This is a genomic window from Paenibacillus glacialis, assembly GCF_001637205.1.
GTDB lineage: Bacteria > Bacillota > Bacilli > Paenibacillales > Paenibacillaceae > Paenibacillus_AQ > Paenibacillus_AQ glacialis.
In genome coordinates this window covers 1-57,671 of sequence record NZ_LVJH01000070.1, presented here as the reverse complement: position 1 = coordinate 57,671, position 57,671 = coordinate 1, and the positions used below count along the sequence as shown (strand labels likewise).

Genomic DNA, 57,671 nt, shown 5'->3' with positions numbered 1-57,671 from the left:
AACTGAGTAAAGCTTTTCCAGAATGTGCAGTGGCTTTGAAATCCTTGTTAAAAAGAGGTTTGTTGCAGGAAAATCAGTCTATTAAGGACAAGATGCAGAAGAAAACGATCAAGGGCGTTAATTTAGCGATCAGTAGTGAGGCTGCTCAAGAAATTATTGATCAATTTCCCGCAAAGGCAGCGCGTCAGAAGGAAGTACTTCAATTTATTGTGGACTCGATAGATTTTCTTCCTGTTGCTATGAAAACAATCATGTCTGCTCTTCAGGTATCATCAGGCACGGTGAAAAGTCTGGTTGAAAAAGGGTATGTGACGCTCGATGATTACGAAGTGTTGCGAGACCCTTATAAGGGTCGGCATTTCAAACCGACAACACCACTGACTCTGAACGAAGAACAACGACGCGCTTATGACCAGATTATGAATCCATTGAATGCTTACAAGCATGGTGTGTTTCTGCTACATGGTGTGACAGGGAGCGGTAAGACTGAGGTGTATTTGCAAAGTATACAACGGTGCCTGGAACAAGATCGACAGGCCGTTGTTCTTGTACCAGAGATTTCTTTGACGCCTCAAATGGTGGATCGTTTTAAGGGACGTTTTGGTGATTTGGTTGCGGTTATGCACAGCCGATTATCGGGTGGAGAACGTTATGATGAATGGCGCAAAATTCGTGAAGGTAAGGCTTCAGTCGTGGTAGGAGCGCGGTCTGCGGTATTTGCTCCTTTTTCAAACCTTGGCTTAATCATTATGGATGAAGAACATGAAACATCTTACAAGCAGGAGGAGAGTCCTAAATATCATGCCAGAAATGTCGCTGTACGTCGTGCGCAAAGCTCTGGAGCTGTGGTCATTCTAGGTTCTGCAACACCTTCCTTGGAGACATATCATGCCGCTAAATCCCAAGCTAACCCTGATTTCTCACCATGGTTACTTGAAATGCCAACACGTGCCTTAGGAAATAAATTGCCTGACGTAGAAATTGTTGATATGCGTGAGGAGTTGCGTGAAGGCAACCGTTCCATGTTTAGTCGATCTTTACATGCGGCGATTGTTTCACGATTAGAGAAGAAAGAACAAATGGTACTTCTGCTGAACCGGCGCGGGTACTCCACTTTTGTTATGTGCCGTGGCTGTGGTTATGTGGCTGGTTGTTCAGAATGTGATATTTCACTAACGTTTCATCAGAAATCGAATAATTTACGTTGCCATTACTGTGGTTATGCGGAACCTGTTCCTCAAGTGTGCCCAGAGTGTGGTAGCGAGCATATTCGGTATTTCGGTACAGGAACACAACGCGTGGAAGAAGAATTGGCGAAGTTGTTTCCTGGCATTCGCGTCATTCGGATGGATGTGGATACAACAACAGAGAAGGGCTCCCATGAAAAGTTACTGAAGCAGTTCGGCGATAGACAAGCTGATGTACTTCTAGGGACTCAGATGGTGGCTAAAGGTTTAGATTTCCCTGATGTGACACTCGTGGGTGTCATCACCGCAGATTCTGCATTGAATTTACCAGATTTCCGTGCTGCGGAGAAGACATTTCAGCTGTTAACTCAGGTAGCAGGTCGTGCGGGACGACATCATTTACCAGGTGAAGTACTGATCCAATCGTATACGCCTGAGCATTATTCTATTATTCATGCGAGTGGTCACGATTATACTTCATTCGTAAGAGAAGAGTTCAATCATCGTCGTGTACTTCATTATCCACCGTATTGTCGATTAATTCTCGTAACGATGTCCCATGAACAACTTCCGCTACTCCTGAGGATGGCTGAGAATATGACTTCTACCATACAAGGGAAGGCCAGACAACGTGGATGGTTCGGTAATCTCGACCGATTAACGCCAGATGCGCTAGATGTACTTGGTCCGGTGGCTTCACCTATTCCTAGGATTAAAAATAGATACAGATTCCAATGTATGATAAAATGGCGTGGGAACATTGACGCAATCGGGCTTGTCTTGGAATCGGCGGAACAGATCGAAGATTCACTACACGATAAGAACTTTCAGATTAGCATAGATATTGATCCGCAAATGTTAATGTGAGTGTGAGTAACATATATTAAGTATAAATCGTATGATTATACATGAGACTTTTGTTAAGGAAGGTGTTAAGACCAATGGCAATCCGAATTATTGTGTTAGAACCTGATGAGGTGCTTCATAAAATCGCTAAAGAGGTAACAAAAATCACACCGAATGTTCAGAAATTATTGAATGATATGGCGGATACAATGTACGACGCGGAAGGTGTAGGTCTTGCGGCGCCTCAAGTTGGCATTCTAAAACGCTTAATTGTAGTGGACGTAGGCGACGAGAATGGCCTGATCAAGATGATCAATCCTGAGTTGGTTGCATCCGAAGGAGAACAGTTCGGTCCTGAAGGATGTTTGAGTATTCCTGGAATTAATGGGGATGTTCGACGTGCTGAGACGGTTACAGTGAAGGGGCTTAACTCAGACGGTAAAGAAATAACGATCACAGGAAGCGGGCTTCTAGCACGTTGCTTCTTGCATGAAATTGATCACCTGAATGGTGTAATCTTTACCGACATTGCGGAGAAGGTGTACGAACAAATTCCAGAACGACTTGGAAAGGAATGACGGCTTCATGAATATCGTATTTATGGGTACTCCTGCTTTTGCAGTTCCCAGCTTGCGAATGTTACTTGAACAAGGGTACCATGTTGTCGCAGTTGTGACTCAGCCTGATCGCCCACAGGGACGTAAACGTGTACTTACTCCGACGCCTGTGAAGGAAGTTGCTCTTGAATACGGACTGCCAGTATTACAGCCACAGCGTATGCGTAGTCCGGAAGCAGTGGCTGAGTTAGCTGCTTATCATCCAGATTTAATTGTGACTGCAGCTTATGGGCAGATCTTGCCCAAAGCGGTACTTGACCTCCCTTCCCGTGGATGTGTTAATATCCACGGTTCTCTGTTGCCTAAGTATAGAGGAGGCGCACCTATTCAACGTTCGATTATGAATGGAGAGACCGTGACTGGTGTTACCCTTATGTATATGGCTGAAGGGTTAGATACAGGCGATATGATTGCGCAGGTAGAAGTCGCTATTGAGGAAGAAGATACTTCGGGGACGATATTTGAGAAACTTAGTGACGTAGGAGCAACGTTACTTCAAAGACAACTATCTAACCTTCTCGAAGGAGAAGTGAATAGAATTCCACAGAACGATGACGAAGCAACCTATTCGCCTAATCTTAAGCGTGAGGATGAGCAAATCGATTGGAATCGCAGCGCTCGAGATATTTATAATCAGATTCGAGGGTTAGTTCCCTTCTCAGGAGCCTTCACTCTCTGGGGAGATGAAGTATTTAAGATATGGGCGGCTACGCCATCATCTGAAATTTCATCTCATGATTCAGTCATTCCAGGTACCGTTCTTCAGTTAAGTGAACGTGGAATAGAAGTGAAGACAGGTGACGGATCTATATGGCTTACTAAAGTTCAGCCTAGTGGAAAGAAAGCGCTGGAAGTCGATGCCTTCATTCGAGGAACCAGTATGGTTGAAGGAACGGTGCTGTCATGAGTAACGATCGTAAACCGTCCAAAGGCCATAAACTGACAGCTCGTGAATTGGCGATGGATGTACTGACTCGGGTGGAACAAGAAGGGGCCTATAGCAATCTCCAGTTGAATGCGGGATTGCAGAGAGCTTCTCTTATCCGAGAAGATGCTGCATTAGCAACGGAATTAGTATATGGTACGATTGCGCGTTTAAATACGCTGGATTATTTCTTGAGACGTTATGTTAGTAAGGGAATGGACAAGCTTCAGCCTTGGGTACGAAGTTTATTGCGTATGAGTTTATACCAATTGATGTACTTGGACCGCATTCCACCTCACGCTGTAGTGAATGAAGCTGTCAATATCGCTAAAAGTAGGGGACATCAAGGGATTTCGGGTATGGTCAATGGTGTGTTGCGAAGTGTATTACGTGGTAAGGATGATCTAATCTTACCAGAAGGACTTACACCACTCGAAAGAATATCATTAGAACAGTCGCATCCGAGGTGGTTGGTGAAGCGCTGGATCAAACAATATGGGGAACAGACAGCAGAAGCGATCTGTGCCGCGAACAATGAACCTCCGTCGATTAGTGTACGTGTTAACACAACGATGATTACTCGCGAGAAGCTCATTCAAGATATGCTAGAACAAGGCATGGAAGTTATCCCTTCGCCGCTAACGTCAGAAGGTATTCTCGTTAAAAGTGGTGGGAATATGGCTTTAACGGATTGGTATCGTGAGGGATTCTTATCCGTTCAGGATGAAAGCTCTATGCTCGTTGGAGAAGCGGTTGGACCGAAGCCTGGTATGAAAATCTTGGACTGTTGTGCCGCACCCGGTGGTAAGTCAGTTCATATGACCGAATTAATGAAAGATGATGGCGTGGTCGTTGCTAACGATCAGTATCCTCATAAAGAGAAACTTATTCGTGATCAGGCGGAACGGTTAGGCCTTACATCTATTGAGACGACTGTTGGGGACGCATTGAATTTGAGGGATAAGTATCCTGACGAATCCTTCGATCGCATATTGTTGGATGCTCCTTGCTCAGGACTTGGCGTAATACGTCGAAAACCGGATCTGAAATGGACCAAAACGGTAGAGGATATTGAAGAGATAGCAAGCTTACAATATGAATTGTTAGAGAAAATCTCTCCACTTTTGCGAGTGGGAGGTATTCTGGTGTATAGCACATGTACGATTGAGCCACAGGAGAATGAAGAAATGATCAGACGATTCTTGGATAATCATCCGGAATTTGGTCATCCCGTGGAAGAGACATCAACGTGGTCCGAACTATACAGAATGACTGGGTCACAGGGTCAAGGCATACAAATATTACCTCAACACTTTAGAAGTGACGGATTTTTCATTGCACGGATGCAACGAAATTCCTAGTTTTTGAAGGTTTTAGCTTTATTTAAACCCGCTAGCCCTAAGGTTTAGCGGGTTTTCTCTTTTATTGTTCTATTTATCTGTGTTAAAATAGGAAGAATGAGAAACGATATGTATAACAATATGTATATTGAATAAAAAATCAGGTGGGATAAAAATGAAACCCTTTATATATGATTACAACTTAGACGATCTTCAAGAGTGGGCTAAAGAGAACAATGAACCAGCATTTCGCGCAGGGCAAATTTTTGACTGGGTGTATGTAAAGAGAGTTAATAATTTTCAAGACATGAGTAACTTATCCAAAGAGTTACGCCAAAAGTTGGAAGATCAATTCCAATTTGTAACCCTTTCTGAAATTACAAAGTTTGAGTCTAAGGATGGAACCGTTAAATTCTTATTCGCACTACAAGATGATCACGCCATCGAGACGGTTGTTATGAAGCATAATTATGGGAACAGTGTTTGTGTAACGACCCAAGTAGGTTGTAGAATCGGATGTACCTTCTGTGCATCTACATTAGGTGGATTGAAGCGGGATCTAACAGCTGGTGAAATCGTGGCACAAGTCGTTCAAGCGCAAAAAATATTAGATGAAAAAAATGAGCGTGTCAGCAGTATCGTTATTATGGGCACGGGAGAACCTTTTGAAAACTATGATGCAACGATGAAATTTCTGCGGATTATGATTCATGAGAAAGGTCTAAATATTGGTCAACGGCACATCACCGTTTCTACAAGCGGGATTGTACCGAACATATATAAATTTGCTGACGAGAACACACAAATCAATCTAGCGATTTCCATCCACGCACCAAATGATAAGCTGCGCTCTAAGCTAATGCCAGTTAATCGACGTTTTCCTTTTGATGACGTTATGGAGTCTTTGAGATATTATCTTGCTAAGACAGGTCGCAGAATTTCCTTCGAGTATGCCTTAATCGGGGGCGTTAATGATCAACCTGAGCATGCTCAGGAGCTAGCTGATGTACTTAAACATATGTTATGCCATGTGAATCTAATTCCAGTCAACCATGTACCTGAGCGTAAGTATGTAAGAACATCACGTAGTGATATTTTTCAATTCCAACGTATTCTTGCAGAAAATGGAGTGAATGTAACCATTCGGCGGGAACAGGGCCACGACATCGCGGCCGCCTGTGGACAGCTACGGGCGAAGCATATGGAGCTGAGGTGAGATAACTTTGATCGATCATATTCATGTTAGCCACATCGGACGCGTGCGTTCGGTAAATGAGGATTCTGTGAGGGTATGTTATACGGATTCAGGGTATACGCTTGGAATTGTTGCGGATGGCATGGGTGGACATAAAGCGGGGGACAAGGCAAGTCAACTTGCAGTGGATACAATATTTGCGGATTTATCTACTCTTGAAAAAGGAATGTCCTCTGAAGGGTTACGTGCAGCACTTAGCGATGCTATTCTGCATGCAAATGATGTTGTACATCGCGAAGCAGCGAACAACGAAGAGTATCGGAACATGGGTACAACGGTTGTTGTTTTGTTGATGGATGGATATTCGGGATGGATTGGACATATTGGAGATAGTCGTGCTTATAAAGTGACTGATAGTAAAGCTATTCAACTGACGGAAGATCATACGCTGGTTAATGAACTATATAAAAGTGGACAGATCACCCAGTCCGAATTAGAAACTCATCCAAGACGCAATGTGCTTACCAGAGCATTAGGGACGGATGCAGAAGTAACGGTTTCTTTCGACCCCGTTACTCTAGATAAGGGAGAAGTATTGCTTCTATGTAGTGATGGTCTTAGCAATATGGTGAGTTGTCTGCACTTGGGACAAGTCGCTGGAATACAAGAAATAACGCTTGCGGAACGAGCAGATCGTCTATTGCAACTAGCACTTCTGGCAGGAGGCGATGATAATATCACAATCGCCCTGTTTGAACTTAATGATGAAGTTCTAGTGGCAAGTATAAAGGAGTGGGATTCATGATCGGACACGAATTGGGTGGTCGTTATGAGATTATAGAGCGAATCGGCGGAGGCGGTATGGCACTCGTATATAAAGCCCATGATATTTTGTTGGGTCGAAACGTTGCCATTAAAGTACTGCGCCAACAGTTCGTGCACGATGAAGAGTTTATCCGGCGTTTCCGCCGTGAAGCACAATCCGCAGCATCTCTTTCACATCCAAACGTTGTGAGTATTTACGATGTAGGACAGGAAGACGAAATTCATTATATCGTTATGGAATATATTGAAGGATTTAATTTGAACGAGATTATAAAAGAGCGGGCACCCTTGCAGGTGGAAGAATCTGTTAGGATTGCATCGCAGATTTGTGATGCGCTCGATCATGCACATCAGAATCAAATCATTCATAGGGACATCAAGCCTCATAATATTCTTATTGGTCGGAATGGACGCGTGAAGGTGACTGATTTCGGGATCGCTCGTGCGGTAACATCGACAACCATTACTCAGACGGGCTCGGTCATCGGATCTGTACATTATTTCTCTCCTGAACACGCTAAAGGTGTGAATACAGGGGAAAAGTCGGATTTGTATTCGTTGGGTATTGTGATATACCAAATGTTAACTGCGACGCTACCCTTTTTGGGGGAAAGTCCGATTAGTGTAGCCTTGAAACATTTACAAGAAGAGTTTGATGATCCACGAGATGCGAATCCACTCATTCCACAAAGTGTAGAGAATGTTATTCTGAGATCCATGCGTAAGAATCCACAGGAACGTTACCAATCTGCTAAAGAGATGTTAAAGGATTTGGAGACTTGTTTACTTCCTGAGAGGCGCAATGAGCCCAGAATACACTTCTCTGAAGTAGATGTGGATCAGACTAGAGCTATGCCTGCTATTAAGCCAGTATCAAGAGGAACCGTTTCTCGCAAACGAGACAAGTCACTGTTTGATGAGGATGATGAAGCTGAGAAGCCGGTAGACAGCGGACAGAAGAAGAAATGGGTAAAGCCTACAATTTGGATTTCCTTGACTTTGTTTGTTCTCATAAGTATGGTTGGCGTGATCTGGTATGTGAAAGCCATGATAGTCGTTCCAGATGTAACGATTACGAATGTTGTTAATGTGCCAGAAGCAAAGGCTGTGGCTGAATTAGAAGCACTTGGGCTTGTCATTGATCCTATAATACGTACTTATAAAGAAGGTTTTGACGAAGGCGTTGTGTATGAACAGAGTAAGAAGGAAGGAACTGTTGTTAAGGAAGGTTCTTCCATTCGGCTTTCTGTAAGCACAGCTAAGCCGTTGAAAGTTATGCCTGATCTAAAGACGAAGTCCTTTGATGAGGCAAAAAAAGATCTAATCGACTTAGGCGTTAAAGAAGAGAACATTCAGCCGCCGAAATCTGAGTACAGTGAGGAACCTTCTGGAAAGGTTATTCGTCAAGATCCAGAAGCTAAGTCTGAATTCGATCCAGCAACGGACCAAATTGTTCTGACGGTCAGCCAAGGAAAAGAAGAAATTAAAATGCCAGATTTGGTTGGCAAGACGCAGAAGCAAGCCGAAAGTATGCTTAAGGAATTGGGCTTAAAGCTGGTTGTCGAGGAAGTTGCTGATTTCAAGAATGAAAAAGGTAAGGTCATTAAGCAGTGGCCTTATGACGCCAATGAGTCTGTATCTGTGGGTTCAGAGGTAACCATTACAGTGAGTACGGGATACCCTCCAGAAGTATTGAATTATACGTTTAATGTACCTGTTGCCCCGACAGAAGACGGGAAAAGAAGTAAGATTCGTATTGAATATACGGATGCGCGAAATGAAGATGGGCAGAAAAAGGATTGGGGAACAAAGACGATTAATTCTACACAAGTGTTCTCGATTGATTTAGTGCTTGCGCCTAATATGGATGCTGTTGTATACCTCTCTCGTGACGGCGAACTATTTGATACGTATCATATTTCGTATAATGATGTTAAGAATGGTTCAGTGCCAGAGGCAGTCATTCCTCAGACGGATCCAGTATTGCCAACGGAAGGGACGGAAGTGCCTGAGGATCCAAATCAAGATCCAAATCAGGATCCTGACAATGCAGAAGATGTGGATACAACGGCTCTGAAGACATCGGATAGCAAACATAAAGTTGCTAAGTTGGATAAGGGCAACAAAGGTAATAACGGAAACAACGGAAAAAAATAGTGATAATGGTAACGGTATTGTAGTGACTTCGGGCAAACCCTGAATGTGTATAGTATAACCATCCATAGTTCCTTGGAAAGTGAGGCCATTCATGTATGCCAGATGGTGTAATCGTAAAAGCACTGAGCGGTTATTATTACGTTAAGCCGATTGAAAACGGCAAGGCGGTAACTACGGAAGGGCAATCAGCTATTCAATGTAGAGCTCGTGGAGTGTTTAGGAATAGAGGAATATCTCCGTTGGTAGGAGATCATGTCGTGTATTCCTTATCAGATCATAATGAAGGTACGGTGAATGAGATCATGCCACGCCATTCTGAATTGATCCGCCCGCCGGTGGCGAATGTTCAGTTTGCAGTGTTATTATTTTCTTTACGTGAGCCAGACTTAAATCTACCGCTTCTGGATAAGTTCCTTGTGCATATCGAGCACTCTGGGCTCGATACGTTGATATGCCTGACGAAGCAGGACTTATTAGAGGGTGAAGAGATTGCTAAGGATGATCCTATAACGTATGTACAAGAACTCTACGAACGAATCGGTTACGAGGTTATTGTAACAAGTACCCGTACGGGTAGAGGACGAGAGCAATTGCGCGAACGTCTTGCGGGACACATTTGTGTATTCTCTGGACAATCAGGCGTAGGTAAATCATCTCTTCTCAACGCATTAATGCCAAGTCTTAACCTAGAGACGAATGAGATTAGCATGAAGCTGGGTCGAGGTAAACATACGACCCGGCATGTAGAGCTTATTGAATTGGATAATGGCGCGTTTGTTGCAGATACCCCAGGATTTAGCCAACTGGACTTCTTGGAGATGGAAGTGGGTGACTTATCCGCTTGTTTCAGGGAGTTCGAACCTTACGCTGCAGAGTGTAAGTTCAGGGGATGTAGTCATCTACATGAACCTGGGTGTAAGGTGATTGAAGCTAAAGATAAAGGTGAAATTGCACGGATACGCTATGATAATTATGTTCATTTCTATGCAGAGATGAAAGATAAAAAGCGGAGGTATTGACTGAAATGATCAAAATTGCGCCATCCATATTGTCTGCTGATTTTGCTAAGTTAGGAATGGAGATTGCCGAAGTTGAAGCAGGAGGGGCAGATTGGATCCACGTCGACGTAATGGACGGACATTTTGTCCCTAACATTACGTTAGGTCCTCCTATTGTTAGTGCCATCCAGCACTATACAACACTTCCTCTTGATGTGCATTTAATGATCGAACAACCTGAACGTTATATCGCCGATTTCGTAAAGGCTGGTGCGAAGGTCATTACTGTGCATGCGGAAGCTTGTACACATTTGCACCGTGTCGTGCATATGATAAAGGAAATGGGCGTGCAAGTTGGGGTTGCTATTAATCCTGGGACTCCAGTTTCGGTGTTACAGGAAGTATTGCCAGATCTTGATATGGTACTGATTATGACCGTGAATCCTGGTTTTGGAGGACAGTCATTTATTCCTCGCACACTCGACAAAATACGTGAGGTACGTCAAACTTTGAATGAATCTTCGCTATTGGATGTGCATATACAGGTGGATGGTGGCGTTACCGTAGATACGGCTCCGCTGGTTGTAGAAGCAGGTGCGGATGTGCTGGTGGCTGGTAGTGCTGTGTTTGGTCAAAGCAATAGGGCCCTAGCGATTTCCCAGATTAGAGCGAGTATAGAAGGAAAGTAACAGTGTGACTTTAAGAAACTCTGTGGTCTTCGGCTAATCAGTATGGATAGGTAGATCAACTTATAAGTGTAATTTAACTGTTGTCCCTTATTAGTATGAGTCATAGGGCACGCTGTCCCCGCATAAATATGGTTACATGAGCAGAATTCTCATGTAGCCTTTTTTGTTGTCAGTCACAGTGAAGGCTCAGTGGATCAATATCGGAAGGCATGAGAATGATGGGGAGGGTGAGACATGAAATTTTACACATTCAAGTTACCAAGGTTTTTGGGAGGGTTTGTCAAAGCCATTCTTAACACATTTCACAAGAATTGACCGCTATCGTTCTCTGGCATGCCGTCCAATGAAAAAAAACCTCTGACTGCGGCATAGAATAGAATCAAATTTCACACAGTCCGAGGAATGAAAAAAGCACCTGATGAAAACAAGGTGCTTTTTGCTTATATGCTGTTGTAGATATTAGGCGCGAGTGACTTTACCTGACTTCAAAGCACGAGTACTAACGTAGACGCGTTTTAGTTTACCATCCACCAAAATACGAACTTTTTGAACGTTAACGCCCCAAGTACGACGATTGCGGTTGTTGGCGTGAGATACATGGTTACCAGTGCCTGGTTTTTTACCTGTAATATAACATTTGCGAGACATAGATTACACCTCCTTGTTCCAATACACCTGCATAAAACAATACTTATATATTCTATCACAGCAAAAAATGCTTAGTCAACCATCCTAAAAACATTTATTTCTTTTGGTTCTTATAGTACAATATTATATAGTCAATATTAAACGTATAAATACGAGTGAATTAAGCTGGTGTGATAGGGTTTTCTCTTGATTGACAACATAGACCCGAGGGGTGGACACATCGGAAAAAATTTATAGATCTTTGATTGATGAATGAAAGAACGTAAATTCGATTGTGACTGTAGTGTTATTAAATAAAATATAAATAAAGATGCCAGTTGTTGGTGTATCAAGCTAGGAAGGGGATCTCTCACTTGAGTATGCGTACTTTAAATGGAACAGATTTTGCCGCAATGGTGTTACTCGGAGCGGAGCAACTGCAGCAACATGCAGAGCATGTTAATACCCTTAATGTATTTCCAGTACCAGATGGAGACACGGGAACAAACATGAATTTGACGATGACTGCGGGTGTTACTGAATTAAAGAAGAATAATTCTGAATCTATAGGACATAACTCGGGGGTATTATCTAAAGGGCTCCTCATGGGAGCACGTGGTAATTCGGGCGTCATTCTATCTCAATTATTTCGTGGATTTGGGCGCTATGCAGCACCATATCAAGAACTGAACACGCAACAATTCGCTGCGGCCTTGCAGGTTGGCGTTGAGACGGCATATAAGGCCGTAGTTAAGCCTGTTGAGGGTACAATCCTCACGGTATCTAAGGAAGCTGCTAAACATGCTGTACACTTCGCCAGACGAACCAACGATATCATAGAGTTGATGGAACAAGTACTTATGCAAGCGAAAGAAACACTATCCCAGACGCCAGAACTATTGCCGATACTTAAGCAAGTAGGCGTAGTGGATTCCGGTGGACAGGGTCTTGTTTACATTTATGAAGGATTTCTACAACATTTAAAGTACGGCACTGGGCTTAAATTAGCGGAGCAACAGTCAACAATCCAAGCTCCGATTGTAAATCAATCACCGATTCAGGTAGGTAAGCGGAGCTTGGACATTCCTATGAGTGCTCAATCACGATTAGAAACGGAAGACATTGAGTTTCTATACGATATGGAATTCTTTATTAACCGTCAGCTTGGAGAGGTACAAGGCAGTCTATTTGATGAAGAACAATTCCGGAAGTTGTTGTCAATAAATGGAGATTCCATTATCGTGATTCCTGATGATGAGATCATTAAAGTTCACGTGCATTCCAAGACTCCGGGTGAAGTTCTGAATTTGGCTTTGAAATACGGAGAAATTACGCAAATTCATATCTTGAATATGCGTGAACAGCATCGTGATTTACTCTCATCCGGGGTGGATAGTTCCCCAATGCCAGAGATCTTTGCTGATATTCCAATGAATGAAGAGGTCCCAACACCAGTATCAGTTGAACCTCCTGCGGATGAATTGGCTCCTTATGGTTTCATTGCGGTGTCTTCTGGAGAAGGTATTTCAGATATTTTCACGAGCTTGGGTGTAGACGCTATTCTCTCTGGTGGACAAACCATGAACTCCAGTACAGAGGATTTCGTGAATGCGATTTCTGCGATCTCCGCGCAACATATTTATATACTGCCGAACAACTCCAATATTGTATTGGCAGCACAGCAAGCACGGGAATTGCTGGAGGGAGAACGCAGTGTAACGGTTATTCCAAGTAAAAGCATACCTCAAGGAATGGCAGCTGCTTTTGCCTTTTTAGAAGAAGAAAGTACAGATGTCAATACGGAGAATATGTTGGCAGCTATTGCACATGTGAAGTCGGGTCAGGTTACTCATGCGATTAGAGATACTGTCATTGACGAGATAGAGATTAAGGCAGGACAATATATTGGTATTCAGAATTCGAAGATTGTAACGGCTAACGCCGATTTACTCGGTACTTGCCAAAGCTTACTTTCCGAAATGCTGGTGAATAATGATGAGATTGTGACTGTACTTACAGGTGAAGAAGCTAACCCAGAAATGACAGCACAACTGAGCGCTTGGTTGGAGGAAACGTATCCTAAAGCCGAAGTAGAGATTCATGAGGGTGGACAGCCTATTTATTACTATCTATTTTCAGTAGAGTCTTAAATATTTGTCATGTATACATGTAAGAGGGGGGATTTCTTTGACACATACCGTTATTGTCACGGATAGTACATCTGATATTCCAGAAGAGCTAGCAAAGAGTCATGGTATTCACGTTGTTCCGCTTCGTTTGCAGTTTGGAGACGAGTCTTTTCTAGACGGAGTGGAGATTTCGGCGAAAGAATTTTATGAACGGTTAGGGAAGGCTGAGCAGTTGCCAACGACATCGCAGCCTTCTCCTGCGGATTATGTGCGGGTGTACGAGGAAATTCAACAGGAGTATCCAGGTGCATCCATTCTTTCTATTCATATTTCCTCCGCATTAAGCGGGACTTATCAATCTGCACTTATCGCTAAATCTATGATGAATGAGAACGTGGATCTTACGATTGTTGATTCTCTTTCGGCCTCTTATGGTTTCGGTCTACTGGTTGTACAAGCGGCTCGTCTTGCTAGTCAAGGTATAGCTGTAGAGGATATCGTCGTAGCGGTCGAACAAATGCGTAAGGGTCGTAAGCTTTACTTTCTTGTAGATACGTTAGAATACTTGCAAAAGGGAGGGAGAATCGGTAAAGCGGCAGCCCTTTTTGGGACGTTACTTAACATTAAACCCATTCTCTCCATTGACCAAGAAGGCGTTATCTATCCCGTTGAGAAGGTAAGAGGTCGTAAAAAAGCTGTTGCACGAATGATTGAATTATTTCAACAGGACCTAGGTAATATTGAAAAAATAAATGTGGCGGTGGGTCATACAGCAAACCCTGCTTCGGCTGAGGAATTTTTGGAAGAACTCTCATGTCATTACAAGCTGGAAGAAGTCGTGTTAACGAACGTCGGTTCTGTCGTAGGCAGTCATGTGGGCACAGGAACTATCGCTGTATTTATATGGCCCACTTGAATTGAGGTGTAGATGATGAATATGAACCTTCATTTGGATGAAATTTCAGTTAAACAGGTTCGCGGCGTGAGTGCTCTTAAAGAAGGAGAGCTTCACGCCTTTGGCATTTTTACGGTTAAAGATTTATTAGAGTATTATCCTTATCGTTATGAAGACTACCGTCTACGTTCTTTAAGTGACGTGAAGAGCGGAGATAAAATCACCATTCAGGCTAAGGTGATAGGGACACCTGTCATGCAACGGTATGGTGGTAAATCACGCTTAAGTTGCAAGATGATGGCTGAAGAGCGGATGTTTACAGCGACATGGTTCAACCGTCAATTTCTACGTGATCAATTGATCGCGGGCCGTGAGATTATATTGAATGGCAAATGGGAACAGCAGCGAATGCAGCTGACCGTGTCAGATTCGGAGTTCCCGGATCAAGGCGTGAAGCGAGGTGGTACGCTACAGCCCGTTTATTCTATAGGGGCTAATATCACGCAGACGTGGATTCGTAAAATCATCGCACAAGCGCTAGTACAATATGGCGATATGATCCCAGAGATTCTTCCTCATGATATCCTGCAAAAGTATAAAATGTTGCCGCGTAAGCAGGCTATTTCTATTATTCATCTACCCGAGGATACCAAGGAAGGACAGCAAGGCAGACAGCGGATGGTGTATGAGGAGTTGTTCTTGTTTCAGTTGAAGATGCAGGCTTATCGAGCGGTAACTAGAGGCCGAATGGATGGCATAGTACATACGGTGCAGAATGCCGTCGTACGTGAATTTGTAAGAAGCCTACCTTTTGAGTTGACCGATGCTCAGAAGAAAGTAGAACTGGAAATCTTACATGATATGCGAGCGACGTATTGCATGAATCGATTGCTTCAAGGTGATGTTGGATCAGGGAAAACAATTATCGCAGCCATTGCTCTTTATACAACAGTACGTTCAGGACTCCAAGGTGCACTGATGGTACCTACTGAGATATTAGCAGAGCAACATTTGCGATCATTAGTCCGTTTGTTTGAACCTTTTGGAATTTCAGTTGGCCTACTGACGGGCAGTGTGACGGGACGTAAACGTAAGGATCTACTGGCATCATTGCAAATGGGAATGATTGATGTCGTCGTAGGGACACATGCGTTGATTCAAGATGAGGTATTCTTCCGCGATCTAGGATTAGTTGTCACGGATGAGCAGCATCGATTTGGCGTTAATCAGCGTAGCGTGTTACGTCGTAAAGGCTATAACCCAGATGTATTGACGATGACAGCGACACCGATCCCCCGTACGCTAGCGATTACAGCGTTTGGTGATATGGATGTCTCCACCATTACGGAGCGTCCTAAGGGGCGTATACCGATTACTACGTATTGGGTGAAGCATAGCCTGATGGACCGGGTGCTTGGATTTATCTCCAAAGAAGTAGATCAAGGTCGGCAGGCTTATCTGATCTGTCCGTTGATTGAGGAATCAGAGAAGATAGACGTGCAGAATGTGATTGATCTTCATATTCAGATGCAACAAGCCTTTCCAACCTATCGTGTAGGTATATTGCACGGTCGAATGACACCTGCGGAGAAGGAAGAAATCATGCAGGCTTTCAATAACAATGAAGTGCATTTACTTGTATCAACTACGGTCGTAGAAGTTGGGGTCGATGTTCCTAATGCTACGCTCATGATTATTATGGATGCTGACCGGTTTGGACTCTCTCAGTTGCATCAGCTAAGGGGACGTGTAGGGCGTGGGGCGCATGCTTCATTCTGTATATTAATTGCTGATCCCAAGTCTGAAGTAGGACAAGAACGGATGAGGGTTATGACGGAGACCGATGACGGCTTCGAAGTATCTCGCCGCGATCTTGATTTACGTGGACCTGGAGATTTCTTCGGCACGAAACAAAGTGGGTTACCTGAATTTCGCCTTGCGGATATGGTGAGTGATTTCGCCGTGTTGGAGCAGGCTCGGGATGATGTGGCTGTGTTGGTGGGTGATGCTTCTTTTTGGACATCCTCCTCGTATGAGCCACTTCGCCGTTATCTACAACAGGAAGAGGTTTTCCAAGAAAATCTGATTGATTAGGCACATTGGACAAACCTGCCGTCATATACTGGGAAAGATTGAATTGACGGGAGGTGCCTATCTTTGGGTTATCAGCAGTATGGAATCAGCCCGCAGTTAGTAGAGCGGATTAAGCTTAAAATGAAAAATTCAGCTTTGAAAGAGCGTGTCAAAGGTCTCCTTGATGGCATTACTAAACAGGATTTACAAAATGGTCCCAAGGTACAGCGATTAGTGAAGTCCATAGGAAGTGTATTGAACGAGAAGTTTACATCTGCCGAAGAAGAACAAATTGTCCGTTTTGTCTTAAGTCAACGCATTGATCCTAATAATACCTTTCATCTTATTAAGCTATGGGGTATGTTTCGGTAGTTCATACTTAACGCGTAGAGCCCTCGGGGGATTGCCCTGGGGGTTCTTTTTTGTGAATAGTCTACCATCATGAGTATTCGGGGGAGTGCGCATAGGGAGGAATGATGAACCCCTTGGCAAGCAATTCTTCAGAATAAATTCAGGATCTCCCTCACTTTATCTGCAGATTGATTAGCTAGCATAAGAAGTGTTAAACAAGGGAGGCAACCTAATATGGCATTCAATATACATTCGCCAGGACAAATCGGGATTGTGACCCCGAGCTCCAAATATTTAGCCAAAAAAATGCTTGATGCTGTTCCATGGAACTAATTGCACGCCGCTGCCGAGCTTGGTACGGGTACGGGGGCAATCACGAAATACAATCAAGCTGTCGTCAGTAAAGGTACCAAAGTTGTTCTCTTTGAAAAAGACTCCTATCTGTAAAAGAAATTGCAACATCAATTCCCAAAATTCACATGTTATACGGATGGCTATGAAATCCAATCTGCCTTGGAACAAGAAGATGTCGTTCAACTCGACTGCGTTTTAAGAGGGCTTCCCTTTTATAACTTCCCTAAACCGATGAGAGATCGGTTAATCGAGCAAATCCGATTATCACTTAAGCCCGGCGGCTTGTTTATTACTTTTCAATACTCCTTACAGATGAAACAACAGCTAAGCGATAATTTTGAAATCAAGGAGATTCTGTTTGTCCCTATGAACGTTCCACCGGCATTTATTTATGTCTGTCAAAAGGGAGCCTCAACGGGTGAAAGGTAAAATGGCTGAGTTTAAACCATGGTTATGGATATTGGTGATTCCCGTCTTAAACATTTTTTACGGCATATTAAACCACGGCGGTTCGAACGTCAGTAGCATGGTGACAGGTCTCATGTAGTCTTTTTCTGTTCTATCTATCCAAGTTATTCTATGTTTCAAATTATTTATAGTATAATGGTTATTACTATATGGGATGGAAAACAGGGAAAGAGGGAACCGATGCCTACTATACTGGTTGCTGACGACGATGCGAACATTCGCGAACTCGTCTGTTTGTTTCTACGCAACGATGGATTCAAAACAGCCGAAGCTGCCGACGGCAAGGAAGCACTGACCGTCTATGCCTCGACGCATGTCGATCTTGTCGTGCTCGATATTATGATGCCGATTATGGACGGTTGGACGTTATGCAAGGAGCTCCGAAGAAGCAATCCTGATCTTCCGTTACTTATGCTGACTGCGAGAGGCGAAACATGGGAGAAAGTGAAAGGTTTCCAACTTGGGGCGGATGATTATTTGACGAAACCATTCGATCCGTTGGAGTTGACGGCTCGTGTGGGGGCACTACTGAAACGATTCCGGATTGGCTCTACGCAGGCGATCGGGTTGGGTAACGTCATTCTTGATCGACAGACATATAAGGTGATGAGAGGGACGGAGTCGTTTACGTTGCCACTCAAGGAGTTCGAATTACTTTATAAGCTCGCTGGAACACCCGGACAAATCTATACACGCGAGCAGTTGATCGATCAAATTTGGGGTATTGATTACGCAGGCGATGATCGAACGATAGACGTACATATTAAACGGCTGCGCGAACGGTTCGCAACGACACCTGATTTTCGGATCGAAACGGTACGCGGGCTTGGCTACCGACTTGAGGTATACGAATGATCCGATCCTTATATATACGCGTTGTCCTGACATTTCTCGTCTCCGTTATCGCAGGTACGATCATTTCTTTTTTTGCGTCCACTTGGATATTCGAAGATAAATTAAACGAAAACGCGCAAATCAACTTACGTAACTTTGGCCAAGACATTGTCCGGATTTACAAGACCCTTCCGTTACGTGAAGCGGACTTGTTCGTAAGTGAAATGAAGCTACTCGATTCCTATCATATTCGAATTTACGAAGCAACGGGTCAGTTCCAGTCTTACGGAAAGCTTAACGGACACAAGTCTGCCCCTGTGACGATGGAGCAGCTAAAAAAGGTAATCGATGGCGGCGTTGTTCAAGCCACGCCAAATGGTATTGCTGCGGTCCTCTTAGGGTTGCCGTTGAAAACAGAAATGGGAACAAAGGCGATGTTTTTGGAAACCCTCGCCCCCCCTTCCGCCACTTTTGTCGCCAGTTGGGCAATGATCTTTGCAACCTGTTCGTTGATCGCAGGAAGCTTATTGATTCTGGTTGCCTCTATATTCTTGGTAAGGCCAATCAAAAAACTGACAAGAGCAACCAAGCAGATAGCGGCTGGAGACTTCAACGTCAAGCTGAATATTAAGCAGTCGAGTGAGCTGGGTACGTTGGCTCGCAGCTTCGAAGACATGATGCACGATTTGAAGCAACTTGAGCAGATGCGCAGGGAATTCGTGACGAACGTGTCGCACGAGGTGCAGTCTCCGCTCACTTCGATATCCGGTTATGCTTCAGCACTCAAGCAAGTAGGTCTCTCAGATCATGAACGAAGCCGTTATCTGGATATTATTATCGCTGAAGCGAAGCGGATGTCCAAAATGAGCGATAGCCTGCTCAAGCTGAGCATGCTGGAATCGCAGTCACAGCAACTTCGTTTGACCACACTTAGCCTTGATGAACAGATCAGACGGGTCATCGTTGCGCTTCAGCCGCAATGGAATGCTCGCAGGCTACAGTTTGAGCTTAATTTAGATACGATACAAGTAACGGCGGATCATGAGTTATTAAACCAGGTATGGACGAATATTATTGGCAATAGCATCAAATTTTCCGAGGATGGCGGCATGATTAACGTGAGCATTCAACATGATATCAACAACGTGACCGTCCGAATATCTGACACCGGTATCGGCATCCCCCTTGAGGACCAGAAGCGTATATTTGAGCGATTTTTCAAGTCTGATCGTTCCCACAGTCGCAAGGTTGACGGGAGTGGGATGGGACTTGCCATCGTTAAACAGATTGTATCGCTTCATCAAGGCGACATCCGAGTGCAAAGTGAACCTGGTCAAGGAACAACCTTCATTGTCACCTTGCCAATCACTACGCCAACAGATTAGTTAGATTCACCGGGTATCCATCGGATTGACTAGACCGCGTTCTCCATGCTGCTGCGGCCCACATGCAAACTTCCTTGTATGTGGGCCGCAGCATTTTTTTTACTTGTTCATATTCAGTTCATATATTCAGTTCATATTGTCGTCATGGAAAGTACATCTCTATCGTATATGCTTGCTTAATGGTCCGTTAAGGCAGCCCAATACAGACATAACGACAGGAAAAGATGCGAGTGAAATTACACGAGGTAAAGAAAATGGACTTGGATACAACAACAACAGGCAAAAAACCAGCTAGTAAGATGAAAAAAATTGCTTGGGAACAGGAACACCAGCACTTGATTTTAAGCCGCTAGTAGAAGAGTTATTCCCATTTTACAAAGTCGTAGTGGTTGAGCCTTTTGGTTATGGATTAAGTGATGGAACGGATAAGGAACGAAGCACAGAAAATATTGTAAGTGAAATTCATGAAGCTTTACAGCGTCTTAAAATTGACCGATATATTCTAATGGGTCACTCCATTGCGGGCATTTACGGACTAGATTATGTGAACAAATATGAACACGAAGTGAGTGCATTTGTCGGGATCGATAGCAGTGCTCCAAGGCAATACGGTAATAAGGTTGTTGAATCTCCAATATCATCTACAACAATTACACTACTCAAAAAATCAGGTTTAGCCAGATTGATAATGAAACTAAGTGCTGACCCATTTGCTGCACTACCCGTTGATGATGAAACGAAAGAATAAATGAGAATTCTTTCTTTCAAAAACTTTAGAAATCCCACCATTGTGAATGAAATAGAAAATAGGCTTCCTAATTTTAAAGCGGCTGAAAATTTAACATTCCCAAAAAACCTTTCTGTTATATTCTTTTTACAACCGGATAGTACAGCAATTGAAGGATGGTCAACACTACATGAAGAGCAAGTGAAAGATTCTGTACATGGAAAAGTGCTGACATTTGAAGGAACACATTATTTACACCATACCAAATCAAAAGAAATCGCCGAAAACTTTAGGACGTTTATGGAAGAAGTAAAACAAGACAAGTAGATGTTTTAAAATATGAAAGTTTGTTTGTAACTATTTGATGTAACAACATGCTCTCATTCGCATTATCTAAACACGGTCCTCGTATTATCCATGCTACGGCATCATGTGCAAGCTTCTTTGCATGTGACGCTGTAGCATTTTTTTTGCTTGTTCATACTCCGTTCATATTGACGTCACGGGGAGTACATCTTCATTGGTTAAGATTTCATAAGCGGCAATGAAGGAAGCCCAACAAACAGTTCAAGATAGGAGAAGATGACAGTGACACAACCAGAGGAAAAGAAAACGAGGAACGGATCGAAGATAAAGAAAGTGCGAAACATTTTACTTAAAATTATAGGAGCAATTGTTATCGCCATTGTTCTTTTTCTAGGTATTGTTTATATCATGAATGTGATCAGCAATAATTCGGAGGCGAAACGAATAGAGCCTTACGGCCAGCACGTATCTGTAGACGGGAAAAATATGAATGTGTTAATTCAAGGCGAAGGCGAGGAAACGATCGTGCTCCTGCCTGGTTTTGGAACGGCTACACCAGCGCTTGATTTTAAGCTGCTCATCGATCAATTATCTCCATTCTATAAAGTTGTCGCGGTTGAGCCTTTCGGTTACGGATTAAGTGATGGAACTGAAAAAGAGCGAACCACAGAGAATATCGTAAGTGAAGTTCATGAAGCGCTACAGCAGCTTAATATTAACCGATACATGTTCATGGGCCACTCCATTACAGGTATTTACGGAATTGATTATGTGAACAAATATCCAAACGAGGTGACTGCATTTATCGGAATCGACAGCAGTGTTCCAACACAACCGGGTATGGATGTCAAATTCCCATTAAAAAAATTAGAACTTCTCAAAAAATCAGGTCTTTTAAGAATGATGATGAAACTAGGTGCTGACCCGTATACAGGACTGGCATTTGATGCAAAAACCGTAGAACAAATGAAAATGATTTCGAATAAAAACATGAATAATGACACAACCTTGAATGAAATGGATCATATCTCCTCTAATTTCAAAGGGGCTCAAGGCTTAACATTCCCTAAAGACCTTCCACTTCTACTCTTTGTACAATCGGATAATCAAGGTGTAGCAGGATGGATTCCGCTTCATGAAGGGCAGATCAAAGATTCGGTACATGGAAAAGTAATCACCATGGATGGATCCCATTATTTACACCATACCCAATTCAAAGCAATCGCTGAAAACGTGAGAGCATTTATGAAAGAAGCAAAGTAAGTGTGATACTGAAAACCGTCCTTTAGGGCGGTTTTTCGCTGTGCATAGGATGTCGCGGCCTTTTTTCTTGTTCATACTCGGTTCATATTGTTGTCACGAGGAGTACATCTTCATTCATTACACTTTCATAGGTAGGCCTCTTGTAGGCTAGCCCAATAAATAGATGTAAGAACAGGAGAAGATGCGAATGATACACCAAGCGGAATTAAAAACGAGGAATAAAACGAGAACCAATAAAGTGCGAAACATGATTCTTAAAGTCATCGGAGCCATATTGATAGCGATCGTGCTCTTTCTAGGCATTGTTTATATCGTTAATATTTTATGTAATCAATTGGAGTCAAAAAGATTAGAGCCCTACGGCCAGCACGTAGCTGTAGACGGGAAGAATATGAATGTTCTAATCCAAGGAACAGGCGAAGAAACCGTCGTACTCCTACCTGGTCTTGCAACAGCGGCACCCGCACTGGATTTTAAGCCGCTAATCGAAGAGCTATCACCTTTCTACAAAGTCGTCGTTGTTGAGCCTTTTGGATATGGATTAAGTGATGTAACCGAAAAGGAACGGACCACAGAGAATATTGTCCGTGAAATTCATGATGCCTTACAAAGTCTTAACATTGAGCGTTATATTCTCATGGGACACTCCATTTCAGGCGTTTACGGACTCGATTATGTGAATAAATACAAAAACGAGGTTATTGCATTTGTCGGGCTCGATAGCAGTGTTCCAACGCTAACGGAGAAGATTGAATCTTCCCAACTCGAAATGGTTAAATGGCTCAAAAAATTAGGTCTCTCCAGATTGGCCATGAAATTGGGTACGGACCCATTAGCTGCACTACCCTATGATGATGGAACGAAAGAACAAATGAGAATTCTTATGCACAAAAACATGTTTAATTCGAACATCATAAATGAAGTTGAACATATGTATTCTAATTTTAAAGCAGCTGAAAGCATATCATTCCCCAAAAATCTTCCTATTATTTTCTTTATCCAAGCGAATCATCCCGTAACGGACCGATGGGTACCTGAACATGAAGCACAAGTAAAAAATTCTGTACATGGAAAAGTGATGCTGTTCGAGGCAGATCATTACATCCATCGTACCAAAGCCAAAGAAATCGTAGAGAACTTGAGAAAATTTATGAAAGAAATAAATTAAGTGCACTATAGAAGGTCTCTCTACGACTTTAATCATATGGATAAGTGATAGATAGCCGTCCTAATGGACGGTTTTTCACGGTTTGAATATGGTAACCTCCAAGTTAGGGAATCATGTGCAAGCTGTGTTCATATTCCGTTCATATTGGCGTCATTGAGAGTACATCTTCATCGTATAAGCTTCTTCTAACGGTTTTTTATTCAAATCACCCCAATATAGAGATGAGGGACAGGAGAAGATGAACATGAAACCAAAAGAAGAGGTATCGAAAAAAAGGATGCGTAAGCCACTGCGTATTTTATTCAAAACATTAGGAGCAATAGCCATTGTCATCGTGCTTTTTCTAGCCATTGTATTTATCGTGAATGTATCCGCCACGAAATCGGAGCAAGGAAAAATAGAGCCCTACGGTCAGCACGTGTCTGTAGACGGGAAAAATATGAATGTGTTAATTCAAGGCGAAGGCGAGGAGACGATCGTGCTTCTGCCTGGTTATGGAACAGCTGCACCAACGCTTGATTTTAAGCTGCTCATCGATGAACTATCTCCATATTACAAAGTTGTTGCAGTAGATCCTTTCGGTTATGGATTAAGTGATGGAACTGAAAAAGAACGAACCACAGAGAATATCGTAAGTGAAGTTCATGAAGCGCTACAGCAGCTTAACATTAACCGCTACATGCTCATGGGCCACTCCATTACGGGCATTTACGGTATTAATTATGTGAACAAGTATCCTAACGAGGTGACTGCATTTGTCGGAATCGATAGCAGCGTTCCAACACAACCGGGTATGGATGTTAAATTCCCATTAAAAATGTTTGCATTTCTTAAACAATCAGGTCTCCAAAGATTAGCGGTCAAATTTGGTGGTGACCCTTATGCTGGACTCGCATTTGATGATCGCACCGTAGAGCAGATGAAAATGCTGTCGAATAAAAACTCGAATAGTTCCACGATGTTGAATGAGATGGACCATATTTCTTCCAATTTTAAAGAGGCTCAAGGTTTAACCTTCCCTAAAGACCTTCCGCTGCTACTCTTTGTACAAGCGGATAATCAAGGTGTAGCAGGATGGATACCTCTCCATGAAGGGCAGATCAAAGACTCGGTACATGGAAAAGTAATAATCATGGATGGATCCCATTATTTGCACCATACCAAATTCAAAGAAATCGCTGAAAATGTGAGAACATTTATGAATGAAGCAAAATAAGTAGAACGAATGGAAAACCATCCCAAAGGACGGTTTTCCACAGTTTATCCAATTCGGCCTGTGTCTGGGTCTATTGATGAAAGAGAGGAATTCAAATGAGATTATTTGAAATACTTTTAGTTCTATCCTGTTTCGCTTTACTAGTAGATTTATTGTTTATTAAAAGAAGCGCAAAGAAAACGGGAGTGGTTTTATGTATAGGAAGTGGCGTTATATTTGTAGTTCAATTGTTGGTTGAGGGATACAGATGGCAGTTGCTTCTGGTATATATCATGACGGCTTTATTCATACTCATCGTTCTATTCAGGCATTCCAAAAAGATGGTGAATTTAAAAATAGGGAAGCTGTTGAAATATAGTTTATCTTCCCTAATCGTCATTCTACTTGTTGTATCTACCAGCTTGTCTGTATACTTACCTGTTTTTGATTTGCCGAAGCTTGATGGCCCAGAGAAAGTGGGTACTCAAACATTTCATTTTACGGATCAAAACAGAGATGAAGTCTTAACTGAAGATCAAAGCGATAAGAGGGAGCTAATGGCTCAAGTCTGGTACCCTACTGAAAACAGGAATAACAACAAGCGTGAAACTCTTTTTCCAAATGATAAAGAAATGTTCAAAAAGTATATTCAGAGCTTCTCTGCTTCTTTAAAGCTGCCTGACTTTGTGCTCGATTACTGGAAGTATAATAGAACCAACTCTTATGAAAATGTAGAAATATTGCCTTCTACAAGTCCTTATCCCTTGGTACTGCTATCTCATGGCATGGGAACCAGTAGAGTTCTACATGCATCACAGGCAGAGAATCTGGCCAGTCATGGGTTTATCGTGGTCACCATCGATCATACGTATAGCACCTTTGCTACCCTTTTTCCGGATGGACGTGTAACGGATTATAAAAAAAATACGACTACACTAGATGATCGTACAAAAACAGGGAATATATGGACGAAAGACGTGGAGTTTGTAATCGATCAAATCGAAAAGCTGAATTCAGGTGCAATCGAAAGTCAATTTAAAGGGAAAATCGATTTAAATAACATAGGCGTGATGGGGCATTCTTTTGGGGGTGCAACTGCGTTTAATGCAACTTATTTGGATCATCGAATCAAGGCCGGGGTTAATATGGATGGATCATTATATGAAGTGGAAAATAGAGATGTTATAAACAAGCCGTTTATGTTCATCAGATCGGGAAATTTTAAAGACTGGTTAGCCAATTTTGATAATGATAGAAATTCGGATGACGAAGTAACTAAATCTCTTTCAGATGAGCTGCACATTATGAAAAATGTTATCAATCAGGGGGGAAGTATGATTTATATAGAAGGAACCCAACACTTCAATTTCACGGACCTTCAATTCTATTCTGAGTTGATTAAACTGACTGGGATAACAGGAGATATAAATGGTAAAAGAGGATCAAGCATCGTAAATCAATATGTACTCGATTTCTTTAACAAGCAACTGAAAGGAACGGGTGGAAATCTGATTCAGGGTCCGAACGAGATGTATCCAGAGGTGAAATTTATAGATCCGGAAGACCTCTAACCGATCATGTCCGACTGCGTAGAGTGAATTCGTCGTTGGATAGCATTTTTTTGCCTGTTCATACTCCATTCATATTGTCGTCATTGGGAGTACATCTTCGTCGTATAAGCTATCTGTATTGGCTAGTTAAACGTAGCTAATAAATAGATCAGGACAGGAGAAGATACGAATGGCAATAAGAGTGGGCAAGAAAATAGCTAGAAAACGAACTTCAATCGCCGCGTTAACCCTTGTGTTAACTATGTTGGCGCCAATCTCTGCAATGGCCGCACCCGCCACGAGTAACAGCATTGATCTTACTTTTGATGCGACGAAAAAAATAGTTGCTGAGAAAGCCAAGTTACTCACCGAAAAGTACGGCACGACAAGTCTGCAATATGCGCTCATTGATGATGGTGAGATTGTGATATCCGGACAGGCTGGAAAAAACGATCTAAAGGATAAAGTCCCTCTTACTTCAAATACGATCTATGGGATAGGTTCAACCAGCAAAATGATACTCACAACGGCTGTTATGAAGCTTGTAGATGATGGCAAGGTAGATTTGGATTTGCCCGTTGTGAAGTATATACCTGATTTTAAGATGAAAGACGACCGATACAAACAGATTACACCACGTATGCTGCTGAATCATTCCTCCGGTCTTCTCGGTACCTCGGGGAGAAATGCAACATTGTACAGGGATCATGATACTTTTTCACATGACACTTTTTTAGAGCAATTAGCGACGCAAAGTCTAAAGGCAGATCCCGGTGCGTTCTCGGTCTATTGTAATGATGGGTTTACGTTAGCTGAGATTCTGGTCGAGCGTGTGAGTGGCATGGGATTCACTGCATTTATACACAAATATATTACTGAGCCACTGGACATGACCCATACCAAAACCCCGCAGGATCAGCTGGATCCAGCGAAAATGGCCGGAATCTATTCGCCGATGTATAATGGACAACTCCCAAAAGAAAACTATAACATCATTGCTACGGGAGGCATTTACTCCACAGCGGAAGATCTCGCCAAATTATCGCAAATCTTCACGGGACAGGTCGATGGCATTCTTTCTAGTAAGTCGGTAAAAGCCATGGCACAAGAAGAATATAAAAGAGGCATGTGGTCAGCGGATAGCGATACGTCTATCTCTTACGGATTAGGGTGGGATAGTGTGAACTTGTTCCCATTTAACGAATACGGCATCAAGGCCGTTACGAAAGGTGGAGATACCACATCGTATCATTCATCATTAGTTGTGCTCCCGGAATACAACATGGCTGCAGCCGTTACCTCATCAGGGGGTTCAAGCGCAACCGATCAATTCATTGCGAGTGAACTGTTGCTCAGCGCTCTTGAGGAAAAGGATATCATTCAAGTACGGAAGCCGGAAAAATCATTTGGTGTGCCTGTAAAGGCAGATATACCGAAGGAAATATCCCAGTATGCAGGTGTTTATGGCGGTAATAATTCGGTAATGAAGGTAGAAATGAACACTACCGGACAAATGTTTGTATCCACGCTCACAGCTCCAAATAGCCCTGCTAAACCATACACCTATACGGCTGATGGGACTTTTGTAAACGATAAAGGAACGGAAAAGTTAAAATTTGTTGAGGAGAAGAATGGGCGCACCTATTTGTGGTCTCGCTCATACATATCCGTGCCAGGGCTCGGACAGTTGGCTTTCTCAGAATATAATGCAGAGAAGCTTAAAATGAGTGAATTACCTCAGGATATTTCCGCCGCATGGGAAAAGCGCGAAGGTAAAAAATATTACCTCTTGAGTGAGAAGTATACATCAACGGTCTATCTCAATGCTTCAGCTATCATTCCTTTTCATAGCTTGAAAGAGGTTCCTGGGTATGTCTCGAATAATAAGATTATTGCAGCAGACAAAGCAGTCAATGGGCTGCAAATCCCTGGTATGGATGGCCGTGACACGATGGAAATCAATTTCTTTACGAAGAACGGGATCGAATATTTTACAGCCGCAGGTAATGTATACGCGAGTGAGGAGCTTGTCAAACCGCTCTATACGGGTAAAGGGTCTTCGACAACGATCCAAGCGGACGGCTATGCCAACTGGTACTCCGTGCCAGCGGCTGCCCAAGGCAAGGTCATGACGGTTAAAATGCCTTCAAAAGGTTCCTTTGCTGTTTATGATCAGGCAGGTATTTGCATCAACCACACCGTAGTCAGTGGTAAGAACGAGATCGTATTACCGGAGAACGGTAGCATCATATTTGCAGGAGAAGTTGGCTCCAAATTTGAAATTTCATTAAAAAAATAAATACGGGCTTGTCTAAGAGGCTGTCTCTAAGGTCATTACTGATCTTATGGGACAGCACTTTTTTTGTGCGGCCATAAAGAGTAACATCAAGATGATTAATCAAAGATCGAACAAACAATGAAAGCACCCTTGCATTGGTTTATTTATATCTATTTCGATTTCCTCAAGAGCGTTCTTAATATCCATTGTTTGCTTCATCGTACCCTCTTTATTTCTTATTCCACTCTAGCAACACAATATTGTATATAATAAAGTTGGTAACAGAAGCACTTAACATATTTACTCTTTCCATGCAAAAAAATAGTTGTGTTAAGTCAATAAGGAGATGGTCAAATATGGATGTTGTACACATTAGCTTTGGTGATTCTGCATATGGGAGTTTAAAAAATATTTTTCAAAAAAGTAATGAACACCAAAACGAACAAATCATTTGTATTAATGAGGACTTTTCAATAGGCCCAATTTATAAATTAGAATCTAATGAAGAAATGCAAAAAAGAAAACAATGGCTGAAAAAATTGTTAATAAAAACAGGTCCAGCTTCAGATACAGATTACTTAGATTGGATTGAAACAATCCATAAAAGTGATTCACAAATCGCATCAAAAGTTCCAAATGATAGTAAAGTAATCTTATGGCATGGTGGTAACACATCCGATGAAATCGGTTTGAGATTTGTAGCATTTTTACTTCGGAATAAAAATATTCAGTTTGAAGAGGTAGATGTTACAGAATACAGCCGTCATATAGAATACAAAGTGCGTGACTTACAGAACAAAGAAATTCCATATGTGATAAGAAGTTTAGGTGAAATGCCATCAGAACGGATTCTAGATGCTCTTCAAATGAAAAAAAGTGTATCCCACACAAAAATTGAAGGTTTAATAAATGATTGGGAAGAATGGTCCCAGACGAAAGACATATTAAGAATATTATTAGCTGGAAAAGTAGTAGCTGTATCTGAAGATTATTATGATACATCTATCTTAGAAAGCACATCAAATGAATATCAAAAACCTTCCCGTGTAGTTGGGGAGGTAATGGGGAAAAGTGACCAATGTATAGGTGATATGTATTTAGCTTTCCGAGTGTATCAGTTGATTCAACAAGGAAAATTAAATTACCAAGGAAATCTAGGATCTTTAAGAGAATTTGAGATTCGATTACCTTAAATACCATTAAAAATTCGCAGTTGGATTATTCTCTTACTATCAAGCTGAAATAAATTTATATCTGAATCAATTTCATAATTTCAAAGCCTTACTGGACTTGAGTTTTTAGAGCATAGAAAAAGGAGTACCTCCCAAATCTCGAAGTGTTTAGTACCACTACTACACACATGAGATAAGGAAGGAAGAACTCCAGATTTATTAGAAATGTCGCCCAAAGATACCTATGGATATCTCTTTGAGACGTTAGATATTAATCCCTTCCTACGTGTTGTATCAAAGAAAGCATTTCTAGGGGCACCGACTCAACTGAATTACGTAGCTATGCTACATTCGCTGTTCATTCGAATCGTGGAACGGATACCGACCATTAAAGATCTAAGAAGACGTTTGAAAAGAAGTATTGAATTCAGCATGGACTGTGGCTTTGCCGGGTACGATCGGATTCCAAGTGAAGCTTCATACACGATTAATCCAAAAGCTTCAAAAATCTCAAGTCTTTCTACAATCGCAAGAAACATTAATTCAACAGGCTTTTCAAGAGGGGTTTATTGATGCAACAGTGATCGCTATGGATGCAACGCATGTTGAAGCTAGAGATCGCCGACCGGAGAAGAAGAAAGACGATACGGATCAATTAGCAACTGAACTTCCGAAGAAGAAACGTGGTCGTAAATCCAAGGGTGAGCGAGAGCAATGGTTAAAGGAACAACTAGAACTTGAAGAAAATCGCCCGCTGTTCGAGAAGAAGGTAGAAGCACAATTACCTTACGGGTATGACGCGTTGGTGAAGGAAATTCCACTAACCCCTGCATGGGGTGTGAAGAAGAACTCCGAAGGCAGAAACGTGTTCTGGTATGGCTTTAAAGCACATCTTCTGGTCGACTGCAAAAGCCAATACATTCTTACAGGATTGCTTTCTTCCGGGAACATCAATGATGGGGAAATGGCTATTCCCTTGCTTAAAGGACTGGCCGAAAGGCATCCTAACCTACTCGTTGCTCATGTGCTTGCAGATGCTGGTTATTATGATTTAGTTCCTATTTACAAGCAAGTCGAGATGATGAACGCGAGAGCACTCATCGATTACAACCGTCGCAATGAAACCCAGGATGCAGACGTGGACAAATACTTTCGTCCGACCTGTAAAGAAGGCCATTCTTATCGGTACGACAGCTTTGATTCGAAATACAAAACCCTAAAATACACGCAGCCAAAAGAGTGTAAAGAATGTCTGTTTAACGATGGACAATGCCAGAAGATCTTCAAGAAAAAGATCGACGATAACCCAAGAAAATACACCGTTCCAGCTCGTGTGGTAGCGACAGTTATTACGAGCTGTACAAGAAGAGAACAGCAGTTGAACGTATGAATGCGTATCTGAAAGAGTACTTTCAGTTGAATAATATCCGCCATCGTGGAGCACTGGCTAAGGTTGATTTTGAGCTTGCTTGTCTGACCTACACGGCTTGTAAGCTAACTCTTGATCGCTTGAGCAAAAGTATTAAAGCTAATAAATTGGCTGCATAGCTCCCATTTTCAAAAAAATGATGTTGTAATATTCGGCTCGTCTGATTATTGAGAGGACGCTTTATGAAATTGATTTTGGTATAAAAAATACGTGGAGGTTACCGCCTATGATACGAATGAACATCTTAGTCGTGGATGACGACCCTGAAGTTCGGGATATCCTTCATATATTTACGTAATGAAGGTTATCTCGTTGTGGAAGCTGAGGACGGTGTACAGGCTCTGGAAATCCTGCAGCATGAGAAGATCCATTTGATCATTCTGGATGTGATGATGCCGCATTTGGATGGAACTAATGCGTGTCTGCGGATCAGAGAAGAATCTGATATCCCGATTATTATGCTTTCTGCCAAAGAAGAGCCACTGGACAAAATCACGGGGCTATCGACATGGGCTGATGATTATGTAAGCAAACCGTTTAATCCACTAGAGTTAATCGCGAGGGTGAAAGCTCAGTTAAGAAGACAGCAATTTATTACCTCAAGCCATATCTCAGACCCATCAGAAATTGTCATTGATGATCTAATTATTAATAAGAAGCAGCATACGATTACTGTTCACGGCCAAGAGGTATCTCTAACCCCGATTGAATTTTCCATCCTAGTCTTGTTAGCCACACATCGTGGGCAAGTATTCAATATCTATAACATTATCAAAAGGTCTGGAAGGACCAAACGGCTTTTTACTCCAAAACACTGTGATGGTACATATTCGGAATATTCGCGAGAGCCACAGTATATTAAAACCGTTCGGGGAGTGGGATATAAGATTGATAAACAATATTTGGTCCGTATTGAATGGCAAACGAAGCATTCACCTTGAAGTGAATGGCATTCATATACACCAGGAGTTTAGGTAGCTATGTGCCCACTTGTTAATTTAAGTGACAGTTAACATACGGTATTTCATCGGGCTCATTCCTGTTTTTTGTTTGACTAACTGTGACAAATAGGTGGGAGTGGAAATTCCAACCTTTTGAGAAATATTCTCCGTTGAAAGCGTGCTCATCTGAAGCAACTCCAAAGCCTTTAATACTCGAATTTGCTGCAAGTACTTCATAGGTGTTACACCAACAATGTATTTAAACTCTTTGCAAAAATAGTTTGGGTGATAATTGATGTGCCTTGAGATAATTGGAAGCGATAAATTTATATCAGAGTAATTTTTTCTAATATACCTGAGGGCATAAAGAATAGGAGGGTTTAATTTTTTTGTGGAGTTATAGGAAATGTTTGCAGAGTATTCGTGGAGCAATTGATACGCTAAATAGTTTAAGGATATGCCCAGATCTGGGTCCAATTGTTCTTTTACTAAGGAACTCCACAATCTATGAAATAAAGAGTCCTGACTCTTAGATAACTTAAGGAAAACGGAAATCTCGCAATTAACAGAATCGAGTTGAAGACATTGAATATGTTCAGGATGCTGGATATCAATTGTTGTTACAGAATTGATGAATACGGTTTGTTTTGCAGCTAGAAGGTGTATTTTCCCATCGATAGTGATTGATGTTTTTTTGCAAGCGTGGATAAAGGTTGATATGCCTTGGGTCTTCAATCTAGTTGTAGATTCTACAAGAGACTTCTTTAGGATCTTTGAATCGCGAATCGTTATTAAAATTACTAACATGGCCAAGACTCCCTTCAGATTATGATGCGAATAATATCTAGCTGAATTAACTAGGATAGTCGCAATCGGTCGAAGATGGGTTTCTATTCGAATTGGAATCTCTAATCATATAAAAGCGATTTTATTTAGAATTTAGAATACTGGTATATTCAATATTAAACTATAAATAAAAATTATAAATATATACATATAATGCCAATTGTTGTTCTGTGATATTTTCGTCTAAAAGTCTGGTATAAAAATGTAACTATGAAACAGGGATCACTATATTGACCAAAGCTCTTTACGATCCACTCAAACAGAGAATTCAACCTCATCTCACCAAGTAAGGGCTTACAAGTATGGAGAATTACAAAATATTAATTTCATGGAAATCTTAAGAATTTGAGATTGCCAATGTATATACTAAATAATATAATTAATTTTAATTATTGTAAACAATGCTTTTAATAACAATAATTGTAATTATATATGTTATTATTATTCCGAGGTGAAAATATGCAAAACATTGAGTATTGGGAAAAGCAGAAAGATCAAGGAAAGCAGTGGCAAGATGAAAGATATCGGTCGCATGGAATGGTATGGGGCAGGGAAGCTGGACCGACTGTTCCCTATGCAGTAAAGATATTCAGCCGTCTTCATGTAAAAAAGGTGCTTGTTATTGGGTGTGGGTACGGTAGAGAATGCTTTTATTTCAAAGACCAAGGTTTTGATGTTACAGGCATTGACTTTTCACTGGAGGGAATCAAATTAGCTAACGAGTGGTTAAGCGAGAGTGAAGGAGGTACATTGAAGTTCCTCAAAGGCGATGCTTTACAACTTGAGTTTGAGGATAATGAGTTTGATGCGATCTTTACGCATAAGGTTATCCATCAGTTTAATTTGGCGGATCGTAAACGAATGATCAGCGAGATGGATCGTGTCTTAAAGCCTAACGGTGTATTTATATTATCAGATTTATCTGTAGAAGACCCAGATTGTGGAAGGGGTCGTTTGATTGAACCTGACACTTACATAAGACCAGAGAAAGAATTTAGACCAATTCATTATTTGTCTGAGTCCAGCATGGATATCTTCTCTCAATTTACAGTACTAGGAACCGTACAGTTTGACGAGTGGGAGAACCATCCAGGAGAAAATACGGCTCATAAGCACGTTTTCATGCGAGTAACGGGATTAAAGAATGCAGACCTGTAGCCTTTCTCATGGAGCGATGGAAGTTCTCGTTACAGGTGACTACATTAATATCAAGGACATGGTATCTTTTTTTCATCCATTATTTACAGTATCGAATCAATACAGCGGTAAAAATGAGCTGTTGTGTACGATAAAACTTATAACGTGCTGTGAAAATATTTTCACCTCGATTTCTGCTACCTACAAAAGTGAGAATAAAGAGAACGTAATTCTGTATCCTTCCAAGAGACCAGATCATCATGTTGAAGCTTTTCGTGTAATTTCTGAAGAGGTCGACGAGAATCCTGTTCTGTATACGAATGACTACTTGATTGTATGCAATCCTCAATCGAAAACGGTAGAACTATATTACATAGAGGGCAGACATATTCATCAACTATTAAGGGTGATCATTCGGGATATGTTTTTAAGAGGATGGGAGCAGAAAGGAGGATTGCTACTTCATGCAAGCGCTGTTTGCAAATATGAAAGCGCAATCATATTTGTTGGGCCAAAGGGTAGTGGCAAAACAAATGCCCAACTCGAGTGTGTAAACAAGGATTGGAGTTTCTTATCTTTTGACCGTATTATGCTTCAAGTAGATTGTGGCGGAGAAATTCAATGTTTGGGGTGGCCAACTTATTTCAATCTTGATTTTCCTACAATAGATCGTTTTTGTAATATATTTAAGGATTACAGACGTTATCGCACGATTCGCCCGGATAAGGATGAGAAGATTTCTCTTCAAGCTAAAGATGTCGATCATCTAAGTTTTTTAAGGAGAGGACATCTGGAACAGATCTGCTTCCCTCATTATGGGTCAATTAGACAGGAAGCATTCGGTAAAGCAGAAGCGATCAAATTAGTGTTAAATGAGATTTTTCCAAGCGCGGGATCTTCATGGCATGGTTTTGTACCATTATCAATAGATGCTTACCACCAATCATCAAACCGGTTAAAGCAAATATTAGATGATGAATATATCTATTTGGACGGATGTCTATTGAAAGGAAGTGAGAGTAAAAATGCCGGCATTTGATCGAATTACAATAGACCAAATAATCGAACAAGTTTTGGATATCACATATTCATCTCAAGTCGATTATGAGTATATGGGCGATATATATAGCGTGCACCATAACGATATATATATCACAGAGTACATTGATAGGTTTATGGAACACTACAAGGTCAATCAGACGGCTATGGAGTCTGTGACATCTATCTTCGTCGTTGAAAACGTTGAAATTAGTCATGTTTGTCATCGCATGCTCAATCAAGAGGATATCTTTCAAATGCATATCGGTAAGGGAGAGCGCTGGGATATGAAGGCCAAAGTATCCGAATACGGTGATTGGAGATTAGTTCACCAGCTCAATACGGGAACCGTCTACTTTATCAATTCAAATACTCGTACTTGTATTGTCTTAGGTTCCAAAGAGTCATCTCTAAATGAAGATGTTTTTCATTTAATGCGTAGCTTAATGCCGCGATCCTCAGAAGCTAAAGGAAATAGCATATTTCATGCAGCAGGTGTTCGTTATCAAGATCGGGGAATTATGATTGTTGGAGAATCTGGAAATGGGAAAACTACCACGTTTATTGATTTTATACTTCAAGGGGCGATACCGGTTAGCAATGATCGCATATTTATCCCTTCAAATACGAAAGTAGAACTGGCCATGTTTGAGTGGCCATCGTTTATAAATACTTCGGTAGGAACCTTAGATAAGGTAAAGCAATTAAACCATTTGTTGCCGGATGTTCATTATGAGCGATTTGAGGATTTATGGTATTCAAAAGTGAAATTACCTATTGAACCGCCTGAATTTAAGCGTATTTTTAATGTTGAATATTTAAAATCCTCAGTTATTGATGTCATTATTTTTCCGAGATTGCGTCCTGAACAAAATACGTGTGAACTGATCCGTGTTGATGGTTACATGGCATCAAATTTACTAAGAGAGAGTTGTTACAGTCCTGATGATCCCGCGTATTTGAATTGGCATCAATATCTTAATGTCTCTGATTCGGAAGTTAGAAGCCAATCGGAGGATATTATTAGACGATTGACCGATACGGTTCCTGCTTTCTTGCTTGTAGGCGGGGCAGACTTGTCGGACGGTATACAACAAATAAGTAAGATGCTCGATGAAGGCATATAGACGGCGGTGAGAAAAATCTATGACCTGGAAATATTCGATTTCGACAGGCTGTTGGTATGCAGCACCAGTAGAAGAGATAATCACTCGCATAAGTTATGCAGGTTATGATGCATTATCAGTTGGTGCAAAGAATGAGCAGCAGGTAACGAAGAATGAGTGGAGACTCCTGAGGAAAATTGGTTTAGCAGTAGAATCAGTGCACGCTCCAAAGATAGATTTATCCTCTACTCATGATGATGAACGGAGAAAAGCTATAGAATTGACTATTCAATCCATTATTTTCGCGCATGAACTGGAATGTCCTTTCGTAGTTGTACATCCTTTTGAACGAATGTGGAAGAATGATATGGAATTGCATGAACGTACTTCAAACACACTACGGTCATTGGCTTTTCTTATACCAATTGCAGATAAGTATGCAGTCAAGCTAGCACTGGAAAATTTAGATTATCCTAAGGATACTTTTTTAAAACATATTTACCAAGAGGCCCTTGGTATGGGTGTTGTGATGTGCTACGACTCTGGACATGCTCTCATTCAATCTGACCCTTTGGTTTGGTGGGATAAGATAGCGCCTTATATTAAGGTGTTGCATTTGAATGATAACGATGGTATCTCTGACTCACACGATTCGGTTGGTAGCGGTTACTTCCCATGGGATGCATTGGCAAGTCGGCTGAAAATAGGTGGGTATGATGGATACATTGGATTGGAATGTAAATTTAGAGGTAGCAGTCTTGTGGAACTTAGCCAATGGTTAGAGCACAACATTACACGTATGAAACAACTACTTGAAGGAGGTGAAAAAAATTAAGTTTACTTTGACAGAAAAAATATTTAGTCAGCGTCTAGGTAGGAATGTAGTCGCTGGTGAGAGTATTCTAGTTTCCCCAAACAGGTGTTTAATGACAGATGGTAACGGTCCACTTGTAGTGAAAAAATTTAAGGAGTTAAGTGATGGCATTGCAAAAGTAAAGCCGGTTATTGTAGTGGATCACCATGGACCGAGCCCTAGGATGGAGTACTCGAATGAGGCAGTAGAACTGAAGAAATTTGCCGAATCAAACGGAGGTTGGTTCTTTAAAGCAGGGACAGGGATATGCCATCAAGTGCATGCAGAGAAATTTGTTTGTCCAGGGGACGTTGTTCTAGGTTCCGATTCTCATACGGTGCTGGCAGGTGCCTTTGGTGCTTTCGCTACGGGAATGGGTGCCACTGATATAGCGGCGGCGTTGGCCACAGGGCAGACATGGATGGTTGTACCATCGAGTATTCGTGTCCACTTGAATGGTGAATTGCCCTTAGGAGTCACATCAAAAGATATCAATTTACATCTGCTTCGACTTCTTGGTAATTCAGGGGCAACATATAAAGCGATAGAATATACGGGATCAGCATTGCGATATCTTACAATGAGTGACAGGATGACTATCTCCAACATGTCAGTTGAGCTGGGGGCAAAGGTAGGGCTATTTGAAGCAGATGAAGTAACGTTCGAGTATTTAAAGCATTTTGGTAGAGAGGATTCGTTTCGACCAATGTGCTCGGATCCAAATGCGAACTATGAAAGAGAGATATTTATAGATTGCAGTCAGCTGGAGCCATTGATTGCCAAGCCTCATTCTGTAGAAAATATAATGGACATTAGCGATGTGATAGGGACGGAGATTCATCAAGTATATATAGGCACTTGCACTAATGGTCGGCTTGAGGATTTGGAGCAAGCTGCAAGTATACTGGATGGTAATACGATTCATCCGGATGTAAGACTGATTGTAACACCCGCATCGCATGCAGTATATCAAGCTGCGCTAAAGTCAGGCGCAATTGAGAAATTAGTAGGCGCAGGCGCAGTTATTACTTCTCCTGGTTGCGGAGCTTGTGTAGGGATCCATATGGGTGTTTTAGCCGATGGAGAAAATTGTCTGTCGACACAAAATAGAAATTTTAAAGGGAGAATGGGAAATCCGGACTCAAGTATTTATTTATCTTCCCCTATAACCGCTGCAGTAAGTGCTATTTATGGGAAAATTACTGACCCTAGGGAGGTGAGGACTTGATTGCATTCAATAAGGGGAAAGCCTGGATGTTTGGTGATAACATATCGACAGATCTCATTGTTCCTGGGCGTTTATCTCATTTGAGATCGAACCTCCCTGAATTGGCTAAGCATGTTCTAGAAGATGCTGATCCGACTTTTGCTCAGAAAGTTCAGGTTGGGGATTATGTGGTTGCGGGAGAGAATTTCGGCACGGGATCAAGTAGAGAACATGCCGCTCACGTCATTAAACTGGCAGGAATCAAAGCAGTAATTGCTAAATCTTTTGCCCGTATTTATTACCGTAATGCCTCCAATATAGGGCTCTGGCTAATTACCGCCGACACAGAAACAATCAAAACTGGAGATACGATAGAAATCGATCTCAAGGGTTCACGTATTATAGTCAACGGAACAGATAGCATTCTCTGTCACATTCCTGATGGAATCTTATTGAATATTTTACTTGATGGAGGGCTCATTCCGCATTTGCAAAAAAATGGTGGATTTGCTTTATAAATTTAATTAACTTAATTCAGAGGAGCGAATGGCGATGAAATCAATGAAGCATGACTTTACTGCAGAGAGAAAAGATAGGAATCTTTATGTGACGGATACGACTTTACGAGATGGGGAACAAGCAGCTGGAGTTGTATTCTCTATTGATGAAAAAGTAGAGATTGCCTACCTGCTTGATCAAGTTGGTGTGGATGAAATTGAAGTTGGAATTCCAGCAATGAATAACGTGGAGATTGAATCGATCAAGCGTATTATCGATTTGAAACTCAATTCCAAGCTGATTGGTTGGAACCGTGCTAATAAAGAAGATATTAAAAAATCTATCGATTGCGGACTGACAGGTATTCATATCGGCTTTCCAGTATCAGATCTTCATATTAAAGAGCGGTTTGGAAAAGATAGAAACTGGATTTTGGAAAATATTACTGAAACTATCGAGTTTGCAAAAAGTCAAAAACTTTACGTATCTTGCAGTGGAGAAGACGCTTCAAGAGCCGATCCGGATTTTCTTATTGAATATGCAAAGACAATTAAAGCGGCTGGAGCAGACCGAATCCGAGTATCAGACACGGTAGGTCATTTCAACCCATTAGATGTCTATAAAATGATCCGTCTACTGGTCGACGAAGTTGGTATTGACATTGAAAGCCATACGCATAATGACTTTGGTATGGCGACAGCAAATGTTATTGCTGCAGTTTGTGCCGGAGCGACACATGCGCAAGGTACAGTCATGGGAATCGGGGAAAGAGCAGGTAATGGCAGCCTTGAGGAAATCATTATGGCGCTTAAATATATCTGTGGATTTGATCTTAAAGTAGAAACCCGTAAATTGAAAGATTTAGTTAATTTCGTAGCAAAAGCTGCAGGGCGAACTGTGCCAAATTGGAAACCGATTGTAGGCGAGGATATTTTTGCTCATGAGTCAGGTATACATGTCTCAGCGGGTCTCAAAGCGAATCATCTCTTCGAGCCTTTCGCACCAGAGGATGTAAATCTTGAAAGGAAATTGGTGATTGGTAAACACTCAGGTACCGCAGGAATCATCCACAAATTAGGAATGCATGGAATAAAGATTACAACCGAGGAAGCCTATGTTCTATTGGAAGAAGTTCGTCAGTTCTCTTTGGAGCATAAGAGAGCACTTACCGATAACGAGTTGTTGCAATTGGCCAATAAAGTTAACGTTTAATCTAATTTTTAGGAGGGGTTAAATATGATTCATCTTGCTCAAGACGTATTTAATAAACATTATTTGTATATTGAAAATACTCGAGAAGACTGGAAACCGGATGCCACTAAAAACTTGGATATGGAAGTGTTAAATCATATTTTTCGAGTTATCATTCAAAACCATGACACAGAACAGTACATCCCAGAGTTCATGGCCCTCATTGATGTGCAACATGAAGATGGAGGCTGGGGAAATTATACAGATGAGATTGAGAGTCATGTTAGGGTAACAGCTTTCTCAACCCAGATGCTTCTCCGATTTAATAGCAGCTTCGAAGACCGTTTTCCGCAAGCGGATTCAGCTATTGAGAAGGGAATTAATTACTTGCTTCGAAATCAAAAGCCTGATGGAACATGGTACGACGTTAACTGGGGACTCTATGATGCAATTAGCGTCAGCACGGGAACATTGATGTTTGCGGAAATATTACCTAGTGTACCAGAAAGTATCAAAGCTATTGTGGGGGAACCATTTCGACGAGGTATAGAGTTTGTTGTTTCGACTCAGGGAGAAGATGGTGGTTGGGTCTATAAGGAGAAATATGAAACCCCTGTCTGCGTGACGGCACACTTGCTTCAAAAAACACTTGGATATGAGCATGGCGTAGCAGCATCGCAAAAGGCGATTAACTATTTAATTAATAGTCAGGATCCAGAAGGTCACTACGATGGGACAAATATAGATCATACCTGTGATTCTATAAGAGCTTTGATGCTGGCAAGCGAACTTCTCAATGACTTCTCAGCAAATGAAACGATTGAGAAGGGAATTCGATGGCTATTCGACAATCGAAATGATGATGACGGGTGGGGCGACTTTGCCGGCGATGAATCCAATTTTCTAATTAATTGTGATGGAATGGATACCATGTTGAAGTACATTCGGTATGTCAAGGTAAGAGAAACCTGCCTCGCGTCCTTACAATAAGATATAAGAGGGGTGAGTCATTTGCCTATTGATTTTTTTTCCGAACGCAACAAATCGACTTATAACCTGCGAAGTGTTGATGATTCATGGGTAGAGTTTGTTGATAATCATTTTAACCTACAAAATAAGAGAGCAGTAGATATCGGATGTGGTGGTGGTATTTATTCTCGTGCTTTATGTGATTTGGGAGCAGAAAAAGTATTTGGCGTAGATTTTTCGAGGGAAATATTGGACAGTGCGAGAGAGAAGAGCCATTCGTACACAAACCTACTTTTTATAGAGGGGGGTTCTGATAAGATAGGCTTGCCGTCGCTGTCTTTTGACTTTGTTCTTCAAAGGGCACTTATTCATCACTTAAGAGATTTATCAGACACGTTCCGGGAGGCTTTCCGCCTCCTTTCCTTTGATGGGATTATTATGATTCAAGATCGTACACCGGAAGATTGTTCTTTACCTGGATCTAAAGAACATCTGCGAGGATATTTCTTTGAACTTTATCCCGAACTACTTCATAAAGAAATCGCTCGTCGTCATGATTCAGAAAAAGTGATTGAATATTTGAATGATTGTGGATTTACCTCAATCCAAGAAGTGAAGCTATGGGAAATTCGTAAGGTATACCATACTATTGACGATTTAAGAATCGACCTACTCTCACGCACTGGTCGGTCAATTCTATTTGAGCTAACGGATGAACAGTTATTTGCATTAACAGATTACATCATAACGAAGTCTGAATTTAATGCTAATGAACCAATTATTGAAATGGACCGCTGGACTATATGGTATGCGGTAAAAAAGGAGATCCTAGAATGAAGCCAAGGCAAAGATTACGGGCGGGTTTAAATAACCCGCAACAATTGATTCGCGTAGTAGGGGCTCACAATGCGCTTGGGGCGAAGTTAATCGAACGCAATGGATTTGATGCCGTCTGGGCAAGTGGATTTGAGATTTCAACAGCTCACGCAAAACCGGATGCAAATATATTGAGTATGACTGAACTCCTGTATTGTGCAGAACAGATGGTAGAGGCCACTGTACTACCAATAATTGCAGATTGTGATACAGGATTCGGAAATATTAATAATGTCGTTCGAATGATAAAGGAATACGAGAAAGCAGGAGTGGCTGCAGTTTGTATTGAGGACAAAGTGTTTCCCAAAATGAATAGCTTCATACCAGGTAGGCAAGAGCTTGCACCGGTAGAGGAATTTTGCGGAAAAATTTCAGCGGCAAAAGATGCTCAAACGGATGAGGATTTCATGGTTATCGCCAGAATTGAAGCACTGATAGCCAATCAGGGGATGGAGGAGGCGCTCTACCGTGCTGAAATGTACAGGGAAGTCGGAGCGGATATGATTCTGATTCATTCAAAACTTCAAGAACCTGTGGAAATCATTGAGTTTTGTAACAAATGGAAGCATGATACCCCAATTGTTATCGTTCCTACAACGTATCCGAATTTATCTTTGCATCAAATGAAAGAATTACAAATAAAAGTTGTTATTTATGCTAATCAAGCATTACGAGCGTCAGTAAAAGCAGTAAATCATATGCTTGAAACACTACGCATATCTGATAGTCTAAGTTCAATCTCCTCGCAAATTGCCCAAATGGATGAATTATTTGATCTCCAAGGCATGAAGGAATATGTAGCCTTAGAGAAAGAGTATAAGGATAGACATCGCCCCAAAGTGATTAGATAAAATAAGGGGGAAGATAAATGAGTCGTGCTCATTTTGAAAAAATTCTTGAAGGATCGCTGAATTATCTTGACACATTATTAGTATATCAGGACGGTCGACGGACAGTAGAATTTTACAAGTATCCGGATACGAAGAACACTGGAATTGATCTGCGCTCGTTGACCAAAACCATTATCACGACTTTGCTGGGTATAGCTATTGATAAAGGGGTATTTAGAGGTGTTGAAGATAGCGTTAAGTTATTCTTCCCTGATTACTCGGTCTCGCCGGAGTTGAAAATTAAGCATTTACTGTTACATCAGAGTGGTGTTATTGATCCGATGCGATCTGGGATTACAGATGTAAATTCAGTTCAATTGTTGGAGTTTTTATTTCAGCAAATGAATTTCCGTTTAGGCTTACCATTTAACTACTCAGGAGGAAATACACACATCATCTCTGCATTAATTGCGAGGGGGTCTGGACAAAGTACGTTTGAGTTCGCGCAGCATGTCTTATTTGAACCCCTTGGAATGAAAGTTGCCGAGTGGCCGTGCGACAAGGAGGGCTTTCATCTGGGCTTCTGCCCAGATTTATCTCCTGGTCTCAAAATACGTGCCAATGACTTGTTGAATTTAGGGATATTATATCTTAATGAAGGAGACTGGGAAGGAAAGCGAATCTTGTCAAGAGAGTGGATTAATCTCTCCACAACTTCCAAGATTAGCGCAGAGTGGGCCAGATCCAATGGATATGGGTATCATTGGTGGATTACAGAAGAAGATGAGGGTCGACTTTACTCTGCAAAAGGAAATGGTGGACAACGAATTCATGTTATTCCTTCAAGGAAGATGGTCGTGGTATGTGCGGCTCCTTATCGCAACTGGAGGGATAAAATGAATGATCCAGATAAAGAGCTATTTAAAGCATTGGAACATGAATGGGGGGGAAGTAATTGAACACAGCGATGACACCATTAATAAACTTATTGAACGAAATAGACCCACATAAAGGCGTGAAGGAGATTGTTGAGGAGCTAATCCGAGGTGATTTCAATAAGTTCCCAATCTCAGAATGGGAACGGCTTACAACGGAGGATTTCTTTCGGATTGTTAGAAAGCTATCCAGTACTCATTCATCCTTATCCTTAAGTTTTAGTATGCACTTATATACCGTCTGGGGACTGTGTTATGCCTTTTCTGGAGAGAAAAGAGAATGGCTCAAAGAAGTAGTCGGAAAGGACTATTTGTTTAGTTCATTAAATGAACCTGGACTGTATTTCGTGAATCCGGGACAAGTACAAAAGGAACAGTATCCGTTGACAGTCACTAAAGTAAGGAATGGATATCTATTAAATGGGATTAAAAAATATGTATCACTTGAACCATTCGTTCGATATCTTCCTGTTTACTGTCAAGTGGAGGGTTATTCTGGATCAAACCACGGTATCATTGCATTAATTGTAGACAAGCAATCTGAGGGCGTTCAAGTAATGAAGGACTGGGATGCTATAAGTATGAATCAAACATATAGCAATTCGATAGTCTTTAATGATGTTTTTCTTCCTGAATTCAACCTTATTGCAGATGAAAATACAGTGATTGAACAAACAGAGATACTTGGTTATTTCTACCGTTTGACTATTATGAGCGTTTATTTTGGCATGGCTGAGAAAGCAATCCAGTATATAACTGATATCTGTAAAATAAAAAAGGTTCCTCATACCAATACCAGGCTTTCACATTTCCCAGGTGTTCAATTTAGCCTTTCTGAGATGATTATTCGTAAAGAAGCGAGCGAAGCTATTATCCTTAAATATTGCAAGGAATTAAATGACTATTTAAAAAAACCAAAGGCTCCTCATAACCTAAAGACAGTCAGTCTAGCAGCTAAGGAATTTGTAACAAGATCTGCAGAAGAGATTGTTCATCTCGCGATGAAAATTGAAGGTATAGAGAGCTTGTTTCCTAACAGCATGCTCTCTGAACTACATACAGATATTAAAGCAGGACGTTTTCATCCTCCTCAGATGGATGTGCTTAATGAGTTAATAGCTAAGGAACACTTGGGAATCATATCCTATAAAAAAAGATGGTGTTAGAAATATGATGAAAACGTTCTTGATTCCTGCTAAATATAATGAAATACAGATTGGAGAATTACTGGACCGACTCCCTTATATATCAGAAAACATTACTGGAGTGGAGTATAATTCTACTAATAAAACGATTAATATTTACTTGCAGGATGAGACATATTTATCTTTCTTGGAGGACGGATTAAAGGATATCGAGGATAACATTGAAATATTACGTGTGGCCAAACAACGGATTATAAAAGATAACACGGTTAGTGATAACCTTCAAGCAAAGACTGAAGTAAAAGAAACTAAAAGTTTTTATACGGAAATCGAAATGATTCTAATGGAAAGACTGGATAACATATTATTAAAAATTGCAAAGGGAAACGAGGCCATTAATCGGCAATATCCTTCTTTGCTCACAGAGGAGGCTATGGACAGATGTCAGTACCATAAAAGCTTTCCACAAAACGTATACTCATTGTTTCATATTCCTCATGATTTTCGGATAATTGAGCAAATACGAAAAGAAAGTGAGGGTCTACCTTTTCCTGCTTTTGTCCCAGCGGGTATTTATCTGAGACCCTGTATTTGTTATCACGTATATGAAGAACTAGCTCAACAACCAGTAAATGAATTCATCATATATACAAGCAGAGGGCAATGTTTTCGTCATGAAGTCGCTTGGAAAACTAACGATTTTCGGAAAACAGAATTTACGATGCGTGAGATTGTGTTCGTTGGGCATAGAGAGCAAGTTGAAAGCTTCCGAAATCAGCTGATGGATGAGATTTGGAATCTATTTGAGAAACTCGGATTGCATGGAAAATTGCTTACAGCAAGGGATCCATTCTTTCATTACGACGACCTAAAAACCAAAGGGGCTTTCCAGGCCATGGCTAACGCTAAATATGAGTTGGAATTTATAAGTAATGCTGGCAACACATTTTCTATTGCATCTTTCAATAATTGTGGAGACATGATATGTCAGAAATACGGAATAACGGATACTTCTCAAGAATATCTTTATTCAGGATGTATAGCTTTTGGTCTTGATCGTTGGAAGGAAGCTATATGCGATGTATATGGTGATAATGAAGCGGACTGGCCTTCATTGTTGAAGAACCTAAACTAAATATAAATACTACATTACTGGGAGGAAAGAAAGAATGCAAACATACACGGGTTATAGAACTGTTGTTGATCAATTGGTTAAAGAAAAACTAACAGATTCATTTCTTCCAGATACAGATCTTCGTATTTTAGGCATGGATTCTTTTAAAACAATTTCATTGATTAGCTCGATTGAGGAAAAATTAGAGATTGTTATTGATGATGAAGATTTGATAATCGATAATTTTCTCTCATATAACCAGATTATCACGTTACTATCCTCTAAATATATAAAGGACTGATAAGGATAATTTGGATTGTTTATTCGATTAAACGGATATTAAGTTACTAACTCAACTTTCGCAGCTTAAATCTTTAAACAAACCCTTGATATATCTGGGTAAACTAGAGATCCAATCCTGTAGTTGACAAAAAATAGACGTTTTGTTTTTCTTCGTCTTCGCTTGGGCCATTTCGAGAAATAAAACCATGAGTTGTTGGAGTGCGGTCTGAAAATCTAAATCGCGGACTTCATAGGCAAAGAGAAAGAATAACCCACCTAGTGTTCGGTTGTCATGGGTTTGACGCCGTTCATATTCCATCGCTAAATAGCGGCTAAATACAATCGTAGTGTGGCTAATCAGTTGATCAAACGAACGACCTTGGAACTCTGTTCCTAGTTTTAAATAGCTTTTTGTTACTTTGAAAAAAGTCTCTATACTCCAGCGCATCCCATAAATTCGCACGATTTCGGCCGAATCTAGGGATACATCCGTACTCAAAATTGCAAGCCATTCCCGTCGTTTATTCCAGTTTCGTACAAAAACCAGTTTCACAGGCAGACCGCAGGTCGTATGGACAATCACGGAACCTTTTATGTCCGAATTTTTATGTTTTGGAAGGCTTTGAAAGACTTCACGTAACGTCATTCGTTGTCCCTGAACGAGGTATCGCTGCTTCATTTCCTTCACCATGCCAATCACGCAAAGGCCTTATCTGTCAGCTGGCGAAGGAGTGGTGCCTGGGTGAACCAGCTGTCCATCAGCACGTAATCGGCACTGAATCCAGCCGTTAAAGCCCGATCTAATAGGGCGACTACGGCATCTGGCTTACGAGAAAGGGCCTCCATTCGGCGCTTATACCCCAGGCTACGCTTAGAAACCTTCGATGTCATCTCACAAATTCGATTCGCAAGCTTCGCTGAAGAAAGCATAACAAAGTCAAGCGGAGCAAAGCTGAATCCATCTGACCATCCAAGCGTCAGCACGCTGTATCCTTTGGTGAAACGACCGGTCGTATGGTCAAATACCCGAGCCAGAAATTCGGCTTTTTTGCTCCGGTTGCGATTGATCGCAGAATCGTCGATGATGAATACTCGAACACGAGTAGATGAAATAAGCGACTCAAAATGCAACACGATATTAAGGCTTAGAGCGTGCAGAAATCTACGCCCCGCTGGCTTTCTAGCAAACGGAACCAATTCTTCCCCTCAAAAACAAGGGAGAAGACGATTTGGAAAACAGCAAGACTAGAAAGACCAAATGACTTAGAAATCCCAGCATTTCGTAGGCATTTCCCCATTTGAAGTGTTGCAAAAAGCTTGGAAAAACGAGACTGTTCAGACATGGAATGTTGTTGTAACATAGAGTTACGCACCTTTCTTTGTTTGCATGGTTGATCGACACTTCCATGATACCAAACTAGAAAGGTGTTTTCTGTCAAGATGAACACTTTTATTGAATTAATTCCTTAGACTCAAGGGGTTAAGCTGATTTTCTAGGTGCGAAAGTTGAGTTACTAATAAATTATTTTGAAAAAAGATGCAATTTATGGGGATGGTGATATAATTTGGATAATGAATCTCTTAATGAACTGGAAGAACAACTGGTCTTATTGTTAACTAAACCTCAATGGAATAATCATGATGTAGAAGCCATTCAAGAACTAGTCACATCGTCTTTAGACTGGAGTAGAGTGATAGGTATCATCCAAATACATCGAATTGCAGGAATATGCTGGTTAAACCTTTTTAGAAATGAAGAACTTCTTAATACGAAGTGTTCTTTTGGCAGGTTTTATGATTATCTGAGAAATATATATAGTATGCAGGAACTGAAAGGGCAAGAGCAGTTTCGTCTAACAATGGGTATGTGTAATAAATTTCGATTGGAACAAATTAATTTTGCTCTTATGAAAGGATCAGCTTTAGCTGTTGGTGTATATCGAAATATGGGAAGCAGGGACTTTGTCGATAATGATATTCTGGTCCATCCTTCTGAAATAAATAAAGCATCGCGAATCTTAAAAGAATTAGGCTATATACAAGGGAAAGTAGATGTGAGAACTGGGGGCATAATTCCTGCAGCAAGGGAGGAACTACTCAGCTGGTCGATGTATTCCCATGAGGTTCATCCATTTATCAAAAAAGTCGAGCATCCTTTCTTACGTTATCATATCGTAGACATGCATTATTCCGTGGATCTAAATACGAAAAATCGTACGGATAATATAGTAGAAAACCTATTGAAGAGCTCAATAACTTTTCATGAGTTTCCAGATGTAAGTTGTTTGTCGAAGATAGATATGTTGGTTTTTATTTGTAACCACTTTTATAAGGAAGCTACATCATTTGATGAAATCTTGAATTATAGGGATCTGCTCCTTTATAAGATATGTGATATTGCGTTTTCAGTCTACAATAATGATTTTTCATGGGAAGAGCTTGTCTCTAAGGCAAAAGAAAATAAGTGTAACGAGGGCGTTTACTATAGTCTGTTTTATACGAATGAATTATATAAGGGGCTTATACCTGAAGAAGTTCTTCAGGCACTGGCACCAAACGATACCTCTTATCTTCATAAGGTATATCAATATGATAGTGATCTTCAAATGATTGAATGGGAAGATCCGATCGTTCAGAGGGTATTCAAAATGAACCGGGCAGCTGCATTTCGATTATAAAAGAGGATGGGATTCTGTTGTCAATAGAAGTTGGGTTGAAGAAAATAAATGAAGAAACCGTAAAGAGGAGTTATGTCTTTTGGCCAGTATACAAATGGATATTATCCCATCTGAGGCCGTTCCTTCTAAAAGTAGTAATGTTCATATTTTGTGGATTGGTCGCCACTGTTATTGAGTTGGCAATACCCAAGCTTATACAACACTTTATAGACTATACTCTTCTAAATAAACAAATATCCCAATACATAAAAGTTCTTGGGTATTTGTTTGTGCTCGTTATAATCATGTTATGCTTTCAGATTGGCAGTAATATCTTAGAGCGGTTCATTAGAGAGGAAAGTTCCAAAGAAGTTCAGTTTAAAATTTTAGCTCAACTCCGCCGTTTGGGGATACCCTATTTCGAAAAAACAAATGTTGGAGAGATAATTTCAATATTTAATAATGAAGTTCAAATTTTCCAAGAATTATTCAGAAGGTGTATACCAGATATTGTTAAGTATTCAATTATTGTAATCGTGTCAGTCTATTTTATGCTAACAATTGACTATAGGTTAACATTAATTATGATTCCTAGTTTTCTTCTCTATTATTTGTTAGGGCCTTATTTTGAGAGAAAAGCCACTTTTTATGGTCAGCAATTGGTAGAAAATAAAACCCGTGTAAGTGATAAATTGTACGAGAGTCTTTCCTCGCTTAGAGAACTGAGAGCTTATTCGGCTGAAGAATGGGATTTAGCACGGAATGAACGTTATATCACAGCTTGGGTAAGCAATGCGGTTGCACATGACTTATTTGCTTTCATGAGAGGATCTTATCGCAGATTTACCTACCATCTAGGTGGGATCGGTGTCTTTTTATTAGGAGTTTATTTGATTAAGAATGAACAGTTATCCTTGGGAGGATTTGTTGCCTTTCTTTTTTATTACTTTTTTACAATGCAGAAATTGACGGCTATTGTAACGCGGTTTACGGAACAGAAATTATTAGTGACCCAAATCGAACGATTATACCAGTTTATGTCTTTAAGTCCGGAGGTTCCGCTAAAGAGAGAGAATACAGTTAAAAGAGGAATGATTAAAGGAGATTTCCGCTTGATAGATTTGGATTTCCAATATAATGCTGATCGTAAAATATTATCTTCCATAACAGTAGACTTACCTAAAGGGAAGAGAACTGCAATTGTAGGGTCAAGTGGCAGTGGTAAAACGACGATAGTTAAACTGTTGTCCCGTTTTTATAAACCTACGAACGGCAGCATTTTTTTGGACGGAAAGGATATTATGGATTATTCGGAGGAAGATCTAAGGGAGTCGATAGGGTATTTTTTTCAAGAATTTTATTTATTTGGTGGGACGATTAAGGAAAACATCCTCTTTGGACGCCCGTCGGCTACGGAACAAGAAGTAATCGACGCGGGGAAGCATGCGTACTGTCACGAATTCATTATGGAATTGCCTGACCAATATAATTCAGTCATAGGTGAACGAGGGATTAAGTTATCAGGCGGGCAAAGACAGAGAATAGCGGTAGCAAGGCTATTTTTGAAAAATCCCTCTATTATTATCTTGGATGAAGCTACTTCAGCATTAGACACGGTGAGCGAGAATGAAGTGAAGAAATCATTGGATATGCTCTATAAAGGAAGGACTATTATCGCAATTGCGCATCGATTAAGCACGATACGAGATTATGATCATATTATCGTGATGGACAATGGACGTGTTGTAGAAACGGGCGATTATCAAACATTATTAGAACGAAAACAGGTGTTATATGAGCTTGTATCAAATGAAGGAACGGACAAAAATGGGGGATCTTCATGATATCTACTTTTAACTGGATATATAATTGCATAAAGCCGTTTAAATGGACGTACTTGATTACTATATTGTTTGTCGTTGTGGAAACAGGGGCTAATACTGGATTAATAGCCATTCAGAAGTGGATTATAGATGAAGTAGCGGTAAATGGAAGATATAGTCTTCTGCTCCCTATATTGCTTTGTTACGGAGCCATCATCCTCTTGTTTGCTGCAATGTTTACATTAACCCCTTTCCAAATGAAAAAAAATGAAGGAAAGCTAACTAAGCAGCTGTCTTGTAATATATTAAGACAGTTGTATCGTACACCAATTCGGAAATTGAATGAAGCTAGAACGGGTCATTATTTTCAGGTCATCAATAATGAAATTCCGCAGCTGTCCAGACAGATTGCGAACGATCTTCCAAGAGGCATACAGCACCTATCAACCATCATATTTATTGGGACTATTCTGGTGTTAATGAGTGTCAACTATATGTTGTTTGTTCTCAGTATCGGAGTAGTTTACTCACTGATTGGTAAATACTTCATACCTAAAATTAAGCGATCTACTAAAGAAGTGATAAAGCGGAGATCAGACTTTATTGTTACGATTGAGGAAAGTGTCTCTTCAACACGAGAGATTATTGCTTACAATCGCGAGAAATGGGAACAGGAACGTAATAGTAACACATTTAAAAGATATTTTGTAGAAGTAATGAAAGAATTAAGGTGGTCGAATGCTTATCAAATTAGTGGTGAAATACTGAAATGGACATGTAATGTATCCCTTTTAGCGATAGGTGGCTATTTAATAATGAAGGATTCGCTATCTATTGGTTTACTGGTGATTTCTTATCAATTAGTCTCTCAACTGGTGACAAGTCTACATGAACTGTTTCAATTCATGGCTTCGTTAACGCAAATAACAACTCTAAAAGAACGGTATGACCATTTAACGGAGTTGCCTGAAGTAAGGGAAGGGAAATTGAGTCTAACGTCTATAACTTCACTAAACTTTGATAATGTAAATTACAATTACCAAGCAGAGAAGTCTGTAATTAAAGGAGTTTCGCTAGATCTTCCTATTGGGAAAAAGGTTGCTTTTGTAGGCACTAGCGGCAGCGGGAAATCAACCATGGGCCATTTACTAATGAACTTCTTTGATCCTCAGCAGGGTGGGATTTTGATAAATGGGCGCAATATGAAGGAATACAATCGTGAGGACTTATCATCAAAGATCGGGATCGTATTTCAAGATCCATACATTTTTGGAGGCACAATGATCAGCAATATAACACTTCGAGATCATAGTGATGATGTAAAAGAAGAAGTAATGCGAATTGCTGAGTTAACTGGATTGACAGAACTAATTAACAAGTTAGCTCTAGGACTTGATACGAGTATAGGGGAACGTGGCATGAGTCTATCAGGAGGGGAAAGGCAAAGGCTCGCTGTGGCTAGAGCACTTTGGATGAATCGAGAGATATTGATCTTGGATGAGGCTACATCTGCGTTAGATTTTACTACTGAAAAGAGACTCATGGAATGCTTAAAATCCTATCGAGAAGGGATGACGACAATCATAGTTGCCCATCGATTGTCGACCGTGAAGGACGCAGATCTTATAGTTGTCGTAGATAACGGAATTGTTATTGAGAAGGGGAACCATAACGAGCTATTAATGAATAATTCAACTTATAGTAAATTGATTGCTTCTGTAGATTAAGTAGAAGGATAACTCAATGAATCATTTGTGGGAGATGGATATTAAGTATGGATGGGATCCACCATGTTGAGTAATGGTTTTCATGTCAATGTTTTCGATGGTTATAACACCATAAAATGCTGGTATTCCTACAGTGGTCATCTCCCCTGTCAAGTAGACAGATGCAAAAAGCTATGCAACCAACGCTTGCCGATACTCAATCGACAAGCATTGTTTGAGTTCAGCCTGAAATCGTTGATAGTTATAAAAGTAGATATACTCTTCAACGGCTTGATGTATCTCGACTTCTGACTACACTGATGAAGATACAACTTCTCTGTTTTGAGATGCGAAAAGAAGGATTCGATGCATGTGTTAGCGAGGCAGGTTGCTTTGCGAGAGTGGAGTGTATACAAATAATTTTTAAACCTTATTTGTATGCTTAAGCAGGGGATGTTCAGCGGATCATTACAAGTGGGTCTTTGTTAGAGGTTTTCCCAACCTCTAAATTGGATTTTATAATTTCCTTTACAGGCATCTGGGTGGAGACGTTTTTATGAGTAATAATATTTTGTCATAATAGTTTGGGCCAATCCCCAAACCCTTGTGGCTGTAGTATTGTCAGCATATGAATAATTCGGAAACCCTTATTTGGCTAGGGGTTTGACCTTAACAAGAGATGTATGTATTCAAATACAACGATTAAACAGCCACCTTGTATAGGGGAATATTTTTATGAATTTGAAATTGTATTTAGGTGGGAAAGTATTCGAACCCTATTTCTCGATAGCCTTCTCTTTCATAACCGCCGCCAAACTTCTCACATATCGCCCAATCCTCACGCTGACCTCAGCTCGCATATAGTCTTTAGTCATCACAAATTGATCCTCCATTCCACGACAAATATAGCGATAGGTGAGTTCGGAATCACTCTTGCTGTCTTCAAATACGCGAATATTTCTTTCGAAAAGAAGCTTTTTAGATTTCTGCATATCCTCTCGTATATGGTTAGCCAGCACTTTGGCGGCTGTGGAGTAGAGTAACTTAAGCATCTGAGGTGACATCTCTACCTCGAGGATCTTTTTCTCAACAATGTGGAGTGCGACAGGAAGAAGGACGTATTCGCGCATCATATCCATTTCCTTTCTTGTTAGAGGTTCTTGAGGCCCTTGAGAGGTGTCATTCTGAATGGACATGGCTAACGATTGTTCTTTATGCTGAGGTAGCATCATACGACTGGATTCCCACAATCCGTTGCCCTCTAGTTTTTGCCCTTGCGGCGACAGTCGCGGCAGACCTCTTCTGTAAGCTCTAGGAGTATCGTATTTACGTGATCCATTTCAATGTAATCTTTAGGTAATGTGATCATATGACCGACTGACTTTGGTGCTGTATTAAAAGTACCCGGTGTCACAGGGGAGTCATCCAACCCGTTAGCGGTTCTCCACATGACCTCGGCTTGAATGTTACTTTGTTTGCCGAAACGCGCTCGAAATTGTTCTTTTAACCGTGGCAAAGGCGTTCTAGCAATATCACCAATGGTGTGTATTCCCAAGCGTAAGAAGTGTGATGTCATGCGAGAACCTACGCCGAACATTTTGTTTACAGGTTGTGGCCATAATAAGGTCTCGATGTCTGACTTAGGCAAGGTGAATATCCCACTTTCGTTCTTTTTTGCCCAAATGTCAGTTGCAATTTTGGATAGGATTTTATTCGAGCTAATACCTACCCGTACCTTCACCCCGGTCTGTTTAAGAACCTTCTGTTGTATGGATTGAGCTATCGTTACAGGATCTCCGAACATACGTAGACTTCCAGAGACATCTAGAAATTGTTCATCGATTCTGTTGTCAACTAAATGTTTACGATTGTAAACTATTAACTATTATATGAAAAGATGTTTCTTGAAAAACGGTCTTTGAATTGGTGTGTTTATAAACAAAGAAAATCAGCTTAAACACGAAATGAAGTGTTAGGCTGGCGATGGCCTATTCAACTTACGGGCAGGATTTTCAAGTGGCCAGATTAATGTAATGGAAATATCCATAGTATCGATTATATGGTAAGGTAAATGAAGATGATAATTAGAGATAATTTTCCCAAGTATGACAAAGTCGCTCGTGAATATAGATATTATAAGATGGATCTGCGAAGGGAGTGGCAGATAATAAGTTAGCTGAAATTATTGCCAGTTAAACAAGGGGGAGTAATCATGGCAGATTTTATTGTTAGTAGTCGTACTATTGATGTTTTTTTTAATATATTGTCTTCTAAATCTTCCGTTAACGAAATATCTGAATTATTTGAAAGTGAAGGTATATTTACAAAACTTCAAAGTATTCTGGAGCAAGAAAATCAACTGCTGATGCATATGTAAGTAATCTTGACTTGAGCAACAAGAATGACGTACAAAAGTTAATAAGGGTGATCGAAACCTATTTAATAAAGAATGATAATGAATATTTTAATATTAGTGAAGATATTCGATTTACTCAATTAATAAAATTGTTGAATAACGATGGATTTGATTATTTAAATGGAAAGATACTTCCAGTGAATGGTGTATTAGTTAGCCAACCAGAATCAATGTTTGATACATATAGTTTAGAGCATGTAAAGAAAGACTGGGATAGAGCAATTAAAGAGAGTAATAGTGATCCAGAGGATTCCATTACTGCAGCGAGATCTATGCTAGAGAGTACTTGTAAGTGGCTATTGAATAGAATGAATATATCATATTCAGAACGTGACAATTTGCCATAACTTTATAAGAAAGTTGCTGATAAATTAGAGTACTTTCCTGATATTGATGGCGAGAGGATTGTTAAACAATTTACTGGATCAATGTCTGGAATAGTTTCGGCTATTGCCGAGTTTAGAAATAAGTATGGAGATTCGCATGGAAAGAATGAAAATTATATACCTCCGACATCGAGTCACTCTGTACTAACCGTGAATGTCAGTGGAGCATTATGTACGTTTCTTTTTGAAACATATATGACAAGTAACTATTTCAAAGAAGGCAATACCATCAGCTAACAGTACATTACTACAGCGGTCGCTAAGCTCCCTTAGTCACCCAAAAGGAATCCTCATAGAAGTGAATTTAGGGGACACTCCAACAGGCTAAGTGGCAGAGTAACCCGGACCTTCAGTCCTTAAGCCGATCGGACGTAGGTAATGCGGATACGTTAGACGAAGGAGTTAAATTAGTAGAAGATCATAGGAGGGCTTATGGATAGCGAAAAATTTCTGAAGACAATGATTGAAATTGTCAAATATGGTGACTATGAAAACAAGTCGGAATTATTAACAATACTCAGAAAATCAATAATTACATTTAGAAAAACAAGCAGTTTTACTCGTAAGTCATATCAATGTTGGGAGAATGTTGAATTGCGAGTACCTGTACCACTATTTAATGTATCCAATAAATACCATGGGGTGTTTAATAATATTGCATCTGAACTGTACATAGAAACAGAAGGGTATGATTATAGTACTTTAATGATTAAGCCAAGATTAATTGAATCAGAGTTATATGAAGTATCTGAACATGACGTAGTATTTAACGAAATACAAGATACCATCATTCAAGGAATTCGAAGTGCAAAGTACGTCATTTGGATTGCGGTAGCATGGTTTATTGATACAGACATATTTAAGGAACTTGTTCAGAAGCAAAAAGAAGGATTAGATATTAAGGTGATAATTTCTGATGATAAAGGTAATGATTCGCTCGTCGATAAACTGGAAGAAAAATTTGAATTGGTTAAGGTACCGAAAACAGGATATTTTAGTAGTAATATAATGCATGATAAATTCTGTATAATTGATTTAGAATACGTCATGCACGGCTCATATAATTGGAGTAAAAATGCTCAGTACAATGATGAAACTCTTGCAACAGCACTCGATAGAGATTTTGTATATAAGTTTGCTGATGAATTTAAGAGATTATATGTTTTGAATAGATAGGTGGTTTTTATTCCATTAATCACCTTTATTAACTACGGTATTTACGCATCGGGCCATACGCCCCTTCGGTCCGGCAGAAGGATTTATCAGAGAGACAGCTCGGACACATCTTACATTCGTCGATCCTAATGAATACCAGAATCGTTAGACGAACTTATATTGGAAGGGGGAGTATGATGTATATTAAAGAAGTTGTACTAGAAATGGAAAAAAATCACGAAAAATCTTTGGCGGCAAATAAGTTAATGATTGATCTAATTGATAAATATTTATTGGGTGGGGAAATATCAAATACTCTTATCTCACATCTTTCGCTTTACTTTTTAACGAAGTTTCATAAATCCATGCTCTCCTTCAGGTTGTTGGTTGTTTCTGGGTTTTATGAAGATGCCAGTATTATTTTGCGTACTATGTTAGAGTCAACAATCACTTTGCTTTACATTTCAAAAAGCCCTGAGGAGGAAGCAGAGCGTTTTGTAGACTACAAGTCAATAAGTGACCATAAATTATTGCAATTCATGGATGAATATTATTCTGGTCATTCTATCAAAAGTGAACAAAGAGAACAAATAGAGCAAGCTTATGATACTAAAAAGGAAAAATTCAGAAAAAAGACGCAGTGGTCGAATAAATCTCTTTTTGATATGGCTGAAGAAGTTGATATGACATATTGGTATAAAATGATGTATCCTTTTGATTCAAGTTTTGTACATTCGAATATTAACGCTGCCTCAGGCTTCATGATAGAAGATATGGAGGGGTTAGTAGTAGCAGTAGGACCTCAAGCCTTCAATGCGACAAGTATGATTTCTAAAGCGACTGAACTTGCAAGAATTATCCTGTATACAGGAGCAAAGAATTTTGAGCTGGAAACTGATACCTTGGAGGTAGTTTGTAAGAATGTGAAGAGCTTGATTGACAAAGAAATAAGTTTTAAACATATGAAAGAATAGATTTGTCTAACATAAGATTCACGTTGCGTTGCTACGCTTCTGGGTCTGCTAGAAGTAATAGCAGGGAGCTGAGATTGGCAGGCAACCCTTCAGGTTCGTGAATCGAATCCAACAACTTTAGCTGAAATAACTGTAAAAAAGGGGATTGAAAAATGAACCAGTGTCCATTATGTAATGATACTTCTGCATATATTGAGAGAAGTGAATCGATACATATTGAGTGTAGAACATGCGGAATTTACAAACTAAATAGAAAAGCATTTGACGATCTGCCAACTGAACATCGCTTACAACCAAATTTATTTAAGGTTTCTATTTATAATATGTTTAGAACTGTTAGGAATTTACCTATAATGACTTATTTTATTAATGATGATCTAAGTCAGATTACACCGAGAGCAACATTAGCAGAAATAATTGAACAGTTTCCAACTCATGTATCTAATCGTGCTGATAGAGTGTTATTAACCCTCTCTATTAAGTCTAAGTTCGCAGGACATCGGTTACGTCTATTGAACCAAATAAAAGACCACCCATATTGAAGTGACCCCTTAAAGTTAGACAGGTTATATAATTAGGTGACTTGTTGTTGTAATAATCGAT

49 protein-coding genes and 5 pseudogenes (1 of these 54 running past the window's edge) are annotated in these 57,671 nt (G+C 40.5%); 48 read left to right on the top strand and 6 right to left on the bottom strand.

Annotated elements, in window-relative coordinates:
* The 10 genes from priA to spoVM form a co-directional block, all read left to right on the top strand.
* Window positions 1-2,054: the 3' portion of a primosomal protein N' gene (gene priA, locus PGLA_RS23020; protein ID WP_068537505.1), read on the top strand. It extends 487 nt beyond the left edge of the window; 2,054 of the gene's 2,541 nt are visible here — the last part of the coding sequence; the start codon falls outside the window, past its left edge; the stop codon is at window positions 2,052-2,054.
* 74 nt (window positions 2,055-2,128) lie between these two features.
* Window positions 2,129-2,611 carry a peptide deformylase gene (gene def, locus PGLA_RS23015; RefSeq protein ID WP_068537503.1) on the top strand — a complete coding sequence of 161 codons (483 nt, stop codon included), beginning with the start codon at window positions 2,129-2,131 and terminating at the stop codon, window positions 2,609-2,611.
* Between the two features lie 7 nt (window positions 2,612-2,618).
* The gene (gene fmt / locus PGLA_RS23010) at window positions 2,619-3,557 is read left to right on the top strand and encodes a methionyl-tRNA formyltransferase (RefSeq protein WP_068537501.1); all 939 of its coding nucleotides are present in this window, start codon (window positions 2,619-2,621) and stop codon (window positions 3,555-3,557) included.
* A complete protein-coding gene (gene rsmB, locus PGLA_RS23005) occupies window positions 3,554-4,936 on the top strand; it encodes a 16S rRNA (cytosine(967)-C(5))-methyltransferase RsmB (RefSeq protein WP_084411447.1) in 1,383 nt (460 codons plus the stop codon). Before fmt ends, rsmB begins: the two co-directional genes overlap by 4 nt.
* Before the next feature lie 154 nt (window positions 4,937-5,090).
* Window positions 5,091-6,131 (top strand): dual-specificity RNA methyltransferase RlmN, encoded by a 1,041-nt coding sequence (rlmN, locus tag PGLA_RS23000; RefSeq protein ID WP_068537499.1) that lies wholly within the window; start codon window positions 5,091-5,093, stop codon window positions 6,129-6,131.
* A gap of 7 nt (window positions 6,132-6,138) precedes the next feature.
* On the top strand, window positions 6,139-6,915 hold the full coding sequence (locus tag PGLA_RS22995) for a Stp1/IreP family PP2C-type Ser/Thr phosphatase (protein ID WP_068537497.1): 777 nt from the start codon (window positions 6,139-6,141) through the stop codon (window positions 6,913-6,915).
* Complete coding sequence (pknB, locus tag PGLA_RS22990) at window positions 6,912-9,092, top strand: Stk1 family PASTA domain-containing Ser/Thr kinase (protein WP_068537495.1); 2,181 nt, start codon at window positions 6,912-6,914, stop codon at window positions 9,090-9,092. Before PGLA_RS22995 ends, pknB begins: the two co-directional genes overlap by 4 nt.
* 95 nt (window positions 9,093-9,187) lie before the next feature.
* Window positions 9,188-10,111, top strand: coding sequence for a ribosome small subunit-dependent GTPase A (gene rsgA, locus PGLA_RS22985; protein WP_068537493.1), 924 nt, complete (start codon window positions 9,188-9,190; stop codon window positions 10,109-10,111).
* 5 nt (window positions 10,112-10,116) lie between these two features.
* Entirely contained in the window at window positions 10,117-10,779 is a 663-nt protein-coding gene (rpe, locus tag PGLA_RS22980; RefSeq protein WP_068537491.1) for a ribulose-phosphate 3-epimerase, read from the top strand.
* Window positions 10,780-11,013: 234 nt separating this feature from the next.
* Window positions 11,014-11,094, top strand: a complete 81-nt coding sequence (gene spoVM, locus PGLA_RS22975) for a stage V sporulation protein SpoVM (RefSeq protein WP_068537489.1) — start codon at window positions 11,014-11,016, stop codon at window positions 11,092-11,094.
* Window positions 11,095-11,238: 144 nt separating this feature from the next.
* Here the strand turns inward: spoVM and rpmB are convergent, their stop codons facing one another.
* On the bottom strand, window positions 11,239-11,427 hold the full coding sequence (gene rpmB / locus PGLA_RS22970) for a 50S ribosomal protein L28 (RefSeq protein WP_068537487.1): 189 nt from the start codon (window positions 11,425-11,427) through the stop codon (window positions 11,239-11,241).
* 353 nt (window positions 11,428-11,780) lie between these two features.
* Between rpmB and PGLA_RS22965 the strand changes: the two genes are divergently transcribed.
* The 16 genes and pseudogenes from PGLA_RS22965 (at window position 11,781) to PGLA_RS22890 (ending at window position 31,924) form a co-directional block, all read left to right on the top strand.
* The gene (locus PGLA_RS22965) at window positions 11,781-13,556 is read left to right on the top strand and encodes a DAK2 domain-containing protein (protein WP_068537485.1); all 1,776 of its coding nucleotides are present in this window, start codon (window positions 11,781-11,783) and stop codon (window positions 13,554-13,556) included.
* 37 nt (window positions 13,557-13,593) lie between these two features.
* Entirely contained in the window at window positions 13,594-14,451 is an 858-nt protein-coding gene (locus tag PGLA_RS22960) for a DegV family protein (RefSeq protein ID WP_068537484.1), read from the top strand.
* Window positions 14,452-14,472: 21 nt separating this feature from the next.
* The gene (gene recG / locus PGLA_RS22955) at window positions 14,473-16,524 is read left to right on the top strand and encodes an ATP-dependent DNA helicase RecG (protein ID WP_068537950.1); all 2,052 of its coding nucleotides are present in this window, start codon (window positions 14,473-14,475) and stop codon (window positions 16,522-16,524) included.
* A 63-nt stretch (window positions 16,525-16,587) separates the two neighbouring features.
* Complete coding sequence (locus tag PGLA_RS22950) at window positions 16,588-16,875, top strand: stage VI sporulation protein F (protein WP_068537482.1); 288 nt, start codon at window positions 16,588-16,590, stop codon at window positions 16,873-16,875.
* Window positions 16,876-17,307: 432 nt separating this feature from the next.
* The gene (locus PGLA_RS29875; protein ID WP_425415414.1) at window positions 17,308-17,637 is read left to right on the top strand and encodes a hypothetical protein; all 330 of its coding nucleotides are present in this window, start codon (window positions 17,308-17,310) and stop codon (window positions 17,635-17,637) included.
* Between the two features lie 219 nt (window positions 17,638-17,856).
* On the top strand, window positions 17,857-18,531 hold the full coding sequence (locus PGLA_RS22940; RefSeq protein ID WP_068537480.1) for a response regulator transcription factor: 675 nt from the start codon (window positions 17,857-17,859) through the stop codon (window positions 18,529-18,531).
* A complete protein-coding gene (locus PGLA_RS22935) occupies window positions 18,528-19,895 on the top strand; it encodes a sensor histidine kinase (RefSeq protein ID WP_068537479.1) in 1,368 nt (455 codons plus the stop codon). Before PGLA_RS22940 ends, PGLA_RS22935 begins: the two co-directional genes overlap by 4 nt.
* A 313-nt stretch (window positions 19,896-20,208) precedes the next feature.
* Window positions 20,209-20,949: pseudogene (locus PGLA_RS22930) on the top strand (alpha/beta fold hydrolase).
* A gap of 261 nt (window positions 20,950-21,210) precedes the next feature.
* On the top strand, window positions 21,211-22,191 hold the full coding sequence (locus tag PGLA_RS22925; protein ID WP_068537477.1) for an alpha/beta fold hydrolase: 981 nt from the start codon (window positions 21,211-21,213) through the stop codon (window positions 22,189-22,191).
* Between the two features lie 187 nt (window positions 22,192-22,378).
* The gene (locus PGLA_RS22920) at window positions 22,379-23,359 is read left to right on the top strand and encodes an alpha/beta fold hydrolase (protein ID WP_068537475.1); all 981 of its coding nucleotides are present in this window, start codon (window positions 22,379-22,381) and stop codon (window positions 23,357-23,359) included.
* Window positions 23,360-23,603: 244 nt separating this feature from the next.
* Window positions 23,604-24,575, top strand: coding sequence for an alpha/beta hydrolase (locus tag PGLA_RS22915; RefSeq protein WP_068537473.1), 972 nt, complete (start codon window positions 23,604-23,606; stop codon window positions 24,573-24,575).
* 95 nt (window positions 24,576-24,670) lie between these two features.
* Window positions 24,671-26,125: an alpha/beta hydrolase family protein gene (locus tag PGLA_RS22910; protein WP_068537471.1), complete on the top strand. Its 1,455-nt coding sequence runs from the start codon at window positions 24,671-24,673 to the stop codon at window positions 26,123-26,125.
* Window positions 26,126-26,294: 169 nt separating this feature from the next.
* Complete coding sequence (locus PGLA_RS22905; RefSeq protein ID WP_068537470.1) at window positions 26,295-28,403, top strand: serine hydrolase domain-containing protein; 2,109 nt, start codon at window positions 26,295-26,297, stop codon at window positions 28,401-28,403.
* A gap of 335 nt (window positions 28,404-28,738) precedes the next feature.
* Entirely contained in the window at window positions 28,739-29,575 is an 837-nt protein-coding gene (locus PGLA_RS22900; RefSeq protein ID WP_068537469.1) for a DUF1835 domain-containing protein, read from the top strand.
* Window positions 29,576-29,779: 204 nt separating this feature from the next.
* Window positions 29,780-31,102: pseudogene (locus PGLA_RS22895) on the top strand (transposase).
* A 135-nt stretch (window positions 31,103-31,237) separates the two neighbouring features.
* Window positions 31,238-31,924 (top strand): response regulator transcription factor, encoded by a 687-nt coding sequence (locus PGLA_RS22890; protein WP_245700278.1) that lies wholly within the window; start codon window positions 31,238-31,240, stop codon window positions 31,922-31,924.
* 57 nt (window positions 31,925-31,981) lie between these two features.
* On the opposite strand, the gene PGLA_RS22885 is transcribed toward PGLA_RS22890, so the two are convergent.
* The gene (locus PGLA_RS22885) at window positions 31,982-32,731 is read right to left on the bottom strand and encodes a helix-turn-helix transcriptional regulator (protein WP_068537467.1); all 750 of its coding nucleotides are present in this window, start codon (window positions 32,729-32,731) and stop codon (window positions 31,982-31,984) included.
* 498 nt (window positions 32,732-33,229) lie between these two features.
* Here PGLA_RS22885 and PGLA_RS22880 point away from each other — a divergent pair, with 498 nt between their 5' ends.
* The 14 genes from PGLA_RS22880 to PGLA_RS22815 are packed head-to-tail and all read left to right on the top strand — an operon-like array spanning window position 33,230 to window position 45,970.
* Entirely contained in the window at window positions 33,230-33,928 is a 699-nt protein-coding gene (locus PGLA_RS22880) for a class I SAM-dependent methyltransferase (protein ID WP_068537466.1), read from the top strand.
* Window positions 33,915-34,946, top strand: coding sequence for a hypothetical protein (locus PGLA_RS22875; protein ID WP_068537465.1), 1,032 nt, complete (start codon window positions 33,915-33,917; stop codon window positions 34,944-34,946). The genes PGLA_RS22880 and PGLA_RS22875 overlap by 14 nt, the downstream gene beginning before the upstream one ends.
* Window positions 34,933-36,072, top strand: coding sequence for a hypothetical protein (locus PGLA_RS22870; RefSeq protein ID WP_068537464.1), 1,140 nt, complete (start codon window positions 34,933-34,935; stop codon window positions 36,070-36,072). The genes PGLA_RS22875 and PGLA_RS22870 overlap by 14 nt, the downstream gene beginning before the upstream one ends.
* A 19-nt stretch (window positions 36,073-36,091) precedes the next feature.
* Window positions 36,092-36,886 (top strand): sugar phosphate isomerase/epimerase family protein, encoded by a 795-nt coding sequence (locus PGLA_RS22865; protein ID WP_068537463.1) that lies wholly within the window; start codon window positions 36,092-36,094, stop codon window positions 36,884-36,886.
* Window positions 36,873-38,132 carry a 3-isopropylmalate dehydratase large subunit gene (locus PGLA_RS22860; RefSeq protein ID WP_211269613.1) on the top strand — a complete coding sequence of 420 codons (1,260 nt, stop codon included), beginning with the start codon at window positions 36,873-36,875 and terminating at the stop codon, window positions 38,130-38,132. The genes PGLA_RS22865 and PGLA_RS22860 overlap by 14 nt, the downstream gene beginning before the upstream one ends.
* A complete protein-coding gene (locus tag PGLA_RS22855; RefSeq protein WP_211269612.1) occupies window positions 38,129-38,629 on the top strand; it encodes a LeuD/DmdB family oxidoreductase small subunit in 501 nt (166 codons plus the stop codon). Before PGLA_RS22860 ends, PGLA_RS22855 begins: the two co-directional genes overlap by 4 nt.
* A gap of 34 nt (window positions 38,630-38,663) precedes the next feature.
* Window positions 38,664-39,821, top strand: coding sequence for a homocitrate synthase (gene nifV, locus PGLA_RS22850; protein WP_211269611.1), 1,158 nt, complete (start codon window positions 38,664-38,666; stop codon window positions 39,819-39,821).
* 24 nt (window positions 39,822-39,845) lie between these two features.
* Window positions 39,846-40,790, top strand: a complete 945-nt coding sequence (locus PGLA_RS22845; protein ID WP_068537461.1) for a prenyltransferase/squalene oxidase repeat-containing protein — start codon at window positions 39,846-39,848, stop codon at window positions 40,788-40,790.
* A gap of 21 nt (window positions 40,791-40,811) precedes the next feature.
* Window positions 40,812-41,606 carry a class I SAM-dependent methyltransferase gene (locus tag PGLA_RS22840; protein ID WP_068537460.1) on the top strand — a complete coding sequence of 265 codons (795 nt, stop codon included), beginning with the start codon at window positions 40,812-40,814 and terminating at the stop codon, window positions 41,604-41,606.
* A complete protein-coding gene (aepX, locus tag PGLA_RS22835; protein ID WP_068537458.1) occupies window positions 41,603-42,496 on the top strand; it encodes a phosphoenolpyruvate mutase in 894 nt (297 codons plus the stop codon). The genes PGLA_RS22840 and aepX overlap by 4 nt, the downstream gene beginning before the upstream one ends.
* A gap of 17 nt (window positions 42,497-42,513) precedes the next feature.
* Window positions 42,514-43,434 (top strand): serine hydrolase domain-containing protein, encoded by a 921-nt coding sequence (locus PGLA_RS22830; RefSeq protein ID WP_068537457.1) that lies wholly within the window; start codon window positions 42,514-42,516, stop codon window positions 43,432-43,434.
* Window positions 43,431-44,576, top strand: coding sequence for an acyl-CoA dehydrogenase family protein (locus PGLA_RS22825; RefSeq protein ID WP_068537456.1), 1,146 nt, complete (start codon window positions 43,431-43,433; stop codon window positions 44,574-44,576). Before PGLA_RS22830 ends, PGLA_RS22825 begins: the two co-directional genes overlap by 4 nt.
* 4 nt (window positions 44,577-44,580) lie before the next feature.
* Window positions 44,581-45,690 carry an aminoacyl--tRNA ligase-related protein gene (locus PGLA_RS22820; RefSeq protein ID WP_068537454.1) on the top strand — a complete coding sequence of 370 codons (1,110 nt, stop codon included), beginning with the start codon at window positions 44,581-44,583 and terminating at the stop codon, window positions 45,688-45,690.
* Between the two features lie 34 nt (window positions 45,691-45,724).
* Window positions 45,725-45,970, top strand: a complete 246-nt coding sequence (locus PGLA_RS22815) for an acyl carrier protein (protein WP_068537453.1) — start codon at window positions 45,725-45,727, stop codon at window positions 45,968-45,970.
* A 51-nt stretch (window positions 45,971-46,021) separates the two neighbouring features.
* Here PGLA_RS22815 and PGLA_RS22810 read toward each other — a convergent pair.
* A pseudogene (locus PGLA_RS22810) lies at window positions 46,022-47,312 on the bottom strand (IS4 family transposase).
* Between the two features lie 204 nt (window positions 47,313-47,516).
* Between PGLA_RS22810 and PGLA_RS22805 the strand changes: the two are divergent.
* Genes PGLA_RS22805 through PGLA_RS22795 form a run of 3 tightly spaced genes read left to right on the top strand, consistent with a single transcriptional unit; the run spans window position 47,517 to window position 52,158 of the window.
* The gene (locus PGLA_RS22805) at window positions 47,517-48,629 is read left to right on the top strand and encodes a nucleotidyltransferase family protein (RefSeq protein ID WP_068537452.1); all 1,113 of its coding nucleotides are present in this window, start codon (window positions 47,517-47,519) and stop codon (window positions 48,627-48,629) included.
* Window positions 48,566-50,452, top strand: a complete 1,887-nt coding sequence (locus PGLA_RS22800; RefSeq protein ID WP_084411443.1) for an ATP-binding cassette domain-containing protein — start codon at window positions 48,566-48,568, stop codon at window positions 50,450-50,452. The genes PGLA_RS22805 and PGLA_RS22800 overlap by 64 nt, the downstream gene beginning before the upstream one ends.
* Window positions 50,449-52,158 (top strand): ABC transporter ATP-binding protein, encoded by a 1,710-nt coding sequence (locus tag PGLA_RS22795; RefSeq protein WP_068537451.1) that lies wholly within the window; start codon window positions 50,449-50,451, stop codon window positions 52,156-52,158. The genes PGLA_RS22800 and PGLA_RS22795 overlap by 4 nt, the downstream gene beginning before the upstream one ends.
* 171 nt (window positions 52,159-52,329) lie before the next feature.
* Here PGLA_RS22795 and PGLA_RS29870 read toward each other — a convergent pair whose 3' ends face one another.
* The 3 genes and pseudogenes from PGLA_RS29870 to PGLA_RS22785 all read right to left on the bottom strand — a co-directional run.
* Window positions 52,330-52,437: an IS3 family transposase gene (locus PGLA_RS29870; protein ID WP_084411487.1), complete on the bottom strand. Its 108-nt coding sequence runs from the start codon at window positions 52,435-52,437 to the stop codon at window positions 52,330-52,332.
* A gap of 476 nt (window positions 52,438-52,913) precedes the next feature.
* Window positions 52,914-53,387 carry a YhjD family protein gene (locus PGLA_RS22790; RefSeq protein WP_084411441.1) on the bottom strand — a complete coding sequence of 158 codons (474 nt, stop codon included), beginning with the start codon at window positions 53,385-53,387 and terminating at the stop codon, window positions 52,914-52,916.
* 20 nt (window positions 53,388-53,407) lie between these two features.
* Window positions 53,408-53,980 (bottom strand): annotated as a pseudogene (locus tag PGLA_RS22785) (Y-family DNA polymerase); the annotation flags it as partial.
* Between the two features lie 369 nt (window positions 53,981-54,349).
* Here PGLA_RS22785 and PGLA_RS28255 point away from each other — a divergent pair.
* From PGLA_RS28255 to PGLA_RS22770, 5 genes and pseudogenes are all read left to right on the top strand, one after another.
* The gene (locus PGLA_RS28255) at window positions 54,350-54,514 is read left to right on the top strand and encodes a hypothetical protein (protein ID WP_161487987.1); all 165 of its coding nucleotides are present in this window, start codon (window positions 54,350-54,352) and stop codon (window positions 54,512-54,514) included.
* Between the two features lie 11 nt (window positions 54,515-54,525).
* On the top strand, window positions 54,526-54,900 hold the full coding sequence (locus PGLA_RS22780; RefSeq protein WP_211269609.1) for a hypothetical protein: 375 nt from the start codon (window positions 54,526-54,528) through the stop codon (window positions 54,898-54,900).
* Between the two features lie 12 nt (window positions 54,901-54,912).
* Window positions 54,913-55,176: pseudogene (locus tag PGLA_RS27180) on the top strand (abortive infection family protein); the annotation flags it as partial.
* Between the two features lie 195 nt (window positions 55,177-55,371).
* Window positions 55,372-56,115: a phospholipase D-like domain-containing protein gene (locus tag PGLA_RS22775; RefSeq protein ID WP_068537445.1), complete on the top strand. Its 744-nt coding sequence runs from the start codon at window positions 55,372-55,374 to the stop codon at window positions 56,113-56,115.
* 203 nt (window positions 56,116-56,318) lie between these two features.
* Window positions 56,319-57,068 carry a DUF5677 domain-containing protein gene (locus PGLA_RS22770; RefSeq protein WP_211269608.1) on the top strand — a complete coding sequence of 250 codons (750 nt, stop codon included), beginning with the start codon at window positions 56,319-56,321 and terminating at the stop codon, window positions 57,066-57,068.
* Window positions 57,069-57,671: the final 603 nt, after the last annotated feature.

Excerpts from the sequence above, each read along its gene's own strand:
- PGLA_RS22870 (WP_068537464.1), top strand. The coding sequence starts at position 34,933 with ATGCCGGCATTTGATCGAATTACAATAGACCAAATAATCGAACAAGTT.
- rpe (WP_068537491.1), top strand. The coding sequence starts at position 10,117 with ATGATCAAAATTGCGCCATCCATATTGTCTGCTGATTTTGCTAAGTTA.
- rlmN (WP_068537499.1), top strand. The coding sequence starts at position 5,091 with ATGAAACCCTTTATATATGATTACAACTTAGACGATCTTCAAGAGTGG.
- PGLA_RS22800 (WP_084411443.1), top strand. The coding sequence starts at position 48,566 with ATGGGAAGATCCGATCGTTCAGAGGGTATTCAAAATGAACCGGGCAGC.
- rsmB (WP_084411447.1), top strand. The coding sequence starts at position 3,554 with ATGAGTAACGATCGTAAACCGTCCAAAGGCCATAAACTGACAGCTCGT.
- PGLA_RS28255 (WP_161487987.1), top strand. The coding sequence starts at position 54,350 with ATGGCAGATTTTATTGTTAGTAGTCGTACTATTGATGTTTTTTTTAAT.
- PGLA_RS22880 (WP_068537466.1), top strand. The coding sequence starts at position 33,230 with ATGCAAAACATTGAGTATTGGGAAAAGCAGAAAGATCAAGGAAAGCAG.
- def (WP_068537503.1), top strand. The coding sequence starts at position 2,129 with ATGGCAATCCGAATTATTGTGTTAGAACCTGATGAGGTGCTTCATAAA.
- PGLA_RS22905 (WP_068537470.1), top strand. The coding sequence starts at position 26,295 with ATGGCAATAAGAGTGGGCAAGAAAATAGCTAGAAAACGAACTTCAATC.
- PGLA_RS22820 (WP_068537454.1), top strand. The coding sequence starts at position 44,581 with ATGATGAAAACGTTCTTGATTCCTGCTAAATATAATGAAATACAGATT.
- PGLA_RS22915 (WP_068537473.1), top strand. The coding sequence starts at position 23,604 with ATGAAACCAAAAGAAGAGGTATCGAAAAAAAGGATGCGTAAGCCACTG.
- PGLA_RS22890 (WP_245700278.1), top strand. The coding sequence starts at position 31,238 with ATGACGACCCTGAAGTTCGGGATATCCTTCATATATTTACGTAATGAA.
- rsgA (WP_068537493.1), top strand. The coding sequence starts at position 9,188 with ATGCCAGATGGTGTAATCGTAAAAGCACTGAGCGGTTATTATTACGTT.
- pknB (WP_068537495.1), top strand. The coding sequence starts at position 6,912 with ATGATCGGACACGAATTGGGTGGTCGTTATGAGATTATAGAGCGAATC.
- PGLA_RS22910 (WP_068537471.1), top strand. The coding sequence starts at position 24,671 with ATGAGATTATTTGAAATACTTTTAGTTCTATCCTGTTTCGCTTTACTA.
- PGLA_RS22770 (WP_211269608.1), top strand. The coding sequence starts at position 56,319 with ATGGAAAAAAATCACGAAAAATCTTTGGCGGCAAATAAGTTAATGATT.
- PGLA_RS22845 (WP_068537461.1), top strand. The coding sequence starts at position 39,846 with ATGATTCATCTTGCTCAAGACGTATTTAATAAACATTATTTGTATATT.
- PGLA_RS22865 (WP_068537463.1), top strand. The coding sequence starts at position 36,092 with ATGACCTGGAAATATTCGATTTCGACAGGCTGTTGGTATGCAGCACCA.
- PGLA_RS22795 (WP_068537451.1), top strand. The coding sequence starts at position 50,449 with ATGATATCTACTTTTAACTGGATATATAATTGCATAAAGCCGTTTAAA.
- aepX (WP_068537458.1), top strand. The coding sequence starts at position 41,603 with ATGAAGCCAAGGCAAAGATTACGGGCGGGTTTAAATAACCCGCAACAA.
- rpmB (WP_068537487.1), bottom strand. The coding sequence starts at position 11,427 with ATGTCTCGCAAATGTTATATTACAGGTAAAAAACCAGGCACTGGTAAC.
- PGLA_RS22775 (WP_068537445.1), top strand. The coding sequence starts at position 55,372 with ATGGATAGCGAAAAATTTCTGAAGACAATGATTGAAATTGTCAAATAT.
- PGLA_RS22875 (WP_068537465.1), top strand. The coding sequence starts at position 33,915 with ATGCAGACCTGTAGCCTTTCTCATGGAGCGATGGAAGTTCTCGTTACA.
- nifV (WP_211269611.1), top strand. The coding sequence starts at position 38,664 with ATGAAATCAATGAAGCATGACTTTACTGCAGAGAGAAAAGATAGGAAT.
- PGLA_RS22935 (WP_068537479.1), top strand. The coding sequence starts at position 18,528 with ATGATCCGATCCTTATATATACGCGTTGTCCTGACATTTCTCGTCTCC.
- fmt (WP_068537501.1), top strand. The coding sequence starts at position 2,619 with ATGAATATCGTATTTATGGGTACTCCTGCTTTTGCAGTTCCCAGCTTG.
- PGLA_RS22830 (WP_068537457.1), top strand. The coding sequence starts at position 42,514 with ATGAGTCGTGCTCATTTTGAAAAAATTCTTGAAGGATCGCTGAATTAT.
- PGLA_RS22900 (WP_068537469.1), top strand. The coding sequence starts at position 28,739 with ATGGATGTTGTACACATTAGCTTTGGTGATTCTGCATATGGGAGTTTA.
- recG (WP_068537950.1), top strand. The coding sequence starts at position 14,473 with ATGAACCTTCATTTGGATGAAATTTCAGTTAAACAGGTTCGCGGCGTG.
- spoVM (WP_068537489.1), top strand. The coding sequence starts at position 11,014 with ATGAAATTTTACACATTCAAGTTACCAAGGTTTTTGGGAGGGTTTGTC.
- PGLA_RS22885 (WP_068537467.1), bottom strand. The coding sequence starts at position 32,731 with ATGTTAGTAATTTTAATAACGATTCGCGATTCAAAGATCCTAAAGAAG.
- PGLA_RS22940 (WP_068537480.1), top strand. The coding sequence starts at position 17,857 with ATGCCTACTATACTGGTTGCTGACGACGATGCGAACATTCGCGAACTC.
- PGLA_RS22815 (WP_068537453.1), top strand. The coding sequence starts at position 45,725 with ATGCAAACATACACGGGTTATAGAACTGTTGTTGATCAATTGGTTAAA.
- PGLA_RS22920 (WP_068537475.1), top strand. The coding sequence starts at position 22,379 with ATGATACACCAAGCGGAATTAAAAACGAGGAATAAAACGAGAACCAAT.